Below are 57,405 nucleotides of genomic sequence, written 5' to 3'. Positions count from 1 at the left end.
TGGGCGACGAATGGAAGCAGCGCGAATCCGGTATCGACGTGTCCTTTGCGAACGTCGACCTGGTCCAACAAGAGCTCCGCGTCAGCGTCAGCGTCGAGGAAGGGACAAGCGACGGCCGTCGGGCTCTCGAGATGATCGCCATCTCCCGCTGCGGAACCCTCGCCGAGTCCCCCGCGCCGTAGGTGACTAAAGCGCCCGGACGAAATCCGCCACAACGGGTGCCAGCCCCGCGCCGATCTCGTCCGGCGGTCTGCGTGCGCCCTTCACCTCGAACGAGTGGTTGGCGCCGGCGATCCAGCGCACGCGAGCGTCCGGGCACGACGCCACGGCATCGATGAGGTGCTCGTGCGGGTCGACGAAAGGATCGTTCTCGCCCTCGACGAACAATTGGGGCGGCGACACCCGCGGGAGGTGCTCCACCCGCGGTTTGTCGGGACGGCCCGGCGGGTGCAGGGGGTATCCCAGGTAGACGAGAGCGGCAGGAGCGACGAGCCCATCCGCTGCCGCGAGGGATGCCATCCGTCCGCCATACGACTTCCCGGCGGCAACGAACGCTCCCGGTGCCGACGTCTCGGCGCACCAGTCCTGCACAGCGGCCCACGTGCTCGTCGCCGCGGCGACGGGTCCTGGCATCCGGCGCCCTGCCTCCACATACGGGAAGACGAACCGCAGGACGGCGAATCCCTCGCCCGCGAGGGCGATCGCGAGGCCCTCGAGGAAGGGATGGGTCATGCCCGCTCCCGCTCCGTGGGCCAGGGCGACGGTGGCAGACGCGCCTTCGGACGCGTGCCACAGCCCCGAAACGGTCGAGACTCCGCCCTGCGGTCCGACCGGGATGCGGACGGGTTCGGCGGTCACCGCTCGTCGCGCGGTGCGTCGGGCGCATCGGCCCGCGGCTCGGCCGCCGAAGGTTCGGCACCCGAAGGTTGGGAGCCCCCTTGCCCGGCACCGGCGCGTTCGGTCGGCGCCTGCCCGTCGCCGGCGCCGTCCCGCTGAGCCTGCGGGGTGGGGGGCACGATCCGCTCGCCATACCGCGGGGGCTCATCGTGGGCCGGTGCCGACGCGGGCGCCGCGGGACGCGATGCGGACGAAGGGGCCGGTGAGCCGGGAGCGATCCGCTCTCCGTACTGGGGCGGGGCATCGTCGACCGTCGCGGGCGGACGAGCCACGACGGTACGCGCTGTGCCGGTGGATCCGAGGATGCCGCGTGCCTTGTGAAGGCTCGCCGCGGCGACGCACACGTCGTAGTGATCGGCAGTCACCTGCATGACGGAGGCGAAGTCGCGTCGGCGGCGGATGATCGAATAGGTTCCGAGACTCAACAGCATGCCGAGGGCCATGCCCACCAGAAGGACACCGAGGAAAGTCGGGATCTGCACCGTGGGCTGGCCGAGCACGAAGATGAAGGCGAAGAGCAGGCCGATCATCAACCCGTTCAGCGCACCGGAGCGCGCCGCGGTCGCGTAACCCAGCCGGCCCGTGATGCGCTCGATGGAACGGAGCCCCGAGCCGACGATCGCGATGTCACGCGCGGGCACCTCTCCCGCGATGAGGGAGGAGACGGCCTTCTGAGCCTGCTCGTACGCCGGGAACGACGCGACCTTCTCGCCGACCTCGTCGCGCCCCGCACCAGGTTGCCCCGTGAACATGCTCATTTCACCATCTTGTCACGCGCACCCGGGGCGTTACCGAGGCGTTCCCGATGAGGTGCGGACTACGCTGGACCAGTGAGCACGCAAAGGGTTTTCGTCGCCCGCTTGGCGGGCTGCACGGTGTTCGACCCGGCGGGCGACCGCTTGGGCAAGGTGCGCGACGTCGTGGTGATCTACCGCGCGTCAGCCGCACCACGCGTCGTGGGGCTCGTCGTCGAGATTCCCGGACGACGACATGTGTTCGTGTCCATCGGACGCGTCACCTCCATCCAGGCGGGGCAGGTCATCACGACCGGCCTCATCAACGTGCGTCGCTTCCAGCAACGCGGCGGTGAGGTGCGCGTCATGGCCGAGATGCTCGGTCGGCGGGTGAGCCTCGTCGACGGCTCGGGTTCCGCGGTCATCGAAGACGTCGCCATCGAACGCAACCGACTCGGCGAGTGGGACGTGGGGCAATTGTTCCTGCGTCGACCCCGCACGAGCGCCTCCCCTTTCGCCAAGGGAGCGACGACCTTCGCCGCGTGGAGCGAGGTGCGTGAGAACCAGACGCCGGGCGAAGCACAGTCCGCCGAGCAGCTCGTCGCGACCTACTCCGAGCTCAAGCCCGCCGACCTCGCCAACACGCTTCTCGATCTGCCCGAAGAGCGCCTCATCGAGGTCGCGGAGGAGCTCAGCGACGACCGTCTTGCCGACGCGCTCGAGGAGATGCCCGAAGACGAGCAGGTGCACATCCTCGAGCAGCTGGGCGACGAGCGTGCCGCCGACATCCTGGATGCCATGGAGCCCGACGACGCAGCCGACCTCCTCGGTCAGCTGCCGGAATCGCGCTCCGAGCAGCTGCTCGAACTCATGGAGCCCGAGGAAGCCGACGACGTGCGCGCCCTGCTGCAGTACGGACCCGACACGGCCGGCGGTCTCATGACGCCGGAGCCCATCGTGCTGTCGGCGGATGCGACGGTCGCCGAAGCCCTGGCTCTCATCCGCCGACACGAACTGCATCCCGCGCTGGCGGCATCCGTGTTCGTGACCCTTCCGCCGTATGAGACGCCGACGGGCCGTCTTCTGGGCACCGTGCATTTCCAGCGGATGCTGCGGTATCCCCCGCACGAGCGTCTCGGCGCGATCATCGACGACACCCTCGAGCCGGTGCCCGCCGACGCGACGGCCGCGGAGGTGGCGCGCCTGCTCGCGAGCTACAACCTCGTGTCGCTTCCGGTCATCGACCAGGCGCACCGCCTCGTCGGCTGCGTGAGCGTCGACGACGTGCTCGACTACCTGCTGCCCGACGACTGGCGTACACACGACAGCGATGATCCGACGCCCAAAGTCACGCGCAGACCCACCGTGACCCAGAGCATTCCCGTCCAGACCCCACCGACCCCGAGGAGGCGCTGATGGCTCGCACCAACCGCCTACCCGCTCTCGACGCGCCGCGCGGCCGCGGCCGGGTCCTCGCGCCGCGCTCCCCGCAGCCCTCGCGAGACCGGTTCGGCCGCTTCACCGAGTGGGTCGCCCGGGCGATGGGGACACCGACGTTCCTCCTGTCACTCACCCTCTTCTGCGTGGTGTGGATGGGGTGGAACTCGCTCGCCCCCGACGAGTTGCGCTTCGACTCCGCCGCCATCGGCTTCACGGCCCTCACGCTCGTCCTGTCGCTGCAGGCGTCCTACGCTGCGCCCCTCATCCTGCTCGCGCAGAACCGTCAAGACGACCGCGACCGCGTGCAGATCGAGCAGGACCGCCAACGCGCAGAGCGCAACCTCGCCGACACCGAATACCTCGCCCGCGAGATCGTGGCCCTTCGCATGGCAGTGCGCGATCTGACCGACGAGGTCATCACGAAAGACACGTTGCGTGCGGAGCTGAAGGCCGCTCTGGACCGTCTCGACGAGCACGACGAGAACACGCGGGCGACGTCGTGACGTCGGAGCTCGTCGAAAGAGTCCGCGCCGCGGTCGCCGCGGTCACCGATCCGGAGCTGCGTCGCCCCCTCGGCGAGCTCGACATGGTGCGCCGGATCGACGTTGACGGCGCCACGGCCGAGGTGGGCATCGCCCTGACGATCGTGGGGTGCCCCGCCGCCGACCGGATCGAACGCGACGTCCGGGATGCCGCGGCCTCGGTCGCCGGGATCGAGGCGGTCGACGTACGGGTCGGGGTGATGTCGCCCGACGAACGCAAGGCTCTGACCGAGAAGCTGCGCGGCGGTCGGGCGAAGCGCGAGATGCCGTTCGGTCCTGACTCGCTCACTCGCGTCATCGCGGTCACCAGCGGCAAGGGCGGCGTCGGCAAGTCGACGCTCACCGCGAACCTCGCGGTCGCCCTCGCCGCGCGCGGGCTCCGCGTCGGACTCGTCGACGCCGACGTGCACGGCTTCTCGATCCCCGGGCTCCTGGGGCTCATCGACGCCGACGGTCTTCCCCCGGCGCCCACGCGCATCGACGAGCTGATCCTTCCGCCGGTCGCTTACGGCGTGAAGGTCATCTCCATCGGCATGTTCCTCCGTCGGCCGGGAGAGGATGCCGCGGGCGCGGTGGCGTGGCGGGGCCCGATGCTGCATCGCACTGTGCAGCAGTTCCTCACCGACGTCTTCTTCGGCGACCTCGACGTGTTGCTCCTGGACATGCCTCCCGGCACGGGAGACGTGGCGATCTCGGTGGGCCAGCTCCTCCCCCACGCTGACGTGCTCGTCGTGACAACCCCGCAAGCTGCAGCCGCCGATGTCGCCGTGCGATCCGGGACCGTCGCCCGTCAGACAGGGCAACGGGTGATCGGCGTCGTCGAGAACATGGCCGCCATGACGCTCCCCGACGGCACGTCGCTCGACCTCTTCGGTGCGGGGGGCGGCGCGACGGTGGCCCGTGCCCTGTCGACGGCAGACGAGGACGTGCCCCTGCTGGCATCCGTTCCCCTGAGCTCCGCGCTGCGCGGCGGCGGTGACGAGGGACGACCGGTCGTCATCACCTCTCCGGACGACCCGGCTTCGCGCGCCATCGACGAGGTGGCAGCGTCGCTGACCGTGCGTTCGCGGGGACTGGCCGGACGCCCCCTGCGCGTGACGCCGACCGGGTAGGCGCGGCAGCATCGCGCGGCATCAGCCCGGTGAGCCTCAGGTGGATTCGTCGTCGAACGGCGGCACATCGCCGGGGACGAAGGGGGTCTTGTCGACCGTCGCGCGCGCCGCGATGGCGGCGGCCCCGGCGGCACGCATCGTCGCGGTCGGCGTGTCATCGAGCAGAGCCTCGCGCACGATCCGGCGAGGATCGTACTGACGGGGGTCGAGCTTGCGCCAATCGACGTCGTCGAACTCCGGGCCCATCTCGTCGCGCATGCGCGACTTCGCGCCCTGCAAGGTGTCTCTCGCGCGGCGTGTCAGCTTCGCCAGCGTCTCGGCGTATTTGGGGAGACGCTCCGGGCCGATGAGGAGGGCGGCGACCAGACCGATCAGCATGAGCTTCTCGAAGGTCAGGCCGAAGAACATGAGTTCAGATTACCCGCCGCGCCTCGGCCTCTGGTACCACAACCACCCCTAGCCTGAGCAGGGAGGTTCAGGTGAGCGGTTACGAAGCGAACGAGCGGTTCGTGCAGGAGTCGACGGTGGAGCCGGAGCACATTGCTCGGGCTCGCGCCCACGCGCTCGAGCTCGGCGCTGCCCCCATCAGTCCCGCCGTCGGCGCGCAGACCGCGCTGTTGGCCGCGGCGACGCGTGCGCTGAACGTCGTCGAGGTCGGAACGGGGGGCGGCGTCTCCGGACTCTGGCTGCTGCATGGATCACCGCGGGCCACCCTGACCACGATCGACAGTGAGCCGGAACACCTCGGGGCCGCCCGCGCCGCGTTCGCGGAGGCACGGATCCCCGCCGCGCGCGCACGGTTCATCACGGGACGCGCGTCCGACGTGCTTCCGCGCATGAACGAGGCGTCGTACGACATCGTCTTCATCGACGCCGACCCCGACGGCGTGATCGAGTACGTCGAGCACGGTCTGCGTCTCGTTCGCGCGGGCGGGACGGTGCTGATTCCCCGCGTTCTCGCCGCCGGAGCTGTCGCGGACCCCGTTCGGCGTGACGCGGTCACGACGGCCTATCGTTCGCTCATCCAAGAGGTGCAAGCGTCGCCGGCGGTGTTCGGCGCCCTCTCGACGACGGGCGAGGGACTGCTGCAGCTGACAACCGTCGCCGCGACGGACTGACCGGGCGACACCGGTCTTTCGCCCGTCACACCGCGTCATTCACCTCACATGACAGAAGGCCGGCCCCGCGGGGACCGGCCTTCTGTCATGGAGATGGATCAGGATGCGCTGACGACACCACCGAGCACGTCGTGAAGCTCTTTCGCCTCGGCGTCGTTCACCGAGACGACGAGTCGCCCGCCGCCCTCGAGCGGCACGCGCACGATGATCAGCCGGCCCTCCTTCACGGCCTCCATCGGTCCGTCGCCGGTTCTCGGCTTCATGGCTGCCATCGCGGCCCCCTTTTCGTCGTTGGTCTCCTGACAGTTTACCGGTAGCTCGCGCGGCGCGTCGTGCCGCGCAACGCGAAGCTCCCCGGCATCCGGTCAGGGAATTCGCCAATAGGTGTTGCCGAGCGCGTACATGTTGAAGATCCACCACCACTGTCCGAGCAGGGCGAGCCCCAGGACGCCGACGCGCCACGCCGTCGACCGAGGTACCGCCGCGGCCCCCCACAGGGGCGAGACCGGCAGAAGCAGGCGGAAGATGCTCGACTGCGGGAAGAACACGAGCAGCAGGTAGATCAGGTAGCTCGCCGACCAGAGCCGCACCTCGACACCGAGTCGTCGGACGGGGCCGAGGAAGAGCAACGCGGCAGTCACCGCACCTCCGAGGACGACGAGGGCGACATACCCGAGCCACGGCCCGAGTCCCCACTGCGTGAACCAGAACGCCGCCGCCTGCACCCATCCCTCGACGGGGACGAACTGGCCGCTGGAGTCGGCGATCCAGTTGCGTCGCCACGCGAGCTCGGTTGCGAGGTAGGCACCCGCGTCACCGGTGGCGATTCCCGCGATCACCTGCCAGGCGAATCCCACGACCGCGCTGAGCAGGCCGAGCGCGACGATGTGAACGATCTCGCGGAGGGGCAGCGGGTCGGTCCGGCGACGGAGGAAACGATGGATGCCGTACAGGGCGAGGAACAGGGCGAAAGCCAGGATGCCCGGGCGCGTGAAACCCATCACGGGGATCAACGCGTACAGCCACACCCACCGTCGCTTCTGGACGCACCACAGCGCGAGGAAGAGCAGGAGCAGGAACAGGGACTCGGCATAACCCACCTGGAACAGCGCCGCCAGAGGACCCGCCGCGAAGAACACGACCGCCCAAGTGGCCGCTCCATCTCCGAGCCGTTCGCGAAGCAGCGCGTGCAGGACGAGGCTCGCGCCGTAGCCGGCCAGGAGCGAGATGGTCACCGCGCCGGCGCCCCACGAGCCCAGCACTCCTCCGAGGCCCGCCGAGAGGTACGGGTACAGCGGCAGGAACGCCCACGCGTTCTCGGTCACCGCACCGGCCGCGTTCACGGGCAACGCGGACGGGTACCCCGACACGGCGGCAAGCCAGTACCACTGCGCGTCCCACCCCAGAGCGAGCTCGCCGAGCGAGGGCGCAGCGCCGAAACGCGACCCGGGCCCCGACAGGCCGGCCGCAAGGAGGAAGAAAGCGGTCGTGACCAGACGCGCGGCGATGTAGATGAGCGCGATACGCCACGCGAGGGGCAGACGCGCCCACCCGCGGGTGTTCCGGGATGCCTCGACCTCAGCGGTCACGACCCGCTCAGCCACGCGCGGAGTCCCCGCTCGACCGCGTCGATCTGCGCGACGGGGACGCGCTCCTCGTCGTGGTGAGCGAGGTGCGGGTCACCCGGCCCGTAGTTGACCGCGGGGATGCCGAGGGCCGAGAAGCGCGCCACATCGGTCCAGCCGTACTTGGGTCGCGGGGTCGCGCCTACGGCCTCCACGAACTCTTGCGCCAGCGGCGCATCCAGCCCCGGCCGGGCGCCCTCGGCGACATCGACGAACTCCACGTCGAATCCGGTGAACACGTCGCGGACGACCCGCTCGGCACCGGCCGCATCGCGGCTGGGCGCGAAACGGTAGTTGACCTCGACCTCGCAGGCGTCGGGGATGACGTTGCCTGCGACACCGCCGGAGATCTTCACCGCGTTCAGCCCTTCGCGGTAGAGCAATCCCTCGACCTCGATCTCGCGGGCACGGTACTCGGCGAGACGGGCCAGAATCGGTGCCGCCTTGTGGATCGCGTTCTCGCCGATCCAGGAGCGTGCGCTGTGGGCACGTACACCGTCGGTCCGCACGATCGCGCGCAGGGTGCCGTTGCACCCGCCCTCGACTTCGCCGTTACTCGGTTCGCCGAGGATCGCGAAGTCACCGACGAAGAGGTCGGGACGATTGCGCGAGAGGCGGCCGAGGCCGTTCAACGATGAGTCGACCTCTTCGTGGTCGTACCACATCCAGGTGATGTCGACGGAGGGTTCGGTGAGCTCGACCGCGAGCTTGAGCTGAACGGCGACCCCCGCCTTCATATCGACGGTTCCGCGTCCCCACAGGAAGGGCTCGCCGTCGATCTCGCGATCCTGAACGGGCAGGTTGCGGTTGATGGGGACGGTGTCGATGTGCCCCGCGATCACCACGCGCCGGTCGCGTCCGAGGTTCGTGCGCGCCACGATCGTGTCGCCGTCGCGGAAGATCTCGAGATGTTCGTAGGACGCGAGCGCGTCCACGATGGCATCGGCCAGGGGCGTTTCGTCGCCGGAGACGCTCGGGATGTCGCAGATGGCACGGGTGAGGTCGAGAGAGGAGGACGTGAGATCGAGCGCCGGCATGCCCCGATCCTACCGAGCGCCGTCCCGCCGGTAGCCTGGAGCCGTGAGCAACGAACGACGTATCAGCGGTGCCGGACTCTCGACGATCGCCGAGGGAGGGACGGTGCTCGACGCGTGGTTCCCGAACCCCGTCCTGGGCGATCAGGCCGAGGGCCCCGCCGATCTCGACGCCCAGGCAGGTCGCGACGAGCGCCGCAACGTGCGCGTCGAAACGATCTCGCTCACGATCGACGCCGACGCCGCCCCGGCCTCGACCGCCGACGCCTACCTCCGCTTGCACGCGCTGTCGCACCTGCTCGTGCGGCCGAACGAGATCAACCTCGACGGCATCTTCGGACACCTTCCGAACGTCGCGTGGACGAACGCCGGACCCATCCACCCCGATGACGCGGCGCGCCTGCGTGCCACGCTGCAGCGTCACGGCATCCAGATCCAGGGTCTCGACAAGTTCCCGCGCCTCACCGACTACGTTCTGCCCGCGGGCGTCCGCATCGCTGACGCCTCGCGCGTGCGCCTCGGCGCGCACCTCTCCCCCGGCACGACCGTGATGCACGAGGGCTTCGTCAACTTCAACGCCGGAACTCTCGGCTCCTCGATGATCGAGGGGCGCGTCTCTCAGGGCGTCGTGATCGGCGACGGCACCGACATCGGTGGCGGCGCCTCGATCATGGGCACCCTCTCGGGCGGCGGAACCCACCGCGTTTCGATCGGAGCGCGCACACTCCTGGGCGCGAACGCCGGCATCGGGATCTCTCTCGGCGACGACTGCGTCGTCGAGGCCGGCCTCTACGTCACCGCGGGCACGAAGGTGCGCGTCGGCGACGAGACGGTGAAAGCCGGTGAGCTGTCGGGGCGAGATGGCATCCTGTTCCGGCGCAACTCGCTGACCGGTGCGGTCGAGGCTTCGGCGCGCGCCGGCGTCGGCGTGACGTTGAACGAGGCGCTGCACGCCTGAGGGGTGTCGCGCCCGCGCGGCATCCCCGCACTCGACCCGGTTCTCCGGGGCCTCCCGCGCAAGGAGCGCGTTCCGATGGGAGCTGCGGCTACGCCGGTGCCCCTGCGTCACGCACCCGCACCGACAGACACGTCACGCAGCCCTCGAGCTTCTCGAACTCGCTGACGTCGACGGTGATCACCGCGAGGCCGCGGGCGCGATGCGCGTCGGCGGTCTCGGGCGCGTCCGACGACATGAGCACCGTGCTCTCGTCGAGCACGACCACCGCTGTCCCGTGCTCTTCCGGGACACCGGCGAACACGGGGAACAGCGTGGGATCGTCGACGAGCGGCTCGAACCCGACGACGGTGGCATCCGGCAGCGCCGTCACGCCGGACTTCAGGTGAAGCACCTTGGTCACGGGGATCTCGCGCACCTCCCACCCGCGCGGCTCGACGAGAGCACGCAGCTGAGCGATCCCGGCGGTGTTCGTGCGAGCCGATGCCCCGACGTAGACGGTGCGCCCGACCTTCAGCACGTCGCCGCCGTCGAGCGTGCCGGGCTCGACGACCTCCTTCAGCTCGATACCGGATGTCACGACCCGCTCGCGCACGCTCGCAGCCTCGCCGCGCCGCGAGGCGGCTCCCGCACGACACAGGACCGCGAGGTCGCCGAACATCACCACGGCGTCCTCGACGAACACTCCGTCGGGTTGCTCGTCGGCCGGCGCGACTTCGACGATCTCCCACCCGCGCTGCCGGAAGACCTCGACGTACCCGCGCCACTGGGCGAGGGCGAGATCGGGGTCGACGGGGACGCGGTCGAGGTGGGTCAGCTCGCCGTCGGCGAGCAGCGGAGAGGGGCGGCGGACGAGCAGGCGCGGCATGCCCCGACCCTACCGGGGTGCGCCTGGCACGAACGGAGCATCCCTCCTGCGACTGCCCACCGGGGCCCACCCGCACCCGCGATCGCCCGCTGCCGAGGACGCGGGCGGCCTCGGAACGGCGAAACGCCCCGCCCTCGCGAGAGGGACGGGGCGCTTCGGGATGCGGTGTCTCAGCCGATACCGGGGTAGTTCCGCTCGGCGGCGCCCGTGTACAGCTGCTGCGGGCGACCGATCTTCGTCTGCGGGTCGGTGATCGCCTCGCGCCACTGGGCGAGCCAGCCGGGCAGGCGCCCGATCGCGAACAGCACGGTGAACATGCGCGTGGGGAAACCCATCGCCTTGTAGATCACACCGGTGTAGAAGTCGACGTTGGGGTAGAGGCGACGCTCCTTGAAGTAGTCGTCCTCCAGCGCGATCTGCTCGAGCTCCTTGGCGAGATCGAGCAGCGGGTCGCTGACGCCGAGAGCCTCGAGGACCTCGTCGGCCGCTTCTTTCACGAGCTTCGCGCGCGGGTCGTAGTTCTTGTAGACCCGGTGGCCGAAGCCCATGAGCTTGACGCCCTCTTCTTTGTTCTTCACCCGCTCGACGAAGCGCTCGACGCTTTCGCCGGAATCGCGGATGCGGCCGAGCATCTGCAGCACGGCTTCGTTCGCCCCACCGTGCAGCGGACCCGAGAGGGCCTGGATGCCGGCGGAGATCGACGCGAACTGGTTGGCACCGGTCGACCCCACAAGGCGCACCGTCGAGGTGGAGGCGTTCTGCTCGTGGTCCTCGTGCAGCATCAGCAGCAGGTCGAGCGCCTTGGTCATGACCGGGTTGATCTCGTACGGCTCGCTCATGACGCCGAAGTTCAGCTTGAGGAAGTTGTCGACGAAGCTCAGCGAGTTGTCGGGGTACAGGAAGGCCTGGCCGACGCTCTTCTTGTGGGCGTACGCCGCGATGACGGGGAGCTTGGCGAGCATGCGCACCGTGTTGAGCTCGACGTGCTCGGGGTTGTGCGGGTCGGACTCGGACTCGTAGTACGTCGACAGCGCCGCCGTCGCGGCCGACAGCACCGACATCGGGTGAGCCGTGGGCGGCAAGGCGGAGAAGAGGCTCTTCAGGTCTTCGTGCAGCAGCGTGTGCCGGCGGATTCGCTCGTCGAACGAGGCCAGCTCGGATGCTGAGGGCAGTTCGCCGTAGATCAACAGCCACGCGACCTCGAGGTAGGTGCTGTTGCGCGCCAGCTGCTCGATGGGATACCCGCGATAGCGCAGGATGCCCTGGTCGCCGTCGATGTAGGTGACGTTCGACTTCGTCGAGGCGGTGTTGACGAAGCCGTAGTCGAGGGCCGTATGACCCGTCTGCTTCGTCAGCGTCGAGACGTCGATGCTCGGAACGCCGTCGGTACCTCGCAGGACCGGGAATTCGGCGGTGGTTCCCCCCACCGAGAGGGTGGCCTTGTCCTGCTGCGTGCCCGCGTCGCTCACCGCGCCTCCTTGCGATTTCTGGTCGCCCAATTCGTTGGGCCACGGGGGCGGAGGCACCCGCGGCCGTTCTCGACCGGTGGATGCCACGAGTGCGGCCTCACGGTCGACACACGCTCGGAGGGATGCCCGAACATAGTGCTTTTACAGCCTAGTAGGCCGGGGCACGTACAGATGACACCGCCAAAGGATGCCCCCATCGAATGGAGGGATCCTCCTCATCGCGCGCGTTGATCCCCCGACCCCCGGCGACGATCCGATCAGCGGTCAGGGCTGCGCGAGCGCGCGGCGTACGCCGCCGGCGTCACGCCGAAGCGTCCGCGGAAGGCGGAGATGAAGCTGCTGACGGAGTCGTACCCGACGGCGAGCGCCACGGCGTGCACGGGCTCCCCCTGCAGGAGGCGGCCGACCGCGACATGGAGGCGTGCCCGCACACGCCATTCGCGGAACGTCCGACCGGTGTCGGCGAGGAAGGCGCGGGCGATGGTCTTCGCGCTGACACCCGCCTCGCGCGCCCACGCGTCGAGATCGCGACCGTCGTCGGGAGCCTCCAGGAGAGCCACCGCAATGGCCCGCGCACGCGGGTCCTGCGGGAGCGCGACGACCTCGCGCGAGACGGGGGCCTCGGCGACGAGGTCGCTGAGCAGGGCGTAGCACTCCTGCCGACGCACCTCGGACCTCCCCTCCACGGAGAGGTATCTCAGCAGCGATGCCCCCAGCGGGTCGAGCGCGAGGACCCTCGCCCGAGTCCACCCCGAACGAGCCGGGCGGTGCCGCTGGTCGACGTAGGCGCTGACGAGCTCGCCCGGCTCGGTGAAGCGCATCTCGTGCAGGACGCCGGTGGGGATCCATGCCGCGTGATCGCGGCGGAGGTGCCACCGGTCGGTTCCGACCGAGAGCTCCATGGACCCGGATGCCATCCACGCGAGCTGATCCTCTTCGTGGCGATGCAGATCGAAACCGCTACCGACGTCCACGAATGTCGACGTCACGGCGAACTCCGCGAATGTCCAGTGACGAGCATCGGTCGCGGCGTCCACGGCATCCGAGGCTGTCGGATGTTCGCCACGCGACATCAGCGAGTCCGGAATCAGCACGGGGTGTCTCCTCACGACGATGGCGGCCAGAGTAAGGCAAGGCTAACCTAGCGGCGCCCATCCCCGTCTACCGAGAGTCGCCATGCCCGCTTCCCTCCCCCGCTCCCGCTCCGCGCGTCTCGCCACGCTCGGCACCGTCCTCGCCGTCGCGGCCTCCCTCCTGACCGGTTGCGGAGGCACGACCGAAGCGGTCGCCGACAACACCACCTACTCGACCGAACCGAGCGACTCCTTCCCCGTCACCGTGACGCACCAGTTCGGTGAGACGACCGTCGAGGCAGAGCCCCAGCGCGTCGTGGTGGTCGGCCTCACCGAACAGGACATCCTGCTCGAACTCGGCACGCCCCCGATCGCCACCACCGAGTGGTACGGCGAGCAGCCGTACGCCGTCTGGCCCTGGGCGACGCCGCTGCTGAACGGAGCGGAGCCCACGGTCCTCAGCGCGACCGACGGCTTCGAATTCGAGAAGATCGCCTCGCTCGAGCCCGATCTCATCGTCGGCACCAACGCGAACATGACCGCGGACGACTACACGAAGCTCAGCGCGATCGCCCCGACCATCGCGAGCGTGCCGGGCGCCGAACGGTACTTCTCGGACTGGAAGGGACAGACCCGTCAGATCGCCCAGGCGATGGGGCGCAGCGCCGAAGGCGAGCAGATGATCACCGGGATCGAGGAGCAGTATGCCGCTGCGGCAGCCGCCCACCCCGAGTTCGCGGGGAAGACGGCGTCGTTCTCGCAGGGCGGCCCGTGGGAAGGGAGCATCTACGTCTATCCCGACGGTCTCAACACCGACTTCCTCACGGATCTCGGCTTCGTGATGACTCCGGGCTTGGAGAAGTACGTGCAGCAGGCAGGGGCCCAGGCGGCCATCTCGGGCGAGAACATGTCGCTCATCGACGCGGATGTGATCGTCTTCGCGACCGAGAGCGCCGAGTCGCTGCCGGACCTGCTCGATTTCGGAACCACGCGGTCGCTGTCCGCGGTCACCGAGGGTCGGGCCGTGTACACCGACGCCGAACTCGCCGGGGCGATCTACTTCCTGACCCCGTTGAGCCAGAAGTACGTCATCGACAAGCTCGTACCGCGCCTCGAGAAGGCCGTCGCGGGCGAGTCGCCGCAGAGTGTCGAGGGCTGACCGGCGGTGACGACCCCTCTCGCGGTCGCGCCGCGCTCCGTGGCACGGCGCGACCGCCCTGCCGTTCCGCGTCGCCGCCGGGCCGTCGGCCTCTTCCTCGCCCTGGGCGCGTTGGTGGTCGCGGCGGCCCTCAGCATCGCCATCGGCTCGAACGCGCTCTCTCCCGCGGACCTCTGGCACGCCCTCACCGCGCCGGGTGGGACGGTGACCGACCAGATCGTGCTCGATCTGCGCGTTCCCCGTACCGTCGCGGCGATCGTCGCCGGTGCCGCCCTCGGACTCGCCGGCGCGCTCATTCAGGCGTTCACGCGCAACCCCCTCGGCGACCCCGGCATCCTGGGAGTGGATGCGGGAGCCGCGCTGTTCGTCGCGATCGGCGTCGTGCTGGGCGCGGTGTCGGCCGTGCAGTTCCTGCCCTGGGCATTCGGCGGTGCATTGCTGGTCACCGTCGCCGTCTACGCCATCGGCGGCTCCGGTCGCGGCGGCCCCGACCCGGTACGCCTGACGCTCGCGGGGGTCGCCGTCGGCGCCGTCCTCCTCGGCATCACGAGCGCGTTGATGCTGCTCGACCCGGTCACCTTCGCACGTCTGCGCGGGTGGAACGCCGGATCGTTCGTCGAGCGCGGATGGGATGTCATCCTCCCCGTCGTCCCCTTCATCGGTGCCGGCACGATCGTCGCGCTCGCGTGCGCTCGTTCCCTGAACTCCCTCGGACTCGGCGACGAGCTCGCCGGCTCTTTGGGCACGCGCCTCGTGCGCACACGCGTGCTCTCGATCGTCGCGATCACCGTGTTGGCGGGATCCGCCACGGCGATCGCCGGTCCGATCGGGTTCGTCGGACTCATGGCCCCGCACGTGGCCCGGTGGATCGTCGGCCCCGACCAGAGGTGGATCCTTCCCTATACGATGCTCATCGCCCCGACCGTGCTGCTGCTGTCCGACATCGTCGGCCGTGTGGTCCTCTGGCCGAGCGAGGTACCCGTCGGAATTGTGACCGCCTTCGTCGGGGCTCCGGTTCTCATCGCTCTGGTGCGTCGGACGAGAGCGAGCGCGCTGTGACCCTCGTCGCGGGCCCGCGTACCGCCGTCGTACGTCGTGGACGCGCGTCTCTCCGGTTCCGCATCCGCACCGTCGTCACGGGCGGCATCGTGGCTCTCATCGCCGTCGCACTGGCCGTCCTCGCCCTCTGCCTCGGCGACCTGCCCCTCGGCCCCGCGCAGGTCGCGGGTGCCCTCCTCGGCGTCGACGACGGCTTCACCGCGACCGTCGTCCGCGAGTGGCGTCTCCCCCGCGTGCTCGCCGCCCTCCTCTTCGGCGCCGCGCTGGGTGTGTCCGGTGCGGTGTTCCAATCGCTGACCCGCAACCCGCTCGCCAGCCCCGACGTCATCGGACTGTCCGCGGGCTCCTATGCCGGCGGACTCGGCGCCATTCTTCTGCTCGGCGCGTCGGCGGGCAGCGTCCCGGTGTCCGCCGGGGCCATCGTCGGCGGCCTCGCCGCCGCTGCCCTCGTGTACGCGCTCGCCTACCGGCGTGGCATCCAGGGCTTCCGCCTGATCGTGGTCGGCATCGGCGTCTCCGCCATGCTGCAGGCACTCAGCACCTATCTGCTGCTTCGGGCCAAGGTGGAGGTCGCGATGGTCGCCGCGGTGTGGGGCGCGGGTTCGTTGTCGCCCGTGGGGTGGGCGCAGTTCGTTCCCGCTGCGGCGGTGGTCGTCGTCGCTCTCGCCGCGCTCGCGCTCTTCTCCGGCTCACTGTCCCGTCTCGAGCTGGGCGACGACGCGGCGCGCGCCCTCGGCGTCCGTGTCGAGGGCGCGCGCCTCGGCCTCGTCGTCTGCGCGGTTGCCCTCACCGCCGTGGTCACCGCCGCGGCGGGACCGATCGCGTTCGTCGCGCTCGCCGCGCCGCAGATCGCTCGGCGTCTCGCCCGCACCGCCGGCATCGCCCTCGTGCCGTCGGCGCTGGTGGGAGCGGTGGTGCTGCTGGCATCCGACGTCGTGGCACAGCACGTCGTGCCCACCCCATTGCCGGTGGGCCTCGTGACAGTCGTCGTCGGAGGCCTCTACCTCGTCTGGCTCCTCATCCACGAAACCCGGAGACGCGCATGACCGTTCCCGCCCGCCTCGACGCTCGCGGCCTGACGATCGGGTACGACCGTCGGATCATCTCGGACAACCTCTCGGTCGCCATCCCGGATGGGTCGTTCACCGTCATCGTCGGCGCCAACGCCAGTGGCAAGTCCACGCTGCTGCGCGCCCTCGCGCGGCTGCTGACCCCGACATCCGGCGAGGTGCGCCTCGACGATCGCCCCCTGAGCGAGTACCAGCCGAAGGAACTCGCCCGCGCGGTGGGGCTTCTGCCGCAGACCTCGCTCGCTCCCGACGGCATCACGGTGATCGACCTCATCGCCCGTGGCCGGTATCCCCATCAGGGGTTCCTCCGGCAATGGTCGGTCGATGACGAAGCAGCGGTGACGGAGGCGATGGATGCCACCGGCACCACCGATCTGGCGGGACGCCTCGTCTCCGAACTCTCCGGCGGTCAGCGTCAGCGCGTCTGGATCGCGATGTCGCTCGCGCAGGAGACGCCCATTCTCCTGCTGGACGAGCCGACGACGTTCCTCGACATCGCGCACCAGATCGAGCTGATGGAGCTGCTCACCGACCTCAACGCCCAGGGACGGACCCTCGTCGCCGTCCTGCACGACCTGAACCAGGCGGCGCGATACGGAAGCCACCTCATCGCCGTGAAAGACGGGCGCATCGTCGCCGAGGGGGCGCCCGCCGACATCGTCACCGCCGACATGGTCGAGGATGTGTTCGGCCTCGCCTGCGTCGTGACGCCCGACCCCGTCTCGGGCACTCCGGCGGTGTCGGCTCTCGGGCGCGATCGGACCTCCCGGCGATGAGGATGCTGCTCCAGGCCCCGCCGCAGCCCCTCGAGACCCGTCCCCTGCCGGTGACCGCGCGGACGACACCGCGCTCTCTCGCTTTCCGCGTGATGGGAGCGGCTCCGCGGTACACGGCTCCCGCTGCGCTCCTCTCGATCACCCACCAGGTCGGCGAGGCTCTCGTCCCGATCATCATGGGCGTGGCGATCGAACGGGCGATCACCGCCGCAGATCCCGCGCAGCTCATTCTGTGGCTCGGCGTGCTCGCCGCGGACTTCCTGCTGCTGTCGTTCTCGTGGCGCTTCGGTTCGCGGCTGGCCGAGCTCGGCATGCTGGCGGTCCAGCACCGGCTCCGCACGACCGTGGCGGCACACGTGCTTCGTCGCTCTCCTCGTCCCGGACGCCCCTCCGAACAGCCGGGGGTGGCCCTCTCGATCGCGACCTCGGATGCCAATCGGCTCTCGGAGGCCGTCGAGATCGGCGTCTACCCGCTCGGGCAGCTCGCCGCCGTGCTCTTCGGCGGTGCCGTGCTGGTGACGCTCTCCTGGCCTCTCGGACTCGCGGTACTCCTCGGCGCACCGCTGTTGCTCTGGCTCACGGAGCGCGCAGGCCGCAGGTTGCGGGACCGCAGCGGTGAGGAGCAGGAGGCCGCCGCGATCGCCGCCGGACGCGCCGCCGACCTCCTGAGCGGGTACCGCATCATCCGCGGGATCGGGGCCGAGGCCGAAGCGAGCCGCCGCTACCGCCGCGCCAGCCGTGCGGCCCTCGACGACACGCTGCGCGCCCGGCGTGCGGAGGGCGTGTTCGGCGGAGCGATGAGCATCGTGACGGGGCTGTTCCTCACTGCAGTGGCGGTCACCGCGGCGATCCTCACCCTGTCGGGCGCCCTCGGCCTCGGGGCGTTCATCGCGGTGGTGGGACTCGCGCAGTTCCTCCTCGACCCCCTCCGGTCGCTGTCGCTGTACACGGGTGCGTGGTGGGCGTCGGCGACAGCGTCCGCGGCCCGCGTGCTGGACGTTCTGCGAGACGCCGAACCCGTCGCGGACGTCGCTGAGGACACGCCTCGACCGGTACCCGTGCCGGACATCCGAGCGGAGGAGTTCCTCGTCGTGGCGTGCGACGGCGACAGCGCCGCGGACATGGTCGCGGCCCTGCGTGCTCGGCATCCGGAGGCACTCCACGCACCGCATGCCGCTCATCTGTTCACCGGGACGGTCACGGACAACGTCGTCTCCTCGGCTCCGGATGCCGCGCCGCCCGACCCCGCGACCGTGACGGCGGCCCTCCGGGCCGCCGCGTGCGACGACCTGGCCCACATCCTTCCCGACGGACTCGACAGTCGTGTCGGAGAGAACGGGACGGCCCTCTCGGGCGGTCAGCGTCAGCGCGTCGCCCTGGCGCGCGCCCTCGCGCGCGACCCCGAACTTCTCGTGCTGCACGAGCCGACCACCGCGGTCGATGCCGTGACCGAAGCGCGAATAGCCGAGCGGGTTCGCGCGGCCCGCCGTCACCGCCGAACGGTCGTCGTCACCCGGGCGCCGGCGTTCGCCGCGATCGCCGACCGCGTCGTTCGCCTCGGCGACGGAGCGAGCGCATGAACGCTCCGCTCCCTCTCGCGTCGGTTCGCGACGTCGCCCGAGAACTGTGGCGGTCCCTCCCGAGCGGGTGGTGGCGCCTGCCCGCGCTGATCGTCGTCGTCCTGGGGGCGGCCGTGGCAGGACTCGTCGGACCGCTCGCGCTCGGCGGGGTCGTGGATGCGATCGGCGCGGGCGACGACACCCCCGCCCTCGCGGCACTGCTCGCGGCCGCCATGGCCGGTGCGGTCCTGATCGGGGCCGTCCTCTCCGCGATCGGGATGGTCGCCGCGTCGCGGCTGTTCGAGAGCGCGCTCGCCGACCTCCGCGAACGCATGGTCGAGACCGCTCTTCACCTTCCGCCGACGCGGGTCGAGCGCGCAGGGACGGGAGACCTGATCGCGCGCGCCGGCGACGACGTCGCCGAGGTGTCGGACGCCATCCCGCGCGTGGTCCCCGCGCTGGCGGGCGCTGCCTTCACGATCGCCGTGAGCCTGGTCGGCATGGCCGTGATCGACCCCTGGTACGCCCTCGCTCTCGTGGCGATCACCCCCTTGCACGCGGTCGCCGTGCGTCGGTACCTGCGCACGGCACCCGGTGTCTACGCGGCCGAGCGTGCCGCGATGGCCGACCGCGCACAGCACCTCCTCGACGCGTTGCGTGGGCTCGAGACGGTGCGCGCGTACGGCACCGCGTCGACGCACCTGAACCGTATCTCGACCGCGTCGTGGACCGTCGTCCGGTGGAGCATGCAGGCTCGCGGCATCCAGAACCTCTTCTTCGCCCGGCTGAATGCGGCGGAGTACCTCGGAATGGCGGGGCTGCTCGTCGTGGGTTTCGTCCTCGTGTCGAACGGGAACGGAACGGTGGGCGGGACGACCGCGGCGATGCTGCTCTTCCTGCGCCTGTTCGGCCCTATCAACGAACTGCTCTTCGTCGTCGACGACCTGCAATCCGCCCTGGCCTCACTCGCGCGGATCGTCGGCGTCGTCCGCGCGGCGGAGCCCGGGGCTCACCGTCACGATCGAGCGCGGCCTGCCCTTCCATCGGCGACGGACACGCCCCCCGGCGGCGAGGTCGAGCTGCGTGAGATCACCCACGCCTACGACCCCGGCCGACCCGTGTTGCACGCCGTGTCGATGCGTGTCGCCGAGGGAGAGACCGTCGCGGTGGTCGGCGCTTCGGGCGCGGGCAAGTCCACCCTGGCCGCGATCGCCGCGGGCGTGCACGACCCCGAGACGGGCGAGGTACGACGCCCCGCCTCGGTCGCCCTGGTCACGCAGGACGTACACGTGTTCGACACCGACCTGCGTGAGAACCTCACCCTCGCCGCGCCCGCCGCGCACGACGCCGACCTGCTCGCCGCCCTGCGCCGCGTGGGTGCCGAATCGGTCGTGTCGCGCCTGCCCGGCGGACTGGACGAGCCCGTCGGCGCCTCGGGGACGCCGCTGTCGGCCTCTGACGCGCAGCATCTCGCCCTCGCCCGCGTCGTGCTGGCCGACCCCGCGTTCGTCGTCCTGGACGAGGCCACGGCGGAGGCCGGTTCTACCGAGGCGGGACGACTCGAGGATGCCGCTCTCGCCGCGGTGGAGGGACGAACGGCCCTCGTCGTCGCCCACCGTCTCAGCCAGGCCGCCGCGGCAGACCGGGTCGTGCTGCTCGACGCCGGACGCGTGCACGAAGAAGGCACGCACGACGACCTGCGCTCGGCGGGGGGAGCCTACGCGCGCCTGTGGGAGGCGTGGAGCCGCCCGGACTGAGTCATGGGGTCAGCCGCTCGGCTGCCGCCGCGATCCGCTCGTCGGTCGCGGTGAGAGAGAACCGGACGTGGTTCGGGAAATGCGTGCCGTAGAAGTGTCCCGGGCCGACGAGGATGCCGAGATCGGCGAGCCGTCCCACGCTCTCCCACGCGTCACGCCCCTCGGTCGCCCAGAGGTACAGCCCTGCCTCGCTCCGGTCGACCGTGAACCCGGCCGCCTCGATCGCGGGCTTCAGCAGCGCGCGGCGGCGCGCGTAACGCTCCCGCTGCGCGACCACGTGAGCGTCGTCGCCGAGAGCAACGGTCATCGCGCGTTGGACGGGCGCGGGCGGCATGAGGCCGAGGTGCTTGCGCCCCGTCAGGAGCCGGGCGACGAGTCGCCCGTCACCGGCCAGGAACGCGGCCCGATACCCGGCGAGATTCGACTGCTTGCTCAGCGAGTACACCGACAGCACTCTCGACAGATCGTCCCCGACGACAGCAGGGTCGAGCACGCTCGGCACCCGCTCCACGTCCCACGGGGCGTCCCACCCCAGCTCGGCGTAGCACTCGTCGGAGGCCAGGACGGCTCCCAGCTCGCGCGCCCGCGCGACGGCATCCGTCATCTCAGCGACCGACAACACCCGCCCATCGGGATTGCCCGGCGAGTTCACCCACACGAGCTTGGTGTTCGCGGGCCAGTCGGCCGGATCGTCGGATGCCACGGGCTCGGCGCCGACGAGACGCGCCCCGACCTCGTAGGTCGGGTACGCCGCGCGCGGATGAACCACGGCGTCTCCCGGGCCGAGACCCAGCAGCAGCGGCAGCAACGCGACGAGTTCTTTGGACCCGACCGTCGGCAGCACGTTCGCGGCCGTCAGTCCCGGCACGCCGCGGCGTCGGGCGTACCAGTCGGCGATCGCCTCACGCAGTGCCGGCGTCCCGGCAGTCTGCGGATAGGCGTGCGCGTCCGTCGCGTCGGCGAGAGCGTCGGCGACGACCGCGGGGGTCGGGTCGACGGGCGACCCGATCGACAGGTCGACGATGCCGGCCGGGTGTCGTCGCGCACGCTCCGCGTAGGGGGCGACGGCGTCCCAGGGGTAGTCCGCGAGGTCGGCGACGCCCACGGCTCAGTGAGCCTGCGGGGGAAGCGCGGTGATGACGGGGTGGTCCTTGGCGATCACGCCGACCTTGGCGGCGCCGCCCGGCGACCCGATGTCGTCGAAGAACTCGACGTTCGCCTTGTAGTAGTCCGACCATTCTTCGGGCAGGTCGTCTTCGTAGTAGATCGCCTCGACGGGGCACACCGGCTCGCACGCACCGCAGTCGACGCATTCATCGGGGTGGATGTAGAGCGAGCGCTCACCCTCGTAGATGCAGTCGACCGGACACTCGTCGATGCAGGCGCGGTCTTTGACATCGACACACGGAAGGGCGATCACGTAAGTCACCCGCCCAGTCTAATCGCGTCGGCGACCGGGCTTCTCCGGCTCGCGCAGGCCCTATCCTCCGGCCGGGGCCTCGGTGCGCATGCGGGAGACGTCGGGCCAGAAGGCCACGAGAGCCATGAGGATCGGACCGACGAGCGTCCACGCCAGGGCGATCCAGGCGGTATCGGGGGTCGCTGCGGCGACGATCGCCGATCCGCCGACACCGGGCTGCGAGAACAGGAAGGTCGCCCCGATGATCCCGAGTCCACCGGCGATCGAGTTGACCCGATCCTGCGTCAGCGTGCGCAGCGCGATGAGCAGCGCCGCACAACCGAGCGTGGCGAGGATGAGTCCCACGGGCACGGGGCCGATACGGAACGCGTGCCCGACGGTCGCGGCCGTCCCGTAGAAAGCGCCCACGAGGAACGCGACGAGCCACCCGACCACGCGCAGAATCACCGAACTCACCGCGTCAGTCTAGGTGCGCGTTCATGTGGCCCAGCCGAAGGAGCGGAGCACGGCCGCGGTGACAGCGGCCCCCGCCACGACGACGAGGAACGGGGCGCGGGCCCAGAGCAGCAGAGCCGCCACCGCGGCCGCGGGCACCCGGGCGTCGATCACGATCGCCGACCCCACGGCCAGCGTCTGGACCACCACGAGAGCGGAGAGCAGCGCGACCGTCAGCAGATCGGCGATGCGCGCCGGTCGTGGCGCTTCGAGCCAGCGTGCGGGCACGAGGTAGCCCACCGCCTTCAGCGCGAGACAGAGAACGGATGCCACGAGAACAGCTGCCCACAGGGTCATGGCATCCCCTTCTCTTCTGCGACGACCCGGGGCGGTGCCGTGGGACGGCGGGGGTCGAAGAGTCCGACCGCGACGGCGACTCCGGCTGCAGCGATGACGGGGATGCCCGGCATGAGCACGGGCGTCAGCAGCGCGGCGATCACTGCGGCGCCCGCGGCGACGGCGAGAGGTTGTCGGCCCCGCAGACGCGGCCAGAGCAGCGCGAGGAAGGCGGCCGCCGCCGCCGCGTCGAGGCCGTAGGCACGCGGGTCGCCGAGAACGTCGCCGAGGAGACCGCCCAGGAGGGTCGACAGATTCCACCCGACCCAGATCGCGATGCCCGTCACCCAGAATCCGGTGCGGCGCGCACGGGTGGTGTTCTGAGCGAGCGAGACGGCGACGGATTCGTCGATCGTGAACGGCGCTGCGGCCGCGCGCCGCCACAGTCCGCCGCCCACCACGGGCGACATCCGCATGGCGTAGGCGGCGTTGCGCACCCCGAGCAGAACGGCCGAGGCGATCGCGGCGGGGGCCGCCGCCACTCCCCCGGAGGCGATCACCCCGACGAAGGCGAACTGCGACCCTCCGGTGAACATCAACAGGCTCAGCACGCAGGTCTGCCAGACGTCGAGACCGGACGCCACCGAAAGCGCTCCGAAAGAAATGCCGTAGGCACTGGTGGCCAGGGCGACCGCGAGCGCTTGGCGAACCGCCGCACGCTCCGGTGTTCGGTCAATCGAACGCATGATCATCATCGTGAACGAACGCTGCGCGTTCGTCAAGTCGAACGATCGATGAGCATAATGAACATATGACCGATCTCGGCGAGCGCATCGCGGCGACCCTGCGACGCGAGCGGGAGCGCCGCGACCTCGGCGTCTCCGAGCTCGCACGGCGCGCGGGGGTCGCCAAGGCCACTGTCTCCCAGCTCGAGAACGGCGGAGGCAATCCGAGCGTCGAGACGCTCTGGGCCCTTGCCTCCGCACTCGACATCCCGTTCGCCGTCCTCGTGGACGAGGGGGTGCGCTCCCCCACGCTCATCCGCGCCGGTGAGGCGACAGCCGCCGTGGCCTCGTCGGCATCCGACTACCTGGCGGTCCTGCTCTCGGCGAGCCCGCCGCACGCCCGACGCGACATCTATCTCCTGAGCGCTGAGCCGGGTGCCCCACGCATCTCCGAGCCGCATCCGCGCGGCACCGTCGAGCACGTCGTGCTGGTATCGGGCCGCGGCCGTGTCGGGCCGGCGGACGAGGCGTTCGAGCTCTCCCCCGGCGACTACCTCTCGTACGCCGGAGACGCGCCGCACGTCTTCGAGGCGCTGATCCCGGGAACGAGCGCGGTCTGCGTCGTGGAATCGCACTAGCGCGCCGCGGCGGCGTCGGCGCACCGTCTCACGCGCGCCGACGCCGACCAGCCCGCGGAAACGAGATCAGCCCGGGAGACGCCCCGCGACCACACGCCCACGATGGACGACGGCGACGACCGCGTCGGCGCGCAGCGCGTCGACCTGTTCCCAGGGCCGGCCCCGCAGCACGACCAGGTCGGCTGCGTGGCCGACCGCGATTCGTCCGAGCTCGTGGGCGCGGCCGATCGCCGCGGCCGCCCGGGCGGTCGCGGCCTCGAGCGCACGCCCGGCTTCCCATCCGAAGACACGGGCCATCGCGCGTAGCTCCTCCCACTGGTCGTCGAACCCGACGTGGAAGCCGTTGGCATCCGTTCCCAGCACGAACTCCACACCCGCATCGGCCGCAGCCCGGAACACCTCGTCGCGGCCCGCCACGAGCTCGCGGGCGATCTCGCGCTGAGCAGCCGCCACCGGAACGGACCCGTCCGCGATGCGATCGTTGATGAGCAGCGTCGGAGCGACGGTGGTTCCGGCGTTCACCAACTGCTGTGCGAGCTCGGCAGTGAGTTTGGTCGCGTGCTCCACCGAGTCGACCCCGTGGGCGATCGCGCGACGGATGCCGTCCTCGGTGTGCGCGTGGGCGGCGACCCGCATACCCAACGCGTGCGCCTCGTCGACGATGGCCGCGATCTCGGCGTCGGTGTAGTTGCGCCACGAGGCCTTGTCGCCGACCGAGAGCACACCACCGCTCACCGGCACCTTGATACCGTCGGCGCCGGATCGCGCCCATCGTCGGACGAGAGCACGGCACGCGTCCGGACCGTCGGCGACGGGCTTGCGATCGACGACCGCGGGAGGGATGAAGAGATCGCCGTGCCCGCCCGTCATGTTCACCAGGCCGTGGGCCAGCACGCGCGGCCCCTCCACGACACCGGCATCGAGCGCTCTCGCCAGGGAGAACTGCACGTCATCGGCAGCGAGGTCGCGCACCGTCGTGACCCCCACCGCGAGCGCCCGTCGGGCGTGCGCGAGTCCGTGGAGCACCTGTTCTTCGGGACGTGTCGTCAGCGGCCACGACAGGAAGTCGGCGGGAGTGTCCGAGGCATTGCCGATGAGGTGGACGTGCGTGTCGATCAGACCGGGGATGACGGTGAACGAGGCCGGTGCGCCGAGGTCGCCGTCGACGTCGACGGCCTCGATCCGGCCCGCGGGTCCGCCGTCGTTCCAGTGCACCGTCCCCACCCCGCGCGGGGCGGTCCCGTCCCAGATGTGGACGTCGGTCAATCGATAGTCGGTCAAGACATCACCTCGAGGAGTTGCGGCGGGGGAAGAAACGGCCGAGCGCGCGCGGTGGTCGCATCCGTGTGCCCGCCACCACGAGGACCGCGAGGGTCACGAGGTAGGGCGCCGCGGTGGCGAGTGCGCTCGGAAGGGGCAGCACGAGGCCGCAGAGCAGGAGCAACACGCCGAGGACGATGCTCGGGAGACCGGCCCGCAGCCCCTGCCGTCGCCGCAGGCGAAGACCGCCGATGACGACGAAGACGGCACCGAGGACGAACAGCATGGCCGTGAACGTCTCGGGCCGGCCGAGACCCACCGCGTCACTGAAACCGAACAGCGCAGCGCCGGCGAAAACGCCTCCCGGCATCCAGTTGCCGAAGATCAGCGTAGCCAGACCGATGAATCCTCGGCCGGCGACCTGGTTCTCGACGTACCCCTGCGAGATGAGGACGAGGTAGCCCCCGGCGAAACCCGCCATGCCGCTGCCGATCAGGACGGCGAGATACCGCGTGCGGTGCACGTGGCCGCCGAGGGACTGCAGGGCGGCAGGTTCCTCCCCCGAAGCACGCATGCGCAGACCGAAGCGCGTGCGCCAGAGGACGAAGGCGGTGAGCGGGATGAGCGCGAGGCCGATCACCGCTGCGAGAGAGACGTCACGCGTGAGACCGCCGACGATGCCCGCGAGTTGCGAGACGACGGGCGTGCCGGCGGACTCCAGATCGCGCAGCACGTCGGGCGTGCCGAATCCGCCCGACAGGAACGGAAGGCTCAGACGAGGAACGTTGCCCTCGATGCGCGGAGAACGCGCGACGCTTCCGCCATCGACGCCGTTGAAGACGATGTCGGACAGGAAGCGAGCCAGGGCCGCCGCGAGCACGTTGATCGCGACACCCACGACCAGCTGGTTCAAGCCGAGCTCCAGACACAGCACCGCCATCAGCAGGCCCAGCACGAGTCCACCGACGACTCCTCCGAGCAGCGCCATCCACGGTCCGCCGAACCAGCCGAACAGGCCCGCGCCCCAGGTGCCGCCGATCATCATGCCCTCGAGACCGACGTTGATGACGCCGGCCCGCTCGGAGTACAGGGCCCCGATCGCGACCACGGCGATCGGGACGGTGAGGCGCAAAGCCGAGCCCCATGTCGACGATGAGGCGATCCCGGGCGCGGCGCACACCCACGAGGCGATGAGCAGGAGACCGAACCCGAGGAGCACCCAGCCCACGATGCTGCGGGCACGCAGTGTCCGGGCCGCGCCGACGTGCGCGGGACGGGAAACCGGAGCGATCGCGCTCATGCCGAGGCCTCCTTGACACGGTCGGCGCGCGTGCGCCGAAGGGCGGTGAGGAGAGCGAGGCGCCGCTCCCCGTTCTCGACCACCCAGTAGCCGAGCGCCGAGGCCAGCAGCACGACCGCCAAGAACAGCGTTCCTACTTCGGTCGGCAGTTTCACGAGGCCCAGCACCTGGGCGCTGCGTTCGACGAACGCGAGGACCAGGGCGCCGACCGCCGTGCCGATCGGGTGCGAACGGCCGAGCAGCGCGGCGGCGAGCCCGGTGAACATCAGATCGGTCGGAAGGGTTCCATCCAGGCGATGGGCCGTCCCGAGCACATGCGGGAGACCGACGAGACCGGCGATCGCCCCGGAGGCCAGGAGCGAGGTGACGATACGGCGCTTCACCGAGATGCCCGCCGACTCTGCGGCATCCGGCGACAGGTTCGCGACGGTGACGGTGTAGCCCCACACGGTGCGCTCGTGCAGGAGGAAGAACCCGACGCCCAGCAGCACAGCCAGGGGGAGGAAGCCCGAGATCTGCACGCGTCCGCCGAGATCCAGCAGCACCGGCATGGAGCCGTTGTCGCCGATCGGGGCGGAGCCGGTGTTCTGGCCCCCGCCGGAGCGGAAGACGTCGGCCAGCAGAACGGCCACGATCGTGGTCGCAATGGCATTCATGAGGATCGAGGTGATGACCTCGTTGACGCCGCGATAGACCTTCAGGAGCGCGGGAACCAGAGCCCACAGGGCGCCGGCCGCCGCACTCGCCAGCAGCGTGATGGGCAGGGTCAGCCACAGCGGCAACGGCAACGACGCGGCGACCACGGCGCCCACGAGGGCGGCGACCCGATACTGACCGTCGACGCCGATGTTGAAGAGCCCCATGCGCAGCGAGAACGCCGCCGCGATGCCGGCGAAGTAGAGCGGGATCGCGTTGTTGACGGTGGATGCCAAGGAGTCCGGCGTCGTGCCGTACTCCCACATGACCTCGAAGGCGGATGCGGCGGAGTACCCGGCGACCGTGAGGAAGAGCGCCGTGACGGCGAGGGCGAGCAGGATCGCGATGACCGGTCCCGCCAGGGTGCGAACGATGCGCGCGATCATGCGACGGCCTCTCCCCCGCGGGCTCCGGTCATGTACTCGCCGATCGTGCCGGTGTCCGCGCCGCGCGGGTCGACCTCCGCCACGATGCGTCCCCGGTGCATGACCAGAACGCGATCGCTCAACGCGAGGATCTCGTCCAGATCGGCCGAGACCAGCAGTGTCGCCAGCCCCCGGTCACGGGCCGCCGTGAGTTCGTTCCAGATGGCCGCCTGCGCGCCGATGTCCACGCCGCGGGTCGGGTGGGCCGCCAGCAGCAGCCCCGGTTCGCGCAGAAGCTCACGACCCACGATGAACTTCTGCTGGTTGCCTCCCGACAGCGAGGCCGCGCGCGTCGACGGTCCGCCGCCGCGCACATCGAACGCCGCGATGATGCGCGAAGCGGCGCGCGCTGCTTCGCCCCGGCGGAACCACGGTCCGCGCCGGACCGGCGCGAGCTGCTGATAGCCGAGCACCGCGTTGTCGCGAAGGCTCAGGGGAAGCACGATCCCATCGCGGTGGCGGTCCTCGGAGATGTAGCCCATCCCACGGGCCCGACGACGCACCGTCGACAGGGTGGAGACATCCTCCCCGTCCAGCAGCACCGATCCCGTGGCATCCACTCGACCGATCAGGGCGGCGAGGAGTTCGGACTGGCCGTTTCCTTCGACACCGGCGATGCCGACGATCTCGCCCGCGTGAACCCGCAGATCGACGTCGGACAGCGGGGGGACCTCGTGGTCGCCGGCGACGCTCAATCCGCGTGTCTCGAGGACGACCCGCTCCGAGACGGGGTGGTCCCGAGGCGCCACCACGGGCATCTCGGCTTTCACCATGAGACGAGCGAGCTGCGGGGCCGTGGTCTCGGCGGGCACCGCGGTGCCGACGACTCGGCCCGCGCGGATGACGGTGATGTCATCGGCGAACGCGAGCACCTCGTCGAGCTTGTGAGAGATGAAGATCACCGCGGCGCCCGCACGGGTGAAGGCGCGCATGGCGTCGAACAGCGCGTCGGCCTCGGCCGGCACCAGAACGGCGGTCGGCTCGTCGAGGATGATGATCCGCGCATCTCGGTAGAGGACTTTCAGGATCTCGACGCGTTGTCGCATTCCGACGCCGAGATCGGAGGCTTCCGCGTCCACGGGCACGCCGAAGCCTGTACGACCAGCGAGGTCGTTCACCTCGCGTCGGGCTCGGGATGCGTCGACGACGAGACGCCCTCCCGGCTCGTCCGCGAGCACGACGTTCTCCCACACCCGCAGCGCGGGAGCGAGCAGGAAGTGCTGGTGCACGATGCCGATGCCCGCCGCTTGCGCGTCGCGCGGCGAGCGGAACGTCATCTCGCGGCCGTCGATCTCGATCGTCCCCTCGTCGGGGCTCTCCTCGCCGGAGAGGATCTTCATGAGGGTCGATTTGCCGGCACCGTTCTCGCCGACCACCGCGTGCACGCTGCCCGCCCGGACCGTGAGGTCGATGGCGTCGTTCGCGATGAACGCGCCGAATCGCTTCACGATCCCGCTCAGGCGTACCAGCACCTCCTGCTCGTCGGTCATCACAGTGCCGTCGGAACCGTGATCTTGCCGTCGATGATGTCCTTCTTGATCGCGGCCATCTGATCCGCGTACGCGTCGAGGAACCCACCCGAGGTCGAGTACCCGACACCGTCGTTGGACAGGTCGTAACGGACCTCACCCGGTGCCAGGGTGCCGTCGAGGTATTCGCCGATCGAGGTCTTCACGGCCACGTCGACGTTCTTGATCGCGGAGGTGAGGATGTACGGCTTGATGGTGTCGGCGACCGTCTGGTAGACGTCGGCGTCCACGCCGATGGCCCAGTTCTTCTTGGTGTCGGTGGAGCTGGCCGCCGCCTCCTCGTAGACGCCCTGACCCGATCCGCCCGCCGCCGTGTAGACGACATCGGCCCCGCCCGCGTACATCGAGGCGGCGGCTTCCTTGCCCTTCGTCGGGTCGGAGAACCCGGTGAAGTCGCCGAGCGGCGCGAGGTACGTCTTGTCCACGACGATCGACGGGTCGATGGAGCGGGCACCAGCCTCGTAGCCGGTGAAGAAGTTCTGGATGCTGGGCTGGTCGACACCGCCGACGAAGCCGATGTGCTTCGACGTCGAGGCCAGCGCGGCGGCGACACCGACCAGGTACGACGACTGCTCCGCGGCGAAGGAGATCGTGGTCACGTCGTCGATCACCGTTCCGGAATCGGCGTCGACCTGCACGAACGCGGTGTCGGGGTGAGCGGTCTCGGACATCGGCTGCTGCCACTGGAATCCGATGCCGATCGCCAGAGCGGCGTTCTGCGACAGCGCCAGATCCACGCGGTCCTGATAGTCGTCGGTGTTCGGGCTCGACAACTCCAGCGGAGTGAAGTCGTACTCGGCCTCCGCCTCGGTGAAGCCCTTGTACGCGCTGTCCATGAACGAGAAGTCGCCCGTGGTGCCGAACAGCAAGGCGACGGTGGGGCCGTTCGCGGACGCCGAGGAGCCCGTGTCGGCAGTCTTCCCCCCGCATCCGGTGAGGGCGAGAGCTGCGGCGGTGACGACGCCTCCCAGAGCGAGAAGAGAACGGGTGCGGCGGCGGGACATGGGAACTCCTTGGGTCGGGTGGAGCGTCAGGGTCATGTAATCGATTGCAAGCTGGTCGCGCGATGGCACGCGTGACGACCGGAACACACCTTACGCACCCGCGACGAGCTCTGCAGTTTCCGTGATGTTGCGATCGCATTTCGCACCCTCATAACGCGCAATCGATTGCGTAGAGTATGCGGCGTGACCGAGGTCGAACCGCTCGATGACCGCGCAACGCTCTCCGACGTGGCTCGTGAAGCGCGCGTCTCGACGGCGACGGCGTCGCGAGCCCTCTCGGGATCGCGGCCGGTCTCGCCCGAGACCCTCAAGCGCATCCGGGCCGCCGCCGCGCGCCTCGGGTACCGCCACAATGCCGTCGCCAGCGCTCTGCGTTCGAGTCGAACCCAGAGCGTCGGACTCGTCCTCCCCCGCTACGCCACGGTGTTCCTCTCCGCGCTCATCGAGTCGGTGACCGAGAACCTCGACGCGCAGGGCATCGGGGCCCTCCTGCGCTATGTCGCACCAGACGGCGCAGACCACGACGATCGTGTCGCCGATCTCCTCGACCGCCGGGTCGACGGGCTCATCGTCTGCCCACCGACCATCGAGGCCAGCGGACATGCGCAACGCATGTCGCACGGGCTCCCCCTCGTCCAGGTCGGCCGCTTCCTCGACCCCGAGACACCGAGCGCGGTCAGTCTCGACGAAAGCGCCTCGGCGTCTCTCGTCGCAACCCATCTCGTCCGCACCTGCGCACGACGCCTCACCCTGGTCGGGCTCGACCCCGCCGCAGCCGCGGACGCCACGCGCATCGCCTCCGTGGCGCGCGCGGCCACCGCCCGCGGGATCGCCTCGGACGACGTGGTCTACTGCGGCAGCGATCTGCTGGCCGGTGTCACCGCCGCCGAGGGATTCTGGGACCGCCTCGAACGCGACAGTGCGCTCGTCTGCGCGAACGACGACGTCGCCACCGGGGTCCTGACGGTTCTGCGCGCCCGGGGGGTGCGTGTTCCCGACGATGTGCAGATCGTCAGCCTGCTCCAGCTGTACCCCGACGCCCAGGGTGTCCCCCTCACCTCCCTGCGCCACCCGTGGCACGAAATGGGAGCCGAGGCCGTCGACATGCTCGAGCACGCCCGACGTTCCCGAGTCGCCGCACGGCGTCGCGTCCGCCTGCCCGCCGAGCTCGTCGTCGGGGCCAGCACCCGCCCCCATCCGGAGGAGAAGTCATGATCCGCCCCGTCGACCTAGTCGTCCATCGTGCCCGGGTGGCCGCCGAGACCCACCGGCCGCTCGCCGCCTACCCCGATCTGCCTCGCGAGGAGATCGCCGCCCGAGGCGGCCTCGTCGACCTCGCGGAGCACAGCATCGGCGTCGTCGACGGAGAGATCGCGTGGATCGTCCCTGCCGACGAGGTCACCCCCGCCGTGCTCGCCGAGGCCGACGTGATCGACGCCCGTGGCCAGGTCGCCATGCCCGGTCTCCTGAACAGCCATACCCACACCCCGATGGTGATGTTCCGCGGCGCCGCCTCCGACGTCCCCACTGCCGAGTGGTTCAACGACCACGTGTGGCCCATGGAGATCAATCTCACCGAGCGTGACATCCGCCTCGGTGCGCGCATCGCGATCGGCGAACTCCTCCTGTCGGGGGTCACGTCCTTCGCCGACCACTACTTCGGAATGGACGCCATCGCCGACGAGGTCGAGGCATCCGGTATCCGCGCCCTCCTGGCATCCACCTTCTTCTCCTCCGAAGGGGAGGCCGGGCGCGAACGCAGCGTCGCCTTCGCGCGCGATGCGGACGGCGCTGCCGGTGGCCGCATCACGACAGCCCTCGGCCCGCATGCTCCGTACACGGTCAGCGACGACGACTTGCGTCGAACGGCACGGGATGCCGAGCGCCTCGGCGTGCGCATCCACATCCATGCCGCAGAGAACCTGTCGCAGACGGCGTCGAGCCTCGACCGCCGAGACCGAACGCCGATCGGGGTCCTCCAGGACACGGGCGTGCTGGAAGTCGGGGCGCTCATCGCGCATGGGGCCGGCATCGTCGCCGACGACGTGGACCTGCTGGCTCGCTACGCCGACCGGGTCGGTGTCGCCTCGTGCACCAAGACGTATCTGCTGCACGCTCAGGAGGGCACGACTCCCCTGCGCCTGCTCCACGACGCCGGAATCAGCGTCGGCATCGGCACCGACGGGGCCGCCGGGAGCATCACCCTCGACGTCCTCGAGAACATGCGACTGCTCGGCATGATCGAGAAGTACACCTCGAAGGACGCCACGTGGGCCACATCGGCCCACCTGCTGGACCTTGCGACCCGGCAGAACGCAGAGGTCCTCGGCCTGGCCGGACGCGTGGGCGCTCTGCGCCCCGGGCTTCGTGCCGACATCGTCCTGCTCGATCTGAGTAGCCCCCACCTCCAGCCGGTGCACGACCTCGCGCACACCCTCGCGCTCAGCGCGCACCAGGGCGACGTCCGCACGGTCATCGTCGACGGGCGCGTCCTCGTCCGCGACCGCACGTTGCTCACGATCGATCTCGATGAGGCCGTCACCGAACTCGCCGAGCGCCTGCCCTCGCTCACCGACAGGTCGCACGGCACCCGCGTGCAGGACTACGCGCCCTGACGCCGGCCGGTCCGATCAGGATGCAGCGACGAAGCGCTGCACCTGGGGGACGGCGGCCGCGAGGATCGCAGCGAAAAGCGTCTCGCCCTTTGCCGCGTCGGCGGATCGGGGATCACCGAACACGCCCGTCGTCCCGATCTCATGCAGACGCACGGGACGGGTTCCGAAATCAGCGGGGAACTCGGGGTAGTCCGCCGCGGCGAGATCGGTGCGCACGAGAGCAGGCTGGGCGGCGAGCACCATCGACGTCTCGATCTCTTCCGCGTGGTTCATCCCGGGCGCGGCGGGCAGACTCTCCCGCACGGCATCCGCTGCCTCGGCGAGTCCCGGGTGGTCGAGCACGAGCATCCGCGCCCCCTCGGCCGCCAGCTCGCGCGCGGCGGCTGCGAGAGGCAGCCGGTTACCGAAGTCGCCGTTGACGACGACGAATCGGTCCAGACCGGACGCCGCTGCTCCACGCGCAAGATCGATCGCGAGGGAACGTACCGTGTCGGGCGACAGCGAGATCGTGCCCGGGTATCCGGACGTCGCCCATGTCTCGCCGTAAGCGATCGAGGGCAGCAGCGCGCCGTCGCACCGCTGTGCGATCTCCCGCGCGATGCGTTCCGCCACGATCGTGTCGGTGCTCAGCGGGAGGTGAGGTCCGTGCGCCTCGAGGGCACCGACCGCGACCACCGCCAGACGCCCGCCCGAGGCCACGTACGCCCGTACGTCGTGCGACGTGGCCTCGGTCAGGTCGAGCATCAGGCGTTGGCATCCTGACGCTTGAGGCGCGAAGCGGCGCGACCGCGCTCGGTCGCGTCGAGCACGACCTTGCGGATGCGCACCTTCTCGGGCGTGACCTCGACGCATTCGTCGTCGCGGGCGAACTCGAGCGACTCCTCCAGCGTGAGCACGCGCGGGGGCGTCATCGACTCGAAGGAGTCGGAGGTCGACGAACGCATGTTCGTGAGCTTCTTCTCCTTGGTGATGTTGACGTCCATGTCATCGGCGCGCGAGTTCTCGCCGATGACCATGCCCTCGTAGACCTCTTCGGTCGGCTGCACGAAGAAGCTCATGCGCTCCTGCAGGGCGATCATGGCGAACGGGGTGACGACACCCATGCGGTCGGCGACGATCGAGCCGTTCTGACGGGTCGTGATGGAGCCGGCCCAGTCGTCGTAGCCGTGCGAGATCGCGTTGGCGATACCGGTGCCGCGCGTAATGGTCAGGAACTCGCTGCGGAAGCCGATGAGACCGCGAGAGGGGACGACGAACTCCATGCGCACCCAGCCGGTGCCGTGGTTGGTCATGTTGTCCATGCGGCCCTTGCGGGCGGCCATGAGCTGCGTGATCGCGCCGAGGTGCTCTTCGGGGGCGTCGATCGTGAGGTGCTCGAAGGGCTCCTTGAGCTTGCCGTCTTCGCCGCGCTTGGTGACCACCTGGGGCTTGCCGACGGTGAGCTCGAAGCCCTCGCGGCGCATGTTCTCGACGAGGATCGCCAGGGCGAGCTCGCCGCGGCCCTGGACCTCCCAGGCATCCGGGCGTCCGATGTCGACGACCTTCAGCGAGACGTTACCGATGAGCTCGCGGTCGAGGCGGTCCTTGACCATGCGGGCGGTGAGCTTGTGCCCCTTGACCTTGCCCATGAGCGGCGACGTGTTGGTGCCGATCGTCATCGAGATGGCGGGGTCGTCGACGGTGATCGCCTTCAGCGGACGCACGTCTTCGGGGTCGGCGATGGTCTCGCCGATCGTGATGTCGGGGAATCCCGCGATGGCGACGATGTCGCCGGGTCCCGCGTCTTCCGCCGGGTAGCGCTCGAGCGCACGGGTCTTGAGCAGCTCGGTGATGCGGGCGTTGCTGGTCGTGCCGTCGGCGCGGACCCAGGCCACGGTCTGGCCCTTCTTCAGCGTGCCGTTGAACACGCGCAGCAGTGCGAGACGGCCGAGGAAGGGGCTGGAGTCGAGGTTGGTGACCCACGCCTGGAGCGGCGCCTCGTCGTCGTACGCGGGAGCCGGAACGTGCTCGAGGATCGCCGCGAAGAGCGGCTCGAGGTCGTCGTTGTCGGGCAGAGCACCGTTGTCGGGACGGTTCAGGGATGCCGCTCCCGCCCGGCCGGAGGCGTAGACAACCGGCACATCGAGCAGCGCGTCGACATCGAGGTCGGGAACATCGTCGACGAGGTCGGACGCCAGGCCCAGGAGGAGGTCGTGCGCCTCTTCCTCGACCTCGGCGATGCGCGCGTCGGGACGGTCGGTCTTGTTGACCAGCAGGATGACGGGAAGCTTGGCCTCGAGGGCCTTGCGCAGCACGAAGCGCGTCTGGGGCAGAGGGCCCTCGGACGCATCGACGAGCAGCACGACACCGTCGACCATCGACAGACCGCGCTCGACCTCGCCACCGAAGTCGGCGTGACCCGGGGTGTCGATGACGTTGATCGTCACGGGCACCTCGGTGTGGATGCCGTTGTAGGTGATCGCCGTGTTCTTGGCGAGGATCGTGATGCCCTTTTCGCGCTCGAGGTCGTTCGAGTCCATGGCACGCTCTTCGACGTGCGCGTGCTCGCCGAACGAACCGGTCTGGCGGAGCATGGCGTCGACGAGCGTCGTCTTGCCGTGGTCGACGTGCGCGACGATCGCGACGTTACGGAGGTCAGGACGAAGGGCATGCGCCATGGAGGGTCTCCAGGAAGATTTCGGGGTGTCGCCCGGAATCGGGCCTTCCCATCCTACCGGTCCACCGCAACCGAGGCTGGCAGGGAGCAGAAAGGGCGGTGTCCCGAAGGAAACCGCCCGCTCTCGTGCCCGCTCAGGAGGCGGGAGTGTCCTTCAACAGTTCGTGGCGCAGCTCGCGACGGGCGGCCTGCACCTCGACGTCGGGAACCGGGATCGCCGCGATCAGTCGCTGCGTGTACGGCTCCTTCGGCGCGCGCAGGATCTCGTCGCGCGTACCCTGCTCCGCGATCTTGCCCCGGTTGAGGACGACAATGCGGTCGGCCATGGCATCGACGACGGCAAGGTCGTGACTGATGAACAGGCAGGCGAAGCGGTGCTCCTTCTGGAGCTCGCTGAGGAGTTCGAGCACACGCGCCTGCACCGAGACGTCGAGCGCGCTCGTGGGCTCGTCGGCCACGAGCAGTCGAGGCTGGAGCGACAGGGCACGGGCGATGCCGACGCGCTGCTTCTGACCACCGGAGAGCTCGTGCGGATACCGGTTGCGATAGCTGCGGGGCAGGCGCACCTCGTCCAGCAACTTCTCGACGCGGGCGTCGAGCTCGGCGCCCTTGGCCTCACCGGCGAGGAACAGAGGCTCACCGATCGACTCGCCGATGGGCAGGCGGGGGTTCAGGGACGATGAGGGGTCCTGGAACACGATGCCGACACGGCGGCGGAGCGACTTGATGAGCTTGCGCGAGCCGCTCGAGATGTCCACGCCGTCGACGACCAGGCGGCCGTCGGCGATGGGCTGAAGGCCGATGGCGGCGCGGCCGATGGTGGACTTGCCCGAACCGGACTCCCCCACCAGGCCCACGATCTCGCCCTCGGCGATCCCGAGAGTGACGTCGTCGACCGCGCGGAACGCGGCGACGCGGCCCTTCTTCCCGTACTCGATCGAGACGTTGTCGAGCTGCAGCACGGGGTGCGCGATCTCGGGTGCGGCTGCGGCGAGAGCGAGCGTCTCGGTTCGAGCGGGCCCCTCGGCGACGGCCGTCGCCAGAGCCTCGACGACGTCGACGGTGGCCTCGCCCTCGAGCGTCTCGCCCAGGCGAGGTACGGACGCCAACAGCTCTTTCGTGTAGTCGTCCTGTGGCGATCCGAGAACCTGCACGGCGGGACCCTGCTCGACGATGTCGCCCGACTTCATCACGACGATCCAGTCGGCGAGGTCGGCCACCACGCCCATGTCGTGCGTGATGAGGAGCACGGCCGAGTCGAGGCGGTCCCGCAGGTCGCGGATGAGGTCGAGGATCTCGGCCTGCACCGTCACGTCGAGAGCCGTGGTCGGCTCGTCGGCGATGAGCAGAGCGGGCTCGAGGCTGATCGACTGTGCGATCATCGCGCGCTGGCGCTGCCCGCCCGAGAGCTGGTGCGGGTACGAGGCGAACGCCTTCGCCGGATCGGGAAGGCCGACCATCTCGAGAAGTTCGAGCGCGCGCGCTTTCGCTTGGGCCGGCGCGATCGGCGTGTGCGCGCGCAGCGCCTCGATGATCTGCGAGCCCACCGTGAGCACGGGGTTCAGCGCCGTCATCGGCTCCTGAAAGATCGCGGCGACCTCGGGGCCACGCAGCTGACGCATCTGCGACGCCGACATGCCCGTGACCTCGCGCCCGTTCACCTTGATGCTGCCGGTGACACGGCTGTTGCGCGGCAGCAGGTCGAGCACGGCCATCGAGCTCACGCTCTTCCCCGACCCCGACTCGCCGACCACGGCGACGACCTGTCCGCGGGCGATCGAATAGTTCAGGTGCTTGGCGGCGGGGACCCACACATCGTCGACCGCGAAGTCGACGCTGACGTCGGTCATCTCCAGGGCCGGGACGCCGGCCTTCTCGGTCGTGCTCATGAGAATGTCCTCTCCGTCCCGCTCAGCGGGAGTGAGTGATCGGGGAATGAAAGAATTGCGGGATGCCACGCCAGACGTTCCGTTCGACGTTCACCCGTGCCCTGTGCGCTGTTGTGTGGGCGATCATCGCCGTGGTGGCGATCGGCCTGATCGTGACGCCGGCTGTGACCGAGGCCCCAGCTCTGGTCATCATCGGGGCCCTGGGGGCGGCGGCCCTGGTCGCCGGCATCCTGTGGTCGCCGTCGGTGTCCGTCGACGACGACGGTGTGCGGGTCGACAACATCGCGATGCGGTACCGCGTGCCGTGGGCCGCGCTCATCCACGTCGACACCCGTTACGCGCTGCAACTCCACACTCCAGGACGACGCATCGCCGTCACCGCTGCACCGGCGCCGGGCGCGGCCGGTTCGCTCCGCGCTGCGCGCGCCCATCGCCGCAGCGAAGACGCCGCGACGCCGCAGATCCGTCCGGGCGAGCTGCCGAGCACCGACTCCGGCCGTGCGGCCGCCATGGTGCGCACTCGCTGGCACGCCCTGCGCGACGCGGGGCGCATCGAAGCGGGTGTCGCCGAGAGTGTGCACGTGGAGACGGCCGTGCGCGTCGACAACCTGCTGATGCTGGTCGCCGGCGCCGCGGCTCTCGTCGCGGCGGTCGCCCTGGCGTGAGCGACGCCCAGAGACGGCCGTCATGACGACGGGGTCTCCGGGTGCACCCGGGCCTGGGTGCTCGCGGGGGCCGAGGTCGCCGTTCCGGGCTGCTCTTTGGTGCGGCGCAGCGAGAAACGCTTCTGGCGCGGGTCGAACGCGTCGCGCAGACCGTCACCCACGAAGTTGACGAGCACGGCCAGCAGCACGATGAACACGGCGGGCCACCAGAACAGCCACGGTCGCGTCTGGAACGCCGACTGGTTGTCGGAGATGATCAGGCCCAGCGAGACGTCCGGCGGCCGCACACCCAGCTGGAGGTAGCTCAGCGCGGTCTCGAGAAGGATCGCCGCGGCGGCCAGCAGGGTCGCCGCCACGATCACCACGCCGATGGCGTTGGGCAGGATGTGCTTGAAGATGATGCGCGCATCGCTCGCCCCGGCGACGCGGGCCGCTTCGACGAACTCGCGCTCGCGGAGCGACAGGAACTCGGCGCGCACGAGGCGCGCGATCGTGGTCCACGACACCATCGCGAGGAAGAAGGCCAGCGGAACCACACCGAGACCACCGGTCGCGCGGCCGACGACCGCGCCGATCACGATGATCGGGATGACGATGAAGACATCGGTGATGCGCATGAGGACCGAGTCGACCCAGCCACGGTAGTACCCGGCGAGGGCGCCGATGACGGTGCCGACGGCCGTGCCCACGAAGCTGATGACGATCATCACGAGGATCGAGTTCTGCACCCCGCGCATCGTCATCGCGAAGTAGTCGATGCCGATGCGGTCCTGACCGAAGGGGTGATCGCCCCAGACGAAGGGGAACACCGAGAGCGTCGGTGCGCCGCCGTCGTTCTGCGGGTTCAGCGACGTGTAGTCGTACTTCCACCACCCCGGGATCGGCCCGAGACCGATCGCCGAGATCGAGAAGAGCGCGACGAGGAGGAACAGGATGCCGGAGACGACGGCGACCTTGTTGGCGAGAAAGCGCCGCAGGACGAGGCGTCCCTGGCTGACACCGACGGTGTCGCGCTCGTCGGCGGGAGCCGGAGCGTCGACGTTCGAGGGCTCGGGGAGCATCTGGGTCATCGGGAGACCTCCGGGAATCGGACGGCGGCGATCATGCGACCACTCGCACGCGGGGATCGAGCGCGGCGTAGGCGAGATCCGCCAAGAAGTTGAAGACGATGGCGGTGATCGCGATGACGAGGAAGTAGCCCATCACGGGGTTCACGTCCACGCGCTGGATCGAGGTCACGAAGAGCTGCCCCATGCCGGGAATGGCGAACACCTTCTCGGTGATGACGGCACCACCCAGCAGGGCGCCGACGTCGGTCGCGATGAGGGTGACGATCGGGATGAGCATGTTACGCAGGCCGTGCCGCATGATCACCGTGCGCTCGGGCAGACCCTTCGCGCGCGCCGTGCGGATGTAGTCCTGGTTCATCACCTCGAGCATCCCGGCGCGTGCGTAGCGCGTGTAGCCCGCGAACGAGATGAGCAGCAGCGAGATCGTGGGCAGCAGCAGGTGCGTGAACGTGTCGATACCGCTGATCCACATGTCGCCTGAGAAGCCGGGGGTCGCGGCACCGACAGTCGCGATCGGACGGCCGTTGATGCGCGGGTTGTTCACGTACGACGGCCACGACTGCATGTAGCGGTCGAGGATGACGAGGCCGAACGAGAAGAACGCCACGATCCCCCCGATCCGCGCGGTCATGCCACGGTCGGGGGCACCGAGGAGGAAGCCGGTCACCAGGCCGATGACGACCGCGATAGCCGCGAGGATGATGATCGTCCAGATGGTCGAGATGTCGAACAGCCCCTGGAGGGCGTAGTACGCGATGTACGCGACGGCGCCGTTGATGCCCGCGACGATGAGGGCCCGGCGGTTGGCCAGCCCCGAGACGAGGGCGGTGGTGATGACCACGACGCCGGCGATGAGCAGCAGAAGGCCGACCGGCCCGAAGCCCGGGTTGCGGAACCAGTCGGTGACGTTGAAGTACACCAGCAGGGCGGCAGTGGCAGCAGCCGCGGTCCCCGCGACGATCAGGCGACGACGCGACCCTCCCCCGATCATCGCCTGCCAGACCACGGCGGATACGACGGCGAGCATGACGATGACCCAGATGGGGATCGAGGTGGCCGATTCGAGGAAGCTGTTGAAGCCGAGGGCCATGAACTCCTTGAGGAGCACGGCGACGAGGAAGGATGGCAGGGAGAAGAGGAAGAAACTCAGCAGCGTGATGCCGAAGTCGAATCCGCTGTACTGGCGCAGCGCCGACACGACGCCGACCACGATGCCCAGCACGATCGCCAGCACGAACGACGCCGTCACGAGCTGGAGGGTGGACCCGACCGCGGTGGGAAGGATGTCGAGGACCGGGGCATTACTGATGGTGAGGCCCAGGTCGCAGGTCCCGGCGAACGGGATGAGGCACCCGGCGGCACCGCCGAGCCAGAGGAAGTAGCGCAGCGGAGCGGGGATGTTCAAGTCGAGCGCGGCGACGCGCGCGGCGATCAGCTGGTCTTTGTTCGCGGCTGTGCTGTCGCGCAGGTCCTGCAGCGGGTCACCGGAGTTGGCGGCCAACACGTACATGATGAACGACGCTGCGAGCAGAACCAGGATCGAGACGGCGATGCGCCTGAGGATGAATCCGACCATCGCGGGAGGACTTCTTTCGATCGGGTGGAGAGCACCTGTAGGTGCCCAGGAAAGGATAGTCGCGAGTGCTCCCGGGTGAGGCGCACCGCGCGCAGAGCGAGGCGCCGGAGCCGATGGACTCCGGCGCCTCGCGAGGGATCAGCGGGTCATCAACCCGCCAGCGTCCACTCCTGCGCGTTCCACACGATGCCGGTCTGGCCACCGAAGTAGTCGACGCCCTGGACCGAGCCGTTGTCGGCGAAGAGACCCGGCGACTGGAACAGCGGCAGACCGTAGAAGTCCTTGGCCGTCGCCGCGTCGATCTGCACCTTGATGTCGGCGAGCTTGGTCGGGTCGAGCGTCACCTGGCTCTCGTCGACGAGGGTGTCGACGGTGGCATTGCTGTAGTTGTTGTAGTTGCCGCCGCCGCCGCTCTTGAAGATCTGCGGGAGGGCTGCGTTACCGGCACCCGGCGACACCCATCCGAAGATCGAGACATCGTAGCTGCCGCTGCCGAGGAGCGAGCTCCAGTCGGGCGAACCGGCGTCGACGATGTTGAATCCGGCCTGCTGCGCCGACTGCTGGATGGCACGGAAGCTGTCGACACGGTTGGGGTTGTTCGTGTTGTACAGGATGCGGACCGTCGGGGTCGCACCCGCCAGCAGAGTCTTGGCACCCTCGATGTCAGGCTCGGTGAAGGCGTCGTACCCGCTCGCGGCGACGGCGGTGGTGTACTGGTCGCCGTCGGTGGGCAGGAAGATCTGCGAGTTCAGGACCTCGGCATCCGGGTTGACCGGCTTGATGATCGAGTCGAGGATCTGCTGACGCGGGATCGTCTTGAGGAACGCCTCACGGACGTTCGCGTCGGCGAAGACGCCGCCGAAGCTCAGGTCGACGTGGTCGTAGGCGAGCTGGCTGCCCGAGTGGACCGTGGCGTTGGCGTTCTCGAGAGCCGTCAGCGTGTCGGCGGAGGCCTGCGGCTGGATGGCCTGGACCTCGCCGTTCTGGAGGGCCGTGACCTGCGCGTTCGCGTCACCGATGAAGCGGATGATCAGCTGGTCGTACGAGGGCGACATGCTGCCCTTGTAGTTGGGGTTCTTGCCCAGCGTGATGCTCTGCTCGGGAGTGAAGTCGGTCACGATGAACGGACCGCTCGCGACGAGGAGGCTCTGGTCGGTCGGCATGGCCGTGACGTCGTAGCCCGTGTTCCAGAAGTCCGCGGCCGCCTTCAGGGTCGCGTTCGGCGCGACGGGAGCGTCGGGGTTGCCCTTGGGGGTGTCCTGGAGGAGCTTGATGAAATCGGCCTCGGAGACGCCCGCCTTCTCGGCCAGCACGTGAGCCGGCTTGCCGATGGGGTTGACGAGCTCGTAGTCCACGTAGGGCTCCGAGTAGGTGAGGGTCATCGACAGGTTGTCGTCGCTGATTTCGGGGAACGATGTCTTGTCGAGGCCCGCGGTGCTCCCCGCGAGGGTGAAGTACTCGGTCCCACCGTTCGTGACCTCGCCGGTGGCCGGGTCGAGCTTGGCGTCGTTGTAGTAGCCCGAGAAGATCGCCCAGTTCACCAGCATGTCGTCGGCATTGATGGGCTCGCCATCCGACCACGTCAGACCGGGGTTGATCGTGTACTTGACCGTCAGCGGGTCCTGCGACACCGTCTCGACGGTGCCGAAGTCATCGTTGTAGAGGATGCTGAAGTCCTTGTCCAGGCGCTCGAAGCCGCCCAGACCGAGACCGTTCTGCGTGCCCGTCAGGTACCCCACCATGCCGTTGGTGTCGAGGTTGGCCTCGGGGGTGTCGCCGTTGAACGAGGTGAACGCGTTCGTGGTCGCGATCGTGACGGTGCCGCCGGACGACGACGATCCCCCCTCGGGTGTCGCGGTCGTGGTGCAGCCGGCGAGGGCGAGCGCCGCGACGGCGACACCTGCTCCCGCCGTCAGGGCGCGCGTGCGCCGAGTCTTTTCAGACACTTTGCCTCCAGTGCAAGGTTGGCGAGTCCCCGCGCAACAGATGTCAGCAGGGGGAGCCGTGGATACGGAAACGATAGGTAAATGCTCTGCGTTGGTCAAAACTCCTGGGGAAACCGTTACATACCTTTAATTCAGAACCGGTTGCATGTGGCAATGTGACAACATGCTCCGCGACTCGGCCTTTCACGAACCCGGGATCGAACAAGACAGGTTTCGACGTGGAAGGCTCCCCTGGGAGATCGCGCTCGTCCTCCTGGTCACCGTCGGTCAGTCGGCGATCTATTCCGTCGTGTCGTTCATCCGCGCCGCCACTCGCGCGCCGATCTCGCAGCAGCAGACGCAACTGAATCCGTCACGGAGCGCGGAACCGCTGTGGGACGCGATCTATCAGTTCCTCGACATCTTCTTCTCGCTCGCTCTCGTGGCGCTCGTGGTCTACCTCCTGTGGGAGCCCGGACAGAATGCTCTGCGCCGGATCGGGCTCGACTTCCGGCGCTTCGGCGGCGACACGCTCCGTGGCCTTCTCCTGGTCGCCCTCATCGGCGTCCCCGGGATCGGTGTGTACGCGGCGGGCCGCGCCCTGGGGCAGAGCATCGCGGTGATCCCCGCTCCCCTCGACTCGTCGTGGTGGGTCGTCACCCTTCTCGTGCTCGCGGCGCTGCGGGCGGGGCTGACCGAGGAGGTGATCTTCCTCGGCTACCTCTTCGACCGCCTTCGCCGTCTCGGCTGGTCGTGGACGGGGATCATCGTGTCGACTGCCCTGCTCCGCGGGAGCTACCACCTGTACCAGGGGTGGCCGTCGGCGCTCGGCAACGTCGTGATGGGTCTGGTCTTCGGATGGTGCTACCGGCGGTGGGGCCGCGTCATGCCACTCGTCGTGGCGCACACCATCATCGACATCGTCGCGTTCGTCGGCTACCCGCTGGCCGCCGCATGGTGGCCGGGCATCTTCACACCGACCGCACCGTCGCCGACCCCGACGGCTACGCCCTGACCCGAGCGCGCCCGGGGAGCCCCGGCATCCGCAGCCCTGTCGAGGAGATCAGGATGCCGCGATGTTCCAGGTCCAGAACGACGGCGGCACGCCGTCGGGCTCGGAGGTGTACTCGACGCCCTGGACCCCCTTGGCGACCGCGACCGCACCCGTCCGCTCGAACAGGGGAACGCCCGCGAAGGCCGTGAACAGCGCACGATCGATGTCCTTGGCCCGTGCCAAGACGTCGACCGGGTCGGTGTCGGTCGTGAGCTGACGGAAGGTGCGCTGCGCGTCCGGGCCGTCGATCCCCTCGGCCAGGCGGTCGCGGGAGGAGCGGTACAGGCTCTCGTCCTCCCCCACCCACGACAGCGTGGCATCCGCGGTTTCGGTTGCCGATGCGGCGCGAACGGCGATGCCCGCCTTCGCCCCCATCGCCACCAGCCGGGTGAAGACCGCATCGGACAGCTCGTCCGTGGCGTCGTACGAGACGCGGAGGACGGCGGCGCGATCCTCGAGCGCGGAGCGCGCGGCATCCGGATCCGCTGACGTCGAGGGCGCATTGTTGCCGGACACGAGATCGGTGTACAGCTGGCCCGTGGCGGGCGAGGTGAGGAACGATTGCAACGGACGCGCGTCGGGACGGACCTTCTGGAGAAGCTCCTGCACGAGCGCGTCCCGGTCGAGGGCCAATGTCGTCGCCTGCCGGAGATCGGCGGGCGTTCCGTCCGCGAAGCGGAGCTGCAGGGTCTGCGTGGTGGGCCCGGTGGTCACCTGGACGCCAGCCTCGGTCAGGGCCGTCACCTGTTCCGGCTCGAGGTCGCCGACGTTCGCGATCTGCACCTCGCCCGCCTCCACCGCCGCGAGCTGCGACGCCCGATCGGGGAAGAAACGAACCGTCATTCCGGTGAGGGCCGGGTAGTGCCCAGCCGTGTAGTCGTCGCGCCGCTCGAGGGTGAGGGCATCGGCGGTCACCCCGGTGACCGTCCACGGTCCCGCGGAGACGGCGGAGGCGGCATCGGGCACACCGCCCGCCGGCGCGTCGAAACCGGTGTTCCACGCCGCAGCGGCGGCGGCGAGCACGGGGTTGGGCGCCACGGGAGCGGAGGGATCCCCTTCCGCCGTCGTGAGGATCGCGGTCATGAGGTCTTTCACCGACACTCCCGCTTTCGCCGCGACGACGTGAACGGGGCGATCGAGCAACCACTGACGGTTCCAGTCCGCGAAGGGCTGGTCGTACACGAGGGTCAGGGTGTCCTTCGCGCGATTCACGCTCGGACGGGCGGTGCGGGCGTTCGGGTCGGCCGGCACGGCGGTCTGGAAGTATCGGGTGCCCGACACGATCTGGCCGTCGGCGTCGTAGGTCGCGTCGTCGAAGAAGTGCGAAGACACGGCCCAGCCGAAGACGAGGTCGTCGAGGCTCACGGGGGTGCCGTCCGACCAGGTGCGGTCGGTGAACAGTTCGTAGCTCACCGTGAGGGGGTCGCCCTCGACGCGGGTGATACGGCCCATGCCGTTGTTCGGGACGACCTGCAAGTCGCCGTCGAGAGAGCCGAGACGTTCGTCGAGCAGCGACGACACGGCGCGGTTGGCGGGCGTGGACCCTTGGGAGGTCGCGGCATTGAAGCTCGTCAGAGACCCGACCACGCCGACGGTGAGAGTGGTGGGCACGGGCGTCTCGGGCTCGGGAGCCGGGTCGTTGGCGGAGCATCCCGCCAGCGCGATCGTCGCGACCGCCAGGAGCGCTGCGGCGCGCAACAGACCCCGGGGGCGTGTGGTCAATCGAGGAGCGTGAGACTGGCCGAGGTGCACAGGGGAACCTTACCCAAAGCCTCCTGTGCGATCGCCTGTGCGCGCCGACGACGGCGACTCCGGATGCCGGGAGCCGCCGCCGTAGCGGACTCAGGCGAACGCCTCCGGGGGCGGGCACGAGCACACGAGGTTGCGGTCGCCGTAGGCCTGATCGATGCGACGCACCGGCGGCCAGTACTTGCCACGCACCAGCGAGCGCACCGGGTACACCGCGGTCTCGCGCGAGTAGGGGTGCTCCCACTCGCCTACGACCACCGTCTCCGCGGTATGGGGCGCGTTGACGAGCGGATTGTCGTCGGCGGGCCACTCCCCCGCGGCGACGGCGAGCGCCTCGTGCTTGATCGCGATCATGGCGTCCACGAACCGATCGAGCTCGGCGAGGTCTTCACTCTCCGTCGGCTCGACCATCAGGGTGCCCGCGACCGGGAACGACATCGTCGGGGCGTGGAAGCCGTAATCGATGAGGCGCTTGGCCACGTCGTCGACCGTCACGCCCGTCTGCTCCTTGAGCGGACGCAGGTCCAGGATGCATTCGTGCGCGACCAGACCGCTCTCACCGGCGTACAGCACCGGGTAGTGCTCGCGCAGACGCGCGGCGATGTAGTTGGCCGAGAGCACCGCCGTGGCCGTGGCCTGACGGAGCCCCTCCGCACCCATCATGCGGACGTACGCCCACGAGATGGGGAGGATGCCGGCGGAACCGTGCGGGGCAGCCGACACCGGGCCGCCGTCGAACGTGCCACCGGCGTGGTCGGCGCGCTGCGAGAACGGGTGCGACGGCAGGTACGGCGCGAGGTGTGCCTTCGCCGCCACCGGGCCGACGCCGGGTCCGCCGCCGCCGTGCGGGATCGCGAACGTCTTGTGCAGGTTGAGGTGCGACACGTCGCCGCCCAGATCGCCGAAGCGGGCGAAACCGAGCAGAGCGTTGAGGTTCGCGCCATCCACGTACACCTGGCCACCGGCATCGTGCACGGCCTGCGTGATCTCGAGCACGTCGTGCTCGTACACCCCGTGCGTCGAGGGGTACGTGATCATCAGCGCCGACAGCTCGGCAGCGTGCTGCGCGATCTTCGCGCGCAGGTCGCCGAGGTCGACGTTGCCGGCCTCGTCGCACGCGACGACGACGACCTTCATACCCGCGAGGATCGCCGAGGCGGCATTGGTGCCGTGCGCCGACGACGGGATGAGGCACACCGTGCGCCCGGCGTCGCCTTTCGCGAGGTGGTAGCCACGGATCGCGAGAAGGCCCGCGAGCTCGCCTTGGGATCCGGCGTTGGGCTGCAGCGACACCGCGTCGTAGCCGGTCACCTCGGCGAGCCAGCGCTCGAGCTGGTCGATCATCTCGAGGTAGCCGTGCACGTCGGCCTCGGGAGCGAAGGGGTGCACGCGCGAGAACTCCGGCCACGACACCGCCGCCATCTCGGTGGCCGCGTTCAGCTTCATCGTGCACGAGCCGAGCGGGATCATGCCGCGGTCGAGGGCGTAGTCGCGGTCGGCGAGCGACTTCAGGTACCGCATCATGGCCGTCTCACTACGATGCGTGTGGAAGACGGGGTGCGTGAGGTACTCGTCGTCGCGGTGCAGGGCCTCGTCGACGCCACGCAGGGCGATACCCTCGGGCAGGTCCACCGCCGCGGAGCCGAAAGCCCCGGAACCGAAGCCCGCGAGGCCGAACGCGTCGAGGACGGCCGCGATGTCGGCATCCGTCGTCGTCTCGTCGACCGACACTCCCACGGTCGCGTCATCCACCCACAGCAGCTGGTAACCGCGCTCGCGGGCGCGGTCGACCACGTCCTGCGCGCGGCCCGGCACGTGGACGCGCACGGTGTCGAAGAACACGTCGCTCGCGAGGGTCAGGTCGTAGGAGAGGAGCGCGGATGCCAGGGCGTCGGCCTTCTGCGCGACCCGCGTCGCGATGCCCTTGAGCCCCTGGGGGCCGTGGTACACGGCGTACATCGCGGCCATGACGGCCAGGAGCACCTGCGCGGTGCAGATGTTCGAGGTCGCCTTCTCGCGCCGGATGTGCTGTTCGCGCGTCTGCAGGGACAGGCGGTAGGCGGGGGCGCCGACGGCATCCTGCGACACACCCACCAGACGGCCCGGTAGTTGACGCTCCAGACCGGCGCGCACCGCCATGTAGCCCGCGTGCGGTCCGCCGAAGCCGAGCGGCACGCCGAAGCGCTGGGTGGTGCCCACCGCGACGTCGGCGCCGAGGGAGCCGGGCGAGCGCAACAGGGTGAGGGCGAGCAGATCCGCCGCGACGACCACGAGCCCGCCCGCCGCGTGCACGGCCTCGGCGACGGCCGCGAAATCCCACACGCGACCGGTCGCACCGGGATATTGCACGAAAGCGCCGAAGGCCTCGGGAAGGTCCCCGCCGAACGAGGTCTCCTCGATGCGGATACCGACGGCCGCGGCGCGATGGTGCAGCAGCGCCTTGGTCTGCGGCAGCGCGTCGGCGTCGACGAGGAAGACGTCGGTCTTCGCCTTCGACGCGCGGCGGGCGACGAGCATTCCCTCGACCACGGCCGTGGACTCGTCCAGCATCGAGGCGTTCGCCGTGGCCAGGCCCGTCAGGTCTGTCACCATCGTCTGGAAGTTGATGAGCGCCTCGAGCCGGCCCTGCGAGATCTCTGGCTGATACGGCGTGTAGGCGGTGTACCAGGAGGGATTCTCGAGCACGTTGCGTGCGATCACCGACGGCGTGAACGTGTCGTAGTAGCCCAGGCCGATGAGGGGGCGAGCTAACCGGTTGATCGAGGCGAGTTCGCGGAGTTCCGCGAGCGCCTCGGCCTCGGTCGCCGCGGGCGGAATCGAGCTGGTCGCGCGGGGCTGGACGTGGATGGATGCCGGCACGGCTGTCTCGACGAGCACCTCGACGCTGTCGTACCCGACGACCTCGAGCATCCGGGCCTGCGCGTCGGCGTCGATCCCGATGTGGCGATCCGTGAACGCCGCGGGCGTGCCCGCCGCGGTGCGGGGAGGCAGAACGGTGCTCATGCGGTGAGGTCCTCGTAGGCGGCGCGGTCGAGCAAGTCGCCGGGCAGCTCGCCCTCGACACGGATCTTGATGAGCCACCCGCCGGCGAACGGTTCGGCGTTCACCAGGGAGGGGTCGTCGACGACGGCGTCGTTGACCTCGACGACGGTGCCGGTGATCGGGGCGTAGAGCTCGCCGACCGACTTGGTCGACTCGATCTCGCCACAGACGTCGCCGGCGGAGACGGCGGAGTCGGCGCCGGGCAACTCGACGAAGACGACGTCGCCGAGCTTGTCGGCGGCGAAGTCGGTGATTCCGACCGTCGCGATGTCGCCGTTGAGGGCGATCCACTCGTGCTCGGAGGTGTAGCTGAGGGCGGTGAGGTCGGTCATGCGTTTCTCCGGTAGAAGGGAAGGGCGGTGACGGTCGCGGGGATGCGGGTCCCGCGCACGTCGATGGTCAGTTCGGTTCCGAGTGCGGACGCCGCGGGCGCGACGAACGCCATCGCGACGGGGTGGCCGAGGGTGGGGCTGAGGGCGCCGCTCGTGATCTCGCCGACGACGTCGTCTCCGTGCAGCACGGCGTAGCCGGCGCGGCCCGCACGGCGGCCGTCCGAGACGAGGCCGACGAGCACGGGCGCGTCACGGGGGCCCGACGCCAGGCCGTCCTTGCCGATGAACGCCGCCTTGTCGACGGCGACCGCGCGGCCGAGTCCGGCCTGCGCGGGCACGATGTCGCGGGACAGTTCGTGCCCGTACAGCGGCATCCCCGCTTCGAGGCGCAGGGTGTCGCGCGCGGCGAGGCCGCACGGCACGAGGCCCGCGTCGGCGCCCGCGGCGAGCACGGCGTCCCACAGGGCACCCGCCTTCGTGGTGGGGATGAGCAGCTCGTATCCGTCTTCGCCGGTGTAGCCGGTGCGGGCGACGAACAGAGGCGCGCTGGCGAAGGTGCCGTCCGTCCAGGCGTAGTAGCCGAGGTCGTCGAGAGCGGTGCCGGTGATCTCGACCCCGGGGAGGGATTTCAGGATGCCGCGGGCTTGCGGACCCTGGAGAGCGATGAGCGCGAAGGAGTCGGTGACGTCCTCCACGACAAGACCGGTGGAGCCGGCGACGAGAGCGAAGGAGCGGGTTCCGGAGGCGGCGTCCGCGACGCTCGCGGCTCCGGCGCCGTCCGCGGGAGCGGCGGCCGCTGAGCCCATCGAAGCGCCCGACACGGGCCCCCAGGTCGCCTGCGCCGTCGTGAACGCCGCCGCCACGGCATCCCGGTTGCCGGCGTTCGCGATGACGAGGAAGTGCTCGTCGCCGGTGCGATAGACGATGACGTCGTCGACGATGCCGCCACTCTCGGCGAGCACGAGGGAGTACTTCGCCTTGCCGACCTTCATGGTCGACAGACGCCCGGCAAGCACATAGTCGAGGAACGCGGCGGCGCGCGGACCTGCGACGACGAACTCGGCCATGTGGGAGATATCGAAGAGCCCTGCCGCCTGACGGACGGCGTGGTGCTCGGCGAGGTCGGAGGTGTAGCGCACGGGCATGTTCCAGCCGCCGAAGTCGGTGAACGAGGCGCCGAGGGCCTCGTGCCGATCATTCAGCGGCGACGTGCGGGGTGGAGCGGGGGTGTCGGTCATGAGTTCTGCCGTTCGCGATGACGGACAGACGCCGGTCGGCGCCTGAAGAACTCCCCCTCTGTCATGGGCCTGAGAGTTTCACTCGCGCAGCCCCCTTGGGGCTGTCACGGGTTTTCACCGTCGGCGGACCCGGGACGGTGCATCCGGGTCTCTTTCCAGAGTGGCCCGATCGACGCGGTACGCGTACCTGAGAGATTGGCGGGGAGGCTTGCTCCTTCGGTGCCCGGCTGGTTTCGCCGGAGCTCTCCCGCATCGATCATGGGGCCGGTGTGGACTTGTGGGGTCAGCCTAGCGGGTGAGGGCGTGGGGCACAGCCCGCGCTCGCGGAATCAGTAGGAGCCACCGGGCCAGACGTCGTCGGGGAGGCGGATGCACGGTGAGAAGGAATCGACATCGAGCTCCGCCCGGTCACGGATGTACCGAACGATCCAGAGCGACCCGTAATCACCGGCGATGTTGACTAGCGAGTCCCCGTGGTCCTGCCGTAGGCCGACTCGATAGTTGCCACCACTCTTGTAGTGGTCCGCGATGACTCCGATTACGTCCTCTGGGGGTGGATCACCCACCACGCTGGCGGTAAGCCCGCCCGCCCACTGCCTTGCGCCGTCCCGGGAACAGCCAAGGAAGGCACCCTCTGCTTGCTGCTCGATATCCGTCAGCATCGACGATGGGAGCACTGTCGAGATTTCTCGCTCGACTCTCTGAGCGAGCGCCTTCGCGTCGTCGACGCTCAGCTCTTCGTCCACAGTGCGACTGGTCGGCACGCACCCCGTGAGCGCGAGACCGATCAGGGCGAAGACGGCAAGTCCTCGAAGAACCCGTCGTGTCACTCGAACAGCCTTTCTTTGAGATCGTTCAACGCGATCCTGTTCTCATCGCTGACCTCCGCGATCAGATTGTGATTGCCCAGCGGCGACAGAGAAACACGCTGCGAGGGGCCGTCGGGGTCGAGGAACGGCGCGAGGTCCCCGCCGAGCGGGACATCGGCATCCGTCGTCCTTTCGTAGATGTGGCTGTCGAAAGCCGTGACCGTGTCAGGCGCTCGCCCCGCGCTGACCAGCAGAGCGTCTTGAGCCATCGAGAGCGCATCCGTGTAGCTCCAGTGGGAATAGCTCGTCCGTGAGTTCGGCGTCCACCCGTCGGGAACCCAGGCGCCGGACAGCGAATGGACCTGGTCGTAGTGCGATCCCTGCATCTCGGAGGCCGTGAGGGGGACGAGTCCCCAGCTGTGTCCCGCCGCGAGCTGACGACCGTGCGCGAGGGCCGGGTCGCTCGCCACCTCCCTCTGGAAACGCGCGAGCGCCTCGCCCGCGGGAGCAGCCCGGTCGGGGTCGTTGGCTTCGAGCAGGCCTATCCCCATTCCGGTCTGTCCCGCATACTCGTCGTCGCCGGGAAAGTCGGTGCCTTTCCAGACGAATGCGACCATCGCTCTGTCCTGGTCCGACATCCACTTTGAGACACCCTGCACCTCGCCCCGGTAGAAGCTGTCCACTCGTGTGAACGTTCCGGGCACGTACGTCAGGATCCGAGACGTCACCGGCCCCGGCGTGCCGAGCATCTCGATGATGCGATTGGCCTCCGGCTCGTAGAGGTACAACTGCACTTTTCCCGCCTCGACCGCGCGGAAGTAGTCCCGCTCTGCACCCAGCGCAGCGAGGGCGGCTCGCCGTTCCGCTTGCAGGTCGGCGCTCGCTCCCTCCGTCGAGGCGAGTTCCCACCCCGGTATCTCCGCCTCCACCTCACGAAGACGCTCCCGGGCGTTCCCCCGGTTCGCGGCGACCCGCGCGAGAGGCGGCACACCGCCCAGCGAACCGATGACTGTCGGCGCCCCATCGATGAGGGCGGCCACCGCACCCGGCGGCAGCGTGTCCCACCAGGCCCGGACGGCGCCTGGCGCCGGGGGTCGTTCGCGCAGGAGGTCCGCCCACTCGGGGCGCGCAGCGAGCAGTCGGGCCACGCGGGACGTGCCGCCGCGGGCGAGCGCCAGAAGAGGCGCCATGACCAGATCGTCGGATGCCGTTTGCGCGCGCGTCGCCCACGTGACTCTCGGGCCGACCGGTGGCGCAGTGGCATCCGGAATCGTGACCTCCCACGTCGGAGGCAGGCCGAGACCCGCGAGATCCACGCGCGCCCGGTCGACGAGCTCGTCGATATCCGCGCCGAGCTTGCGGATCTGCGACGTGAGCTCGTCGGAGCGCTCCCGGTCCCCCGACCCGCGAGGTGAGTTGGTGAAGCCCTCGACATCCTCCAGCAAGCCTCGTCGACGCATCGCCAGCCACATGAGATTCTCCGCGAGCCCGTCGATGATGCTCGCCGCCCTCCGCACCGCCTCGGCCACATCGGCGGCGATCGGGGCGACCGCGCTCATTTTGGTCCGCAGTTCTTCGACTTCGGGCGCCTCGTACACTTCGCTCAGATCCGTCCACCCGCCCGCCACGGCGCTCCCCGCGGTCGGGAGGTCGGAGGCTTTCGTACGCAGGTCGTCCGAGACGCGTGCGAGTTCCACCGCGTCGATGGGGAGTTCGGGGACGGCGAAGACCTCGCGGCTCATGCGATCCGCCATCGACCTGTCCCCTGGCGCGTCTCGAGCTGCGCGGTGGCGACGGCCATCACCACATCGGCGCGACAGTACTCCGCGACGGCCTGCTGGGCTCCGGTCAAAACTGCGCCGCCGTACTCGACGAGTCCGCAGGCTTTCGCCTCCCACGGGTCCATCGCACCGCTGAACGCGCCCGACAACTCCGGCACGGGAGCAACGGCGTCCCGAATCGCCCAGAGTGCCTGCACGAGAGCGCTCACGGCGTTGGTCAGGTCGTCGAGACAGCGTGCCGTGGTGTCGGCAAGGCCGAGAAAGCCCGTGATGTCGACGGAGTATCGGTCGGTCATCCGCGCGACGGTAGTCGGATCGCGCACGCCCCCTCGGAAGCCCTCCACACGGAGCGGGCTGGTGAAGAAGAGTGCGGCGGGCTCAGCGCGGGGTGCAGGCTCCGGATGCCACGGGCGCCGACAACGAGCCCATCTCCGCCAGCACGGGCTCGAGCTCGGACGGGGTCATGGCGTAGCCGACGTTGTCGTCGGTGTCGGAGCGGGCGAAGACGACACCCGCGACTTCACCCGAAGGCGTCAGCAACGGTCCACCGGAGTTACCGGGCCGCACGATCGCGCCGAGGGCGTAGATCTCCCGAGGCGTGGACTGACCGCCCGAGATGTCCGGCACCGGTACGCTGCCGACGGACAACACCTGGGCGCTGCCGGACGTGAATGGACCACCGTAGGGGTATCCCTGCACGACCGCAGCCGCGCCGACAGGCAGGGTGGAGACCACGGGCAGGGCTCTGGCATCCAGGCCATCCACCGCGACGACGGCGAGATCGTCGGTGGGGTCGAAGTAGACCACGCGGCCCTCTCGCGCCGGCTGACCGGGCAGCTCGACGAGCGGTGCGTCGACTCCCGCCACCACGTGCGCGTTCGTCACGATGCGATCCTCTGCGACGACGAACCCCGATCCGCTCGAGGTGACGCCGCAGGCGTATGCCGTGCCCGAGATCCGGGCGACCGACTGCGCGGCCTCGGTCAGCGCGGGATCGTCGAGGGCGATGTCGGGGGCGGTCGGGACCGGGCCGATCTGAATCAGTTGCCCGAGCCGCGGGATGCCGTCGGCGAGGACCGTGCCCCGCAGTTCCGCGATCGCGGCTCGCAGGGGGTCGGGGGTCACGTCGTCGATCGTGCGCACCACAGCGGACGATCCGAGCGCGGCCGAGACCACCGGCATCCCGGCGGGGATCAGTGAACCCGCGACGAAAGAGATGGCGAGGGCGGCGGCCACGACATTGACGACACCGCCCAGCAGGCGCTCCGGGATCCGGAGCTTGATGCGATCGGCACCGCGGCGGAACAGCTGCCCGATCGCGCTGCCGATACCGGCGCCCAGCAACAGCAGCAGGACGCCGGCACCGACCATGGCGGGTCCGCGCCAGGCAGGTTCGGTGACCCACTGGCCGACGAAAGGGGTCACCCAGAAGGCGGCGATCGCGCCGAGCGCGAGGCCCGCGAAGAAGCCGATCGTCGCGAGGAAACCGCGCGACAGCCCCACGAGAAGAGCGATCGCCAGCACGACGATCAGCACGATGTCGACAACAGCCACCCGCACCTCCGAGGTCCGGAATCAGGGTACGTCGCCACTCCTGAGAGAACCCCCTCCTGACGTTTTGCGCTTCGGGTCACGGTGACACTAAGCTGAGCCACGGAGATATGGTCACCATGACACGAACCCCGCAGCCCGAGAGCCGAGACGCCGATGTGCGCGTCGCGGTGTCGACCGTCATCTTCAGCGTGCGCCGAGACGTGCAGGACGAACCGGTGCTGTCCCTCCCTCTCGTCCGCCGCACCCGCGATCCTTTCGACGGGAGGTGGGCTCTGCCCGGCGGCTGGCTGGATCCCTCGGAGGGCCTCGACGCTGCGGCATCCCGCACTCTCGCCGAGACGACGGGACTCACACCGAGCTATCTGGAGCAGCTCTACGCCTTCGGGGCCGTCGACCGCTCTCCTACCCGCGTGGTGTCGATCGTGTACTGGGCGTTGCTGCGCTCCGACGAAGTCGACGCCCAGGTCGCCGCCCACGCGCGCGAGGGTGACGCCCCCGAGAACGTCGAATGGTTCGACGCGACCGACCTCCCGCCGCTCGCGTTCGACCACACCGACATCGTGGAGTACACGCTCTGGCGCCTGCGCAACAAGGTCGGCTACAGCCGGATCGCGCACGGTCTCCTCCCCGACGAGTTCACGCTCGCCGACCTGCGCGAGGTGAACGAGACGATCCTCGGCAAGCGCCTGGACCCCGCGAACTTCCGTCGGCAGGTCGACACCTCGAACACGCTGATCCCGACCGAACGCTTCCGCACCGGAAGCCACCGACCCGCACGTCTGTACCGCTACAACCGCGATGTGGAGCTCGCCGACCGCGGCCCGCTCCCGTCCCGTCACTGATCGGAACGCTCATGGCCGCCACCCTCATCACCCTGCAGCCCCGCCCCGCGATCGACCCGAGCGTCGACCACGCGATCCAGGCGATCGTCGCCGGCGCCTCCACCGACGCCACCTGCACGACCGACCTCGCCGTCGGCCCCTGGGACTTCGACACTCGTCCCGGCTACGGCCCGGGATCCTCGATGGGCGACGTCATCCCCACCGGAGCTCCGAGACAGGGCGAGCTGCCCCAGCAGTATCGTGACGCCTCCGACGACGAGCTCGACGAGCGCATCCGCGCCGCGAAGGCCACGCTCGGCGACCGCGTGGTCGTGCTCGGCCACTTCTACCAGCGCGAAGAGGTCGTGCGCCACGCCGACTACGTGGGCGACTCCTTCCAGCTCGCGAACGCCGCGAAAGACCGGCCCGAGGCCGAGGCCATCGTGTTCTGCGGAGTGCACTTCATGGCCGAGACCGCCGACCTCCTCTCCCGCCCGGAGCAGGCCGTCATCCTCCCCAACCTCGCCGCCGGCTGCTCGATGGCAGACATGGCCGACATCGACCAGGTCGAGGAGTGCTGGGAGCAGCTCGAAGACGTGCTCGGCGACCTCGAGACCCCGGATGCCGAGGGCCTCCTGCCCGTCATCCCCGTCACGTACATGAACTCCAGCGCCGCCATCAAAGGATTCGTCGGCCGTCACGGGGGGATCGTCTGCACGTCGTCGAATGCCCGCACGGTGCTCGAGTGGGCGTTCGCACGCGGCCGCCGGGTGCTCTTCTTCCCCGACCAGCACCTCGGCCGCAACACCGCCAAGGCGATGGGCGTGCCGCTCGAGCAGATGCCGATGTGGAATCCCCGCAAGCCACTCGGCGGTTCGACCGACGCCCAGATCGCCGACAGCCGCGTCATCCTCTGGCACGGCTTCTGCTCGGTGCATCGCCGCTTCACCGTCGACCAGATCGACAGGGCCCGCGCAGAGCACCCCGGCGTGCGGGTGATCGTGCACCCGGAGTGCCCCATGGACGTCGTGGATGCCGCGGACGAAGCGGGTTCCACCGACATCATCCGCAAAGCCATCGCCGCCGCGACCGAGCCCACCACGTTCGCGATCGGCACCGAGATCAACCTCGTGCAGCGTCTCGCCGCGCAGTATCCGCAGCACGAGATCTTCTGCCTCGACCCCGTCGTCTGCCCGTGCTCCACGATGTACCGCATTCACCCCGGCTACCTCGCGTGGGTGCTCGAATCGCTCGTCGCGGGCGAGGTCGTCAACCGCATCACCGTCCCCGCCGACGTCGCCGATCCCGCCACCGTCGCCCTCGAGCGGATGCTCGCGGCCAAGCCGAGCGGTGCCGTGAAATGACCGACGTCGTCGTGGTGGGCAGCGGCATCGCCGGTCTCACGGCGGCGCTGCACGCGGCCGAGAACGGATGCCGCGTCACGATCGTGACCAAGGGCGCGCTGGCCGACACGAACACGCGGTGGGCGCAGGGCGGTGTCGCCGCGGTCACGCACCCCGCCGACACCGTCGCTTCCCACGCGGCCGACACCCTCACGGCCGGCGCGGGACTCAACGACCCCGCCGCCGTCGAGATCCTCGTCGGCGAGGGACCGATTCGCGTGGCCGAGCTCGTGGAGCGGGGTGTCGGCTTCGACCGCGCCGCGGACGGTGACTTCGCCCGCGGGCTCGAGGCCGCCCACGCCGTCCCACGCGTCCTGCACGCGGGAGGCGATGCGACCGGCTCGGAGATCCAGGCGGCGCTCGGCGCCGCCGCTCGCACCGCGGGGCTGCTCATCCGCGAACACGCCCTGCTGCGCGATCTCGTTCTGCGGGAGGGGCGCGTCGTGGGCGTGGAGCTCGCGGGGGGCGAGCGCCTCTCGGCGGACGCGGTGATCCTCGCCACCGGCGGGGCCGGTCAGCTCTACGCCCACACGACCAATCCCGCTGGCGCGACCGGCGACGGCATCGCCGCGGCGATCCGCGCCGGGGCGGCGGTCTCCGACCTCGAGTTCGTGCAGTTCCACCCCACGGCGCTCGCGGTGGGTGCCCCGTTCCTCGTGTCCGAGGCGGTGCGGGGCGAGGGTGCAACCCTCGTCGATGACGCCGGTCGCCGGTTCGCCTTCGATGCGCACCCCGATGGAGAGCTCGCGCCCCGCGACGTCGTCGCCCGCGCGAACGCTCGCGCGATGGCCGCACAGGGTGGTCGTCCGGTGCGCCTCGATGCCACCGCATTGGGGGCCGAGCGTCTGGCTCAACGCTTCCCCACCATCGACGCCGCGGTCCGGGAGCGGGGTCTGGACTGGGCTCGTGAACCGATCCCCGTGACGCCCGCGGCGCACTACCTGATGGGCGGAGTCGTCACCGACATCGACGGGCGAACCACGGTGCCGGGTCTGTACGCGGTGGGTGAGACGGCGCGTACGGGAGTGCACGGCGCCAACCGACTGGCATCCAATTCCCTGCTCGAAGGAGCCGTGTTCGGCGCCCGTGCCGGAGACGCCGTCGCCCGAGGCGCCGCGTGGCCCGCGGCGATGTCCGTTTCCCGCGCCGTCCGCGCGGAAGCGACCGATGCTCCGCCCTTCTCGCGCGCGGCACTGCAGCAGTTGATGTGG

53 protein-coding genes and 1 riboswitch (2 of these 54 running past the window's edge) are annotated in these 57,405 nt (G+C 69.7%); of the genes, 20 read left to right on the top strand and 33 right to left on the bottom strand.

The genetic code is table 11. From position 1 onward, the window contains the following. Nucleotides 1–182: the 3' end of a hypothetical protein gene (locus PIR02_14760; protein WZH36016.1), read on the top strand. The gene continues 301 nt to the left of window position 1, outside the view; the window shows 182 of its 483 coding nt (coding positions 302–483); the start codon falls outside the window, past its left edge; it ends in the stop codon at nucleotides 180–182. A gap of 4 nt (nucleotides 183–186) precedes the next feature. On the opposite strand, the gene PIR02_14755 is transcribed toward PIR02_14760, so the two are convergent. Continuing rightward, nucleotides 187–858, bottom strand: a complete 672-nt coding sequence (locus PIR02_14755) for a dienelactone hydrolase family protein (protein ID WZH36015.1) — start codon at nucleotides 856–858, stop codon at nucleotides 187–189. After that, on the bottom strand, nucleotides 855–1,655 hold the full coding sequence (locus tag PIR02_14750; protein ID WZH36014.1) for a hypothetical protein: 801 nt from the start codon (nucleotides 1,653–1,655) through the stop codon (nucleotides 855–857). The genes PIR02_14755 and PIR02_14750 overlap by 4 nt, the downstream gene beginning before the upstream one ends. A 72-nt stretch (nucleotides 1,656–1,727) precedes the next feature. Here PIR02_14750 and PIR02_14745 point away from each other — a divergent pair, with 72 nt between their 5' ends. From PIR02_14745 to PIR02_14735, 3 genes are read left to right on the top strand one after another with little or no spacing between them, the layout of a single operon-like run. Then, nucleotides 1,728–3,047, top strand: coding sequence for a CBS domain-containing protein (locus PIR02_14745; GenBank protein WZH36013.1), 1,320 nt, complete (start codon nucleotides 1,728–1,730; stop codon nucleotides 3,045–3,047). Continuing rightward, nucleotides 3,047–3,574, top strand: a complete 528-nt coding sequence (locus tag PIR02_14740; protein WZH36012.1) for a DUF1003 domain-containing protein — start codon at nucleotides 3,047–3,049, stop codon at nucleotides 3,572–3,574. Before PIR02_14745 ends, PIR02_14740 begins: the two co-directional genes overlap by 1 nt. Beyond that, nucleotides 3,571–4,725 (top strand): Mrp/NBP35 family ATP-binding protein, encoded by a 1,155-nt coding sequence (locus PIR02_14735; protein ID WZH36011.1) that lies wholly within the window; start codon nucleotides 3,571–3,573, stop codon nucleotides 4,723–4,725. Before PIR02_14740 ends, PIR02_14735 begins: the two co-directional genes overlap by 4 nt. 36 nt (nucleotides 4,726–4,761) lie before the next feature. Here the strand turns inward: PIR02_14735 and PIR02_14730 are convergent, their stop codons facing one another. Then, nucleotides 4,762–5,133 (bottom strand): Sec-independent protein translocase TatB, encoded by a 372-nt coding sequence (locus PIR02_14730; protein WZH36010.1) that lies wholly within the window; start codon nucleotides 5,131–5,133, stop codon nucleotides 4,762–4,764. 71 nt (nucleotides 5,134–5,204) lie between these two features. Between PIR02_14730 and PIR02_14725 the strand changes: the two genes are divergently transcribed. Further along, a complete protein-coding gene (locus PIR02_14725; protein WZH36009.1) occupies nucleotides 5,205–5,843 on the top strand; it encodes a class I SAM-dependent methyltransferase in 639 nt (212 codons plus the stop codon). Nucleotides 5,844–5,941: 98 nt separating this feature from the next. Here the strand turns inward: PIR02_14725 and PIR02_14720 are convergent, their stop codons facing one another. The 3 genes from PIR02_14720 to dapE all read right to left on the bottom strand — a co-directional run bounded on the left by PIR02_14720 (nucleotide 5,942) and on the right by dapE (nucleotide 8,505). Then, a complete protein-coding gene (locus PIR02_14720; protein ID WZH36008.1) occupies nucleotides 5,942–6,115 on the bottom strand; it encodes a DUF3117 domain-containing protein in 174 nt (57 codons plus the stop codon). A gap of 93 nt (nucleotides 6,116–6,208) precedes the next feature. Further along, on the bottom strand, nucleotides 6,209–7,447 hold the full coding sequence (locus tag PIR02_14715) for a hypothetical protein (protein WZH36007.1): 1,239 nt from the start codon (nucleotides 7,445–7,447) through the stop codon (nucleotides 6,209–6,211). Next, on the bottom strand, nucleotides 7,429–8,505 hold the full coding sequence (gene dapE, locus PIR02_14710; protein ID WZH36006.1) for a succinyl-diaminopimelate desuccinylase: 1,077 nt from the start codon (nucleotides 8,503–8,505) through the stop codon (nucleotides 7,429–7,431). Before dapE ends, PIR02_14715 begins: the two co-directional genes overlap by 19 nt. Nucleotides 8,506–8,548: 43 nt before the next feature. On the opposite strand from dapE, the gene dapD reads away from it, so the two are divergent. Continuing rightward, on the top strand, nucleotides 8,549–9,460 hold the full coding sequence (gene dapD, locus PIR02_14705) for a 2,3,4,5-tetrahydropyridine-2,6-dicarboxylate N-succinyltransferase (protein ID WZH36005.1): 912 nt from the start codon (nucleotides 8,549–8,551) through the stop codon (nucleotides 9,458–9,460). 88 nt (nucleotides 9,461–9,548) lie between these two features. Here the strand turns inward: dapD and PIR02_14700 are convergent, their stop codons facing one another. The 3 genes from PIR02_14700 to PIR02_14690 form a co-directional block, all read right to left on the bottom strand. After that, nucleotides 9,549–10,325: a N(G),N(G)-dimethylarginine dimethylaminohydrolase gene (locus PIR02_14700; GenBank protein ID WZH36004.1), complete on the bottom strand. Its 777-nt coding sequence runs from the start codon at nucleotides 10,323–10,325 to the stop codon at nucleotides 9,549–9,551. 170 nt (nucleotides 10,326–10,495) lie between these two features. Beyond that, a complete protein-coding gene (locus PIR02_14695; protein WZH36003.1) occupies nucleotides 10,496–11,794 on the bottom strand; it encodes a citrate synthase in 1,299 nt (432 codons plus the stop codon). A gap of 257 nt (nucleotides 11,795–12,051) precedes the next feature. Continuing rightward, nucleotides 12,052–12,888 carry an AraC family transcriptional regulator gene (locus PIR02_14690; GenBank protein ID WZH36002.1) on the bottom strand — a complete coding sequence of 279 codons (837 nt, stop codon included), beginning with the start codon at nucleotides 12,886–12,888 and terminating at the stop codon, nucleotides 12,052–12,054. An 82-nt stretch (nucleotides 12,889–12,970) separates the two neighbouring features. On the opposite strand from PIR02_14690, the gene PIR02_14685 reads away from it, so the two are divergent. The 6 genes from PIR02_14685 to PIR02_14660 are packed head-to-tail and all read left to right on the top strand — an operon-like array spanning nucleotide 12,971 to nucleotide 20,247. Beyond that, nucleotides 12,971–14,026 (top strand): ABC transporter substrate-binding protein, encoded by a 1,056-nt coding sequence (locus PIR02_14685; protein WZH36001.1) that lies wholly within the window; start codon nucleotides 12,971–12,973, stop codon nucleotides 14,024–14,026. Nucleotides 14,027–14,032: 6 nt separating this feature from the next. Further along, nucleotides 14,033–15,085, top strand: coding sequence for an iron chelate uptake ABC transporter family permease subunit (locus tag PIR02_14680; GenBank protein ID WZH36000.1), 1,053 nt, complete (start codon nucleotides 14,033–14,035; stop codon nucleotides 15,083–15,085). Then, complete coding sequence (locus PIR02_14675) at nucleotides 15,082–16,131, top strand: iron chelate uptake ABC transporter family permease subunit (GenBank protein WZH35999.1); 1,050 nt, start codon at nucleotides 15,082–15,084, stop codon at nucleotides 16,129–16,131. Before PIR02_14680 ends, PIR02_14675 begins: the two co-directional genes overlap by 4 nt. Continuing rightward, nucleotides 16,128–16,931 carry an ABC transporter ATP-binding protein gene (locus PIR02_14670; protein ID WZH35998.1) on the top strand — a complete coding sequence of 268 codons (804 nt, stop codon included), beginning with the start codon at nucleotides 16,128–16,130 and terminating at the stop codon, nucleotides 16,929–16,931. The genes PIR02_14675 and PIR02_14670 overlap by 4 nt, the downstream gene beginning before the upstream one ends. Then, complete coding sequence (locus PIR02_14665; GenBank protein WZH35997.1) at nucleotides 16,928–18,511, top strand: ABC transporter ATP-binding protein; 1,584 nt, start codon at nucleotides 16,928–16,930, stop codon at nucleotides 18,509–18,511. Before PIR02_14670 ends, PIR02_14665 begins: the two co-directional genes overlap by 4 nt. Further along, nucleotides 18,508–20,247, top strand: a complete 1,740-nt coding sequence (locus PIR02_14660; GenBank protein ID WZH35996.1) for an ABC transporter ATP-binding protein — start codon at nucleotides 18,508–18,510, stop codon at nucleotides 20,245–20,247. Before PIR02_14665 ends, PIR02_14660 begins: the two co-directional genes overlap by 4 nt. A gap of 1 nt (nucleotide 20,248) precedes the next feature. Here PIR02_14660 and dapC read toward each other — a convergent pair whose 3' ends face one another. Genes dapC through PIR02_14635 form a run of 5 tightly spaced genes read right to left on the bottom strand, consistent with a single transcriptional unit; the run spans nucleotide 20,249 to nucleotide 23,184 of the window. After that, nucleotides 20,249–21,352, bottom strand: coding sequence for a succinyldiaminopimelate transaminase (gene dapC / locus PIR02_14655; protein WZH35995.1), 1,104 nt, complete (start codon nucleotides 21,350–21,352; stop codon nucleotides 20,249–20,251). Nucleotides 21,353–21,355: 3 nt separating this feature from the next. Then, nucleotides 21,356–21,676: a ferredoxin family protein gene (locus PIR02_14650; protein ID WZH35994.1), complete on the bottom strand. Its 321-nt coding sequence runs from the start codon at nucleotides 21,674–21,676 to the stop codon at nucleotides 21,356–21,358. A gap of 51 nt (nucleotides 21,677–21,727) precedes the next feature. Continuing rightward, complete coding sequence (locus PIR02_14645; GenBank protein WZH35993.1) at nucleotides 21,728–22,123, bottom strand: histidinol dehydrogenase; 396 nt, start codon at nucleotides 22,121–22,123, stop codon at nucleotides 21,728–21,730. A 21-nt stretch (nucleotides 22,124–22,144) separates the two neighbouring features. Beyond that, on the bottom strand, nucleotides 22,145–22,459 hold the full coding sequence (locus PIR02_14640) for an AzlD domain-containing protein (GenBank protein ID WZH35992.1): 315 nt from the start codon (nucleotides 22,457–22,459) through the stop codon (nucleotides 22,145–22,147). Next, complete coding sequence (locus tag PIR02_14635) at nucleotides 22,456–23,184, bottom strand: AzlC family ABC transporter permease (protein WZH35991.1); 729 nt, start codon at nucleotides 23,182–23,184, stop codon at nucleotides 22,456–22,458. Before PIR02_14635 ends, PIR02_14640 begins: the two co-directional genes overlap by 4 nt. 65 nt (nucleotides 23,185–23,249) lie before the next feature. On the opposite strand from PIR02_14635, the gene PIR02_14630 reads away from it, so the two are divergent. Next, nucleotides 23,250–23,801, top strand: a complete 552-nt coding sequence (locus PIR02_14630) for a helix-turn-helix domain-containing protein (GenBank protein ID WZH35990.1) — start codon at nucleotides 23,250–23,252, stop codon at nucleotides 23,799–23,801. A 66-nt stretch (nucleotides 23,802–23,867) separates the two neighbouring features. Here the strand turns inward: PIR02_14630 and PIR02_14625 are convergent, their stop codons facing one another. The 5 genes from PIR02_14625 to PIR02_14605 are packed head-to-tail and all read right to left on the bottom strand — an operon-like array spanning nucleotide 23,868 to nucleotide 30,015. After that, the gene (locus PIR02_14625) at nucleotides 23,868–25,082 is read right to left on the bottom strand and encodes an amidohydrolase family protein (GenBank protein ID WZH35989.1); all 1,215 of its coding nucleotides are present in this window, start codon (nucleotides 25,080–25,082) and stop codon (nucleotides 23,868–23,870) included. A 4-nt stretch (nucleotides 25,083–25,086) separates the two neighbouring features. Then, a complete protein-coding gene (locus PIR02_14620) occupies nucleotides 25,087–26,361 on the bottom strand; it encodes an ABC transporter permease (GenBank protein ID WZH35988.1) in 1,275 nt (424 codons plus the stop codon). Continuing rightward, a complete protein-coding gene (locus PIR02_14615) occupies nucleotides 26,358–27,443 on the bottom strand; it encodes an ABC transporter permease (GenBank protein ID WZH35987.1) in 1,086 nt (361 codons plus the stop codon). The genes PIR02_14620 and PIR02_14615 overlap by 4 nt, the downstream gene beginning before the upstream one ends. After that, nucleotides 27,440–28,972: an ABC transporter ATP-binding protein gene (locus tag PIR02_14610; GenBank protein ID WZH35986.1), complete on the bottom strand. Its 1,533-nt coding sequence runs from the start codon at nucleotides 28,970–28,972 to the stop codon at nucleotides 27,440–27,442. Before PIR02_14610 ends, PIR02_14615 begins: the two co-directional genes overlap by 4 nt. Further along, nucleotides 28,972–30,015, bottom strand: coding sequence for a BMP family ABC transporter substrate-binding protein (locus tag PIR02_14605; GenBank protein WZH35985.1), 1,044 nt, complete (start codon nucleotides 30,013–30,015; stop codon nucleotides 28,972–28,974). Before PIR02_14605 ends, PIR02_14610 begins: the two co-directional genes overlap by 1 nt. Nucleotides 30,016–30,198: 183 nt before the next feature. Here PIR02_14605 and PIR02_14600 point away from each other — a divergent pair, with 183 nt between their 5' ends. Together PIR02_14600 and PIR02_14595 are read left to right on the top strand one after the other, a co-directional pair. Further along, on the top strand, nucleotides 30,199–31,230 hold the full coding sequence (locus PIR02_14600; protein WZH35984.1) for a LacI family DNA-binding transcriptional regulator: 1,032 nt from the start codon (nucleotides 30,199–30,201) through the stop codon (nucleotides 31,228–31,230). Then, nucleotides 31,227–32,630: an amidohydrolase gene (locus PIR02_14595; GenBank protein WZH35983.1), complete on the top strand. Its 1,404-nt coding sequence runs from the start codon at nucleotides 31,227–31,229 to the stop codon at nucleotides 32,628–32,630. Before PIR02_14600 ends, PIR02_14595 begins: the two co-directional genes overlap by 4 nt. 15 nt (nucleotides 32,631–32,645) lie before the next feature. Here the strand turns inward: PIR02_14595 and PIR02_14590 are convergent, their stop codons facing one another. From PIR02_14590 to PIR02_14580, 3 genes are all read right to left on the bottom strand, one after another. Next, nucleotides 32,646–33,374: a creatininase family protein gene (locus PIR02_14590; GenBank protein ID WZH35982.1), complete on the bottom strand. Its 729-nt coding sequence runs from the start codon at nucleotides 33,372–33,374 to the stop codon at nucleotides 32,646–32,648. Next, a complete protein-coding gene (typA, locus tag PIR02_14585) occupies nucleotides 33,374–35,287 on the bottom strand; it encodes a translational GTPase TypA (GenBank protein ID WZH35981.1) in 1,914 nt (637 codons plus the stop codon). Before typA ends, PIR02_14590 begins: the two co-directional genes overlap by 1 nt. Before the next feature lie 133 nt (nucleotides 35,288–35,420). Continuing rightward, nucleotides 35,421–37,175 carry an ABC transporter ATP-binding protein gene (locus PIR02_14580; protein WZH35980.1) on the bottom strand — a complete coding sequence of 585 codons (1,755 nt, stop codon included), beginning with the start codon at nucleotides 37,173–37,175 and terminating at the stop codon, nucleotides 35,421–35,423. Between the two features lie 62 nt (nucleotides 37,176–37,237). On the opposite strand from PIR02_14580, the gene PIR02_14575 reads away from it, so the two are divergent. Next, nucleotides 37,238–37,840, top strand: coding sequence for a PH domain-containing protein (locus PIR02_14575; protein WZH35979.1), 603 nt, complete (start codon nucleotides 37,238–37,240; stop codon nucleotides 37,838–37,840). 20 nt (nucleotides 37,841–37,860) lie between these two features. Here PIR02_14575 and PIR02_14570 read toward each other — a convergent pair whose 3' ends face one another. From PIR02_14570 to PIR02_14560, 3 genes are all read right to left on the bottom strand, one after another. Beyond that, entirely contained in the window at nucleotides 37,861–38,910 is a 1,050-nt protein-coding gene (locus tag PIR02_14570; protein ID WZH35978.1) for an ABC transporter permease, read from the bottom strand. A 31-nt stretch (nucleotides 38,911–38,941) separates the two neighbouring features. After that, nucleotides 38,942–40,486, bottom strand: coding sequence for an ABC transporter permease (locus PIR02_14565; GenBank protein WZH35977.1), 1,545 nt, complete (start codon nucleotides 40,484–40,486; stop codon nucleotides 38,942–38,944). Between the two features lie 149 nt (nucleotides 40,487–40,635). Further along, complete coding sequence (locus PIR02_14560) at nucleotides 40,636–42,432, bottom strand: ABC transporter family substrate-binding protein (protein ID WZH35976.1); 1,797 nt, start codon at nucleotides 42,430–42,432, stop codon at nucleotides 40,636–40,638. Nucleotides 42,433–42,595: 163 nt separating this feature from the next. On the opposite strand from PIR02_14560, the gene PIR02_14555 reads away from it, so the two are divergent. Further along, nucleotides 42,596–43,426, top strand: coding sequence for a CPBP family intramembrane metalloprotease (locus PIR02_14555; protein ID WZH35975.1), 831 nt, complete (start codon nucleotides 42,596–42,598; stop codon nucleotides 43,424–43,426). A gap of 48 nt (nucleotides 43,427–43,474) precedes the next feature. On the opposite strand, the gene PIR02_14550 is transcribed toward PIR02_14555, so the two are convergent. The 8 genes from PIR02_14550 to PIR02_14515 all read right to left on the bottom strand — a co-directional run bounded on the left by PIR02_14550 (nucleotide 43,475) and on the right by PIR02_14515 (nucleotide 53,970). Continuing rightward, nucleotides 43,475–45,187, bottom strand: a complete 1,713-nt coding sequence (locus PIR02_14550) for an ABC transporter substrate-binding protein (protein WZH35974.1) — start codon at nucleotides 45,185–45,187, stop codon at nucleotides 43,475–43,477. Between the two features lie 120 nt (nucleotides 45,188–45,307). Then, nucleotides 45,308–48,217, bottom strand: coding sequence for an aminomethyl-transferring glycine dehydrogenase (gene gcvP, locus PIR02_14545; GenBank protein WZH35973.1), 2,910 nt, complete (start codon nucleotides 48,215–48,217; stop codon nucleotides 45,308–45,310). After that, nucleotides 48,214–48,588, bottom strand: a complete 375-nt coding sequence (gene gcvH / locus PIR02_14540) for a glycine cleavage system protein GcvH (GenBank protein WZH35972.1) — start codon at nucleotides 48,586–48,588, stop codon at nucleotides 48,214–48,216. The genes gcvP and gcvH overlap by 4 nt, the downstream gene beginning before the upstream one ends. After that, the gene (locus PIR02_14535) at nucleotides 48,585–49,826 is read right to left on the bottom strand and encodes a glycine cleavage system protein T (GenBank protein ID WZH35971.1); all 1,242 of its coding nucleotides are present in this window, start codon (nucleotides 49,824–49,826) and stop codon (nucleotides 48,585–48,587) included. The genes gcvH and PIR02_14535 overlap by 4 nt, the downstream gene beginning before the upstream one ends. A 165-nt stretch (nucleotides 49,827–49,991) precedes the next feature. Further along, nucleotides 49,992–50,086, bottom strand: a riboswitch (glycine riboswitch). 69 nt (nucleotides 50,087–50,155) lie between these two features. Further along, entirely contained in the window at nucleotides 50,156–50,572 is a 417-nt protein-coding gene (locus PIR02_14530; protein WZH35970.1) for a hypothetical protein, read from the bottom strand. Between the two features lie 80 nt (nucleotides 50,573–50,652). Continuing rightward, complete coding sequence (locus tag PIR02_14525; protein ID WZH35969.1) at nucleotides 50,653–52,377, bottom strand: hypothetical protein; 1,725 nt, start codon at nucleotides 52,375–52,377, stop codon at nucleotides 50,653–50,655. Continuing rightward, the gene (locus tag PIR02_14520) at nucleotides 52,374–52,712 is read right to left on the bottom strand and encodes a hypothetical protein (GenBank protein ID WZH35968.1); all 339 of its coding nucleotides are present in this window, start codon (nucleotides 52,710–52,712) and stop codon (nucleotides 52,374–52,376) included. Before PIR02_14520 ends, PIR02_14525 begins: the two co-directional genes overlap by 4 nt. An 82-nt stretch (nucleotides 52,713–52,794) precedes the next feature. Then, nucleotides 52,795–53,970: a MarP family serine protease gene (locus tag PIR02_14515; GenBank protein ID WZH35967.1), complete on the bottom strand. Its 1,176-nt coding sequence runs from the start codon at nucleotides 53,968–53,970 to the stop codon at nucleotides 52,795–52,797. A gap of 107 nt (nucleotides 53,971–54,077) precedes the next feature. Between PIR02_14515 and PIR02_14510 the strand changes: the two genes are divergently transcribed. The 3 genes in view from PIR02_14510 to nadB are tightly spaced (at most 11 nt apart) and all read left to right on the top strand, a layout consistent with a single transcriptional unit that may run on beyond the window. Then, nucleotides 54,078–54,812, top strand: coding sequence for an NUDIX domain-containing protein (locus PIR02_14510; protein WZH35966.1), 735 nt, complete (start codon nucleotides 54,078–54,080; stop codon nucleotides 54,810–54,812). Nucleotides 54,813–54,823: 11 nt separating this feature from the next. Then, nucleotides 54,824–56,155 carry a quinolinate synthase NadA gene (gene nadA / locus PIR02_14505; GenBank protein WZH35965.1) on the top strand — a complete coding sequence of 444 codons (1,332 nt, stop codon included), beginning with the start codon at nucleotides 54,824–54,826 and terminating at the stop codon, nucleotides 56,153–56,155. Beyond that, nucleotides 56,152–57,405 carry the 5' portion of an L-aspartate oxidase gene (nadB, locus tag PIR02_14500; GenBank protein ID WZH35964.1) on the top strand. The gene runs 279 nt beyond the window's last position, so only the first 1,254 of its 1,533 coding nucleotides appear in the window; the start codon lies at nucleotides 56,152–56,154; its stop codon lies beyond the right edge, outside the window. Before nadA ends, nadB begins: the two co-directional genes overlap by 4 nt.

Source organism: Microbacterium enclense (assembly GCA_038182865.1).
Lineage (GTDB): Bacteria > Actinomycetota > Actinomycetes > Actinomycetales > Microbacteriaceae > Microbacterium > Microbacterium enclense_B.
This window is presented reverse-complemented; position numbering and strand designations above follow the sequence as displayed.

Coding starts and splice junctions, on each gene's coding strand:
- PIR02_14750 (WZH36014.1), bottom strand. CDS start 1,655: ATGAGCATGTTCACGGGGCAACCTGGTGCGGGGCGCGACGAGGTCGGC.
- PIR02_14740 (WZH36012.1), top strand. CDS start 3,047: ATGGCTCGCACCAACCGCCTACCCGCTCTCGACGCGCCGCGCGGCCGC.
- PIR02_14730 (WZH36010.1), bottom strand. CDS start 5,133: ATGTTCTTCGGCCTGACCTTCGAGAAGCTCATGCTGATCGGTCTGGTC.
- PIR02_14720 (WZH36008.1), bottom strand. CDS start 6,115: ATGGCAGCCATGAAGCCGAGAACCGGCGACGGACCGATGGAGGCCGTG.
- dapE (WZH36006.1), bottom strand. CDS start 8,505: ATGCCGGCGCTCGATCTCACGTCCTCCTCTCTCGACCTCACCCGTGCC.
- PIR02_14700 (WZH36004.1), bottom strand. CDS start 10,325: ATGCCGCGCCTGCTCGTCCGCCGCCCCTCTCCGCTGCTCGCCGACGGC.
- PIR02_14685 (WZH36001.1), top strand. CDS start 12,971: ATGCCCGCTTCCCTCCCCCGCTCCCGCTCCGCGCGTCTCGCCACGCTC.
- PIR02_14670 (WZH35998.1), top strand. CDS start 16,128: ATGACCGTTCCCGCCCGCCTCGACGCTCGCGGCCTGACGATCGGGTAC.
- PIR02_14665 (WZH35997.1), top strand. CDS start 16,928: ATGAGGATGCTGCTCCAGGCCCCGCCGCAGCCCCTCGAGACCCGTCCC.
- PIR02_14660 (WZH35996.1), top strand. CDS start 18,508: ATGAACGCTCCGCTCCCTCTCGCGTCGGTTCGCGACGTCGCCCGAGAA.
- PIR02_14640 (WZH35992.1), bottom strand. CDS start 22,459: ATGACCCTGTGGGCAGCTGTTCTCGTGGCATCCGTTCTCTGTCTCGCG.
- PIR02_14635 (WZH35991.1), bottom strand. CDS start 23,184: ATGCGTTCGATTGACCGAACACCGGAGCGTGCGGCGGTTCGCCAAGCG.
- PIR02_14630 (WZH35990.1), top strand. CDS start 23,250: ATGACCGATCTCGGCGAGCGCATCGCGGCGACCCTGCGACGCGAGCGG.
- PIR02_14620 (WZH35988.1), bottom strand. CDS start 26,361: ATGAGCGCGATCGCTCCGGTTTCCCGTCCCGCGCACGTCGGCGCGGCC.
- PIR02_14615 (WZH35987.1), bottom strand. CDS start 27,443: ATGATCGCGCGCATCGTTCGCACCCTGGCGGGACCGGTCATCGCGATC.
- PIR02_14610 (WZH35986.1), bottom strand. CDS start 28,972: ATGACCGACGAGCAGGAGGTGCTGGTACGCCTGAGCGGGATCGTGAAG.
- PIR02_14605 (WZH35985.1), bottom strand. CDS start 30,015: ATGTCCCGCCGCCGCACCCGTTCTCTTCTCGCTCTGGGAGGCGTCGTC.
- PIR02_14595 (WZH35983.1), top strand. CDS start 31,227: ATGATCCGCCCCGTCGACCTAGTCGTCCATCGTGCCCGGGTGGCCGCC.
- PIR02_14590 (WZH35982.1), bottom strand. CDS start 33,374: ATGCTCGACCTGACCGAGGCCACGTCGCACGACGTACGGGCGTACGTG.
- typA (WZH35981.1), bottom strand. CDS start 35,287: ATGGCGCATGCCCTTCGTCCTGACCTCCGTAACGTCGCGATCGTCGCG.
- PIR02_14580 (WZH35980.1), bottom strand. CDS start 37,175: ATGAGCACGACCGAGAAGGCCGGCGTCCCGGCCCTGGAGATGACCGAC.
- PIR02_14575 (WZH35979.1), top strand. CDS start 37,238: ATGCCACGCCAGACGTTCCGTTCGACGTTCACCCGTGCCCTGTGCGCT.
- PIR02_14570 (WZH35978.1), bottom strand. CDS start 38,910: ATGACCCAGATGCTCCCCGAGCCCTCGAACGTCGACGCTCCGGCTCCC.
- PIR02_14565 (WZH35977.1), bottom strand. CDS start 40,486: ATGGTCGGATTCATCCTCAGGCGCATCGCCGTCTCGATCCTGGTTCTG.
- PIR02_14555 (WZH35975.1), top strand. CDS start 42,596: ATGCTCCGCGACTCGGCCTTTCACGAACCCGGGATCGAACAAGACAGG.
- gcvP (WZH35973.1), bottom strand. CDS start 48,217: ATGAGCACCGTTCTGCCTCCCCGCACCGCGGCGGGCACGCCCGCGGCG.
- gcvH (WZH35972.1), bottom strand. CDS start 48,588: ATGACCGACCTCACCGCCCTCAGCTACACCTCCGAGCACGAGTGGATC.
- PIR02_14535 (WZH35971.1), bottom strand. CDS start 49,826: ATGACCGACACCCCCGCTCCACCCCGCACGTCGCCGCTGAATGATCGG.
- PIR02_14525 (WZH35969.1), bottom strand. CDS start 52,377: ATGAGCCGCGAGGTCTTCGCCGTCCCCGAACTCCCCATCGACGCGGTG.
- PIR02_14520 (WZH35968.1), bottom strand. CDS start 52,712: ATGACCGACCGATACTCCGTCGACATCACGGGCTTTCTCGGCCTTGCC.
- PIR02_14510 (WZH35966.1), top strand. CDS start 54,078: ATGGTCACCATGACACGAACCCCGCAGCCCGAGAGCCGAGACGCCGAT.
- nadA (WZH35965.1), top strand. CDS start 54,824: ATGGCCGCCACCCTCATCACCCTGCAGCCCCGCCCCGCGATCGACCCG.